This is a genomic window from Pseudarthrobacter sp. AB1, from assembly GCF_014926485.1.
Taxonomy (GTDB): Bacteria; Actinomycetota; Actinomycetes; order Actinomycetales; family Micrococcaceae; genus Arthrobacter.
On the sequence record NZ_PZKO01000005.1, the window covers coordinates 1 to 56,205 of the forward strand.

The window sequence follows — 56,205 nt, forward strand, 5'->3', positions numbered from 1 at the left end:
GCACCGAACTCGCGCAGTACGCCAAAATCCAAACCGCACTCGAAACCACCCTCTACTTCTGTGACCCGCACTCGCCCTGGCAGCGCGGTACCAACGAGAACACCAACCGACTCCTACGGTTCTGGTTCGAGAAAGGCTCAGACCTCTCCGTCCACACCCCGGAGGACCTGCGCCAGGTCGCCGCCAAACTCAACCGCCGACCCCGGCCCACCCTGAACCTACAGACCCCAGCCAACCGGCTGAACCAGCTGCTAACCGCGGCATAACACCCGGCGTTGCTCCGACCAGTTGACTTTGCCAAGGGATTATGGGCGCTAAGTGACCCCGCGTTGTTGGGCCCACGCCTGCAGGGTTCCCTGTCCGAGCTTGCGAGGATAGGGAGCGGATGGGGACTAACGGACTTCGAAGCCCGCTTCGCGGATGGCCTGCTTGACCTGGGACATCATGTTGTCCGGTCCCCAGTGGAAGATCGACGCGGCCAGCACGGCATCCGCTCCTGCGGCAACGGCAGGCGGGAAATGCGCCGGTTCCCCGGCGCCGCCTGAGGCAATGATCGGCACTTTCACCGCTGCCCGGACCATGCGGATCAGTTCCAGGTCGAAGCCGTCCTTCGTGCCGTCGGCATCGATGGAGTTGAGCAGGATTTCGCCGATGCCGCGGTCGGCGGCCTCCCTGGCCCACTCGATGGCGTCGATCCCGGTACCCGTACGCCCACCGTGGGTGGTCACTTCAAACCCCGACGGCGTGGGCCGGGACCCCGGGCGGGTCCGGCGGGCGTCCACGGACAGGACCAGCACCTGCGAACCGAAGTGCCGGCTGATTTCGTTGATGACGTCCGGCCGGGCAACGGCGGCCGTGTTGATGGAGGCCTTGTCCGCGCCGAAACGCAGAAGCTTGTCCACCTCGGCGACGCCGCGGACACCGCCGCCCACGGTCAGGGGGATGAAGACTTCCTCGGCCGTGCGGCGGACCACATCGAAGGTGGTTTCGCGGTTCCCGGAGGATGCCGTGACGTCCAGGAACGTCAGTTCGTCGGCGCCCGCATTGTCGTAGCGGTGGGCCAGCCCCACCGGGTCCCCCGCGTCGCGGAGCCCCTCGAAGTTGATGCCCTTCACAACGCGCCCGGCGTCGACATCGAGGCAGGGGATGACTCGTACAGCTACAGCCATGGGGACTCCTGGACTTCTCGGGTGGATTCTGCGGCGCGGCGTGAACCGGGAGGAACGCTCAGATACGGCAGGCGTGGATGCTGCTGACCAGGATGGCGCGGGCGCCGAGGTCGTAGAGCTCATCCATGATCCGGTTGGTTTCCTTCTTCGGAACCATGGACCGGACAGCCACCCAGTCAGAATCGCGCAGCGGCGAGACGGTGGGCGATTCCAGGCCGGGAGTCAGCGCGGCGGCCTGTTCCACGAGTTCCTTGCGGATATCGTAGTCCATCAGCACGTACTGGCGCGCCACGAGGACGCCCTGCAGGCGGCGGATCAGGACTTCAATCTCCTTGACGGTGCCGTTCGCGGCGCCGCCATCGCCGGTGCGGCGGATCAGGACAGCTTCTGACTTGAGGATGGGCTCGCCGAAGATTTCCATCCCGGCGGCCTTGAGGGTGTTGCCCGTTTCCACGACGTCTGCGATAGCGTCCGCTACACCGAGGCGCACGGAAGACTCCACGGCGCCGTCAAGCCGGACTACCTTGGCGTTGATGCCCCGCTCGGCGAGGTAGCCGCGGAGCAGCCCGTCGTAGCTGGTGGCGAGGCGCTTGCCTTCCAGCTCTTCCGCGGCGGCGAAGTCGCCTACGGGTCCCGCGAAGCGGAAAGTGGACGCAGCGAAGCCCAGGGGCAGCAGCTCCTCGGCCTCCACCTCGGCGTCCAGCAGCAGGTCGCGGCCGGTGATGCCGACGTCGAGGGTTCCGCGTCCGACGTACACGGCGATGTCGCGCGGGCGGAGGAAGAAGAACTCGATATCGTTGTCCGGGTCCATCATGACCAGCTCGCGGGTGTCGCGGCGCTGGCGGTAGCCCGCTTCGGACAGCATGGCGGAGGCGGCTTCGGACAGGGAGCCCTTGTTGGGTACGGCTACTCGCAGCATGGGGGTCTTTCTTGGTTGGGAGGTCTATGGATCAGGCAAACGAGCCACGCAGGGCACGGGCAGGCAGGTGTTGGCCGCCGGGTGCCGCAGTGGCTACAGATGCTTGTAGACGTCTTCCAGGGTCAGTCCTTTAGCGAGCATCAGAACCTGCAGGTGGTAGAGCAGCTGGGAGATTTCCTCGGCCGTGGCCTCGTCGGATTCGTACTCAGCGGCCATCCAGACTTCGGCTGCTTCCTCCACGACTTTCTTGCCAATGCCGTGGACTCCGGACTCCAATTCAGCGACGGTGCGGGAGCCTGCCGGGCGGGTGGCTGCCTTCTCACTCAGTTCAGCGAACAGCGTCTCGAAATTCTTCACGCCCTACAGCCTACTTGCTGCCGGCCCGGGGGCGCCTTTCGGGCCGCAGCATGACGGGCGCAATGTGAGCGAACACACACCGCACCCGTCCGCTTGCTGCCAACAACCGGCTGCTACTTGTACTGCTCGAGGAGCACTGCGGTGGCCAGGGCTGCCGTCACTGCCTCGTGGCCCTTGTCCTCGCTGGAGCCGGGCAGGCCGGCACGGTCCAGTCCCTGCTGCTCCGTATCGCAGGTCAGCACGCCGAAGCCCACCGGCACGCCGGTGGAGACACTGACATCGGTCAGTCCCGACGTCGCCGCCTGGCAGACGTATTCAAAGTGCGGCGTACCGCCACGGATCACGACGCCGAGGGCCACCACTGCGTCAAAGTGCGGTGCCAGCCGCGCGGCAGCGACGGGAAGCTCGAAGGCACCGGGAACGCGCAGTACCGTGGGTTCGCTGATGCCTGCATCTTTGGCGGCGCGCAGGGCACCGCCCAGCAGTCCGTCCATGATCTGGGTGTGCCAGCTGGCTGCCACAATGGCCAACCGCAGCTTCGATGTTTCCGCAGGGTTGAGGGTGGTGAGGTCAATATCTGGTGCGCCGTGTCCGCTCATGCGTAAATCTGGTCCGTTCAGTTTTGGTCGTGGTCGAAATCGTCAGCGGCGCCGCTCGGCACCGTGACAATATGTGTGTCCAACGTCAGCCGGTGCTCCATGCGGTCCTTTTTGGTCTGCAGGTAGCGGATGTTCTGGTCGCGGGACGGCACCTCGGTGGGCACCATTTCCACCACCTTCACGCCGGCTTTGGCGAGCCTGTTCTTTTTGTCCGGGTTGTTGCTCAGAAGCCGGATCTCGTGGAGGCCCATCTCGGCCAGGATCTGGGCGGCGGCCTTGTAGCAGCGGGCGTCCACCGGCAGTCCCAGCTGTTCGTTGGCCTCCACGGTGTCAAAGCCCGCTTCCTGGAGGGCGTAGGCCTTGATTTTGTTGGCCAGGCCGATCCCCCTGCCTTCCTGCCCGCGCAGGTACAGCAGGGTGCCGCCGAACTCGTTGATCAGCTCCAGGGCATAGGCCAGCTGTTCGCCGCAGTCACAACGGTAGGAGCCGAAGACATCGCCGGTCAGGCACTCGGAATGCAACCTGACCAGCGGAGCAATGCCATCCTTGGGCGGGTTGGGCGAGCTCACCGCCAGGTGCTCGGCGCCCGTGACCAGGTCTGTCCACGCTTGGGTAATGAAATCGCCAAAGGCCGTGGGCAGCTGCACAATCGGACCGCCGCTCACGGGGTGGTGGGCCCGGCCATTGCCGGCCGCCCCCTGATGGTGGCCGTTCTGGTGGCTGTCGTCCGAAACTCCGGAAGCCGTCATCATTACTCCTCTACTCCGCCCGGGCGTCCGGCCCGGTGTCACTGTCGGCGGAATACCCGACCCCTGATTCAAGGTAAGCCACCAGATCCTCAATCGAGATCAGGGGGCACCCATGTTCAGCGGCGAATCCGCGCAGCCCGTCGAGCCGCATCATCTCACCGTCGTCGTACACAACCTCGGCGATCACGCCCACGGGCTCCAATCCGGCGAGCCGGCAGAGGTCCACGGCCGCTTCGGTATGGCCGGGGCGTTCCCGCACTCCTCCGTCAACTGCCCGGAGCGGAAAAATATGCCCGGGCCGGGTCACGGCCGACGGTCCGGCGCCGGGGTCTGAGAGGACGCGGGCCGTGAGGGCCCGGTCCGTGGCGGAGATTCCGGTGCTGACACCCACCGCCGCGTCGCAGGAAACGGTGTACGCGGTGCCCTTCGCATCCTGGTTCACGGCCACCATTGGCGGCAGTGCCAGGGCGTCGGCGCGCTCCCCGGTCAGGGGGATGCAGATGACGCCGGAGCTGTAGCGGATGGTCCATCCCATGAGGGCGGGGGTCGCATGCTGTGCGGCGAAGATGATGTCCCCTTCGTTTTCGCGGTCCTCGTTGTCCACCACCAGCACGGGCCGGCCGGCGGCCATGGCGCGGATGGCATCTTCCACGGGATCAAGTCCAAAGGTTGCGCTCGGCACCGGGCCGGCGTCCACGGCCGGTTCCAGCCGGACGGTGGCGTTCATCGTTCGCCCCCGGTGGTTGCGCCGGTGCTGAATGCCAGCAACCGTTCGGTGTATTTGGCCAGCACGTCGACTTCAAGGTTGACCCTGCTGCCGGTGTTCTTGGCCCCCAGGCCGGTCTCCGCCAGCGTGGTGGGGATCAGCCCCACTTCGAACCAGGGCTCCGGCTCCACGGCCGGGCTGACGGCCGTGACGGTGAGCGAGACGCCGTCGATCGCGATGGAGCCCTTTTCCGCGATATAGCGGGCGAGGTTGGCCGGCACACTGAAGCGGAGGCGCTCCCAGTTGCCGAGCGGCTCGCGCTCCAGCAGCTGCCCGACGCCGTCGACGTGGCCCTGGACGACGTGGCCGTCCAGCCGGCCGCCGGCGGGGACACAACGCTCAAGGTTCACCGGGTCACCGGCGGCAAGTTCGCCGATGGTGCTGCGGACGAGGGTTTCGCCCATCACGTCAACACTGAATTCTTTGCCGTCGATTGCGGTGGCCGTCAGGCAGACTCCGTTGACAGCGATGGAGCCGCCCAGTCCGAGACCTTCGGTGGTGCCGGGCGCGCGAAGGCGGAGCGTTGCGCTGGCATCGCCGTCGCGTTCCACGGACAGGACCTGTCCCTGCTCGGCAATAATTCCGGTAAACATCAGTAGCCTCCCATGGCTGGTTCCGCGGCAGTGCGGGATAGTTGTGGTTCAAAAGCTTCGGTTGGTTCTGGTCGGAGGTGCAGTCTCAGGTCCCGGCCCAGGGCCAGGACGGAGCCGCCGTCGGAGGCGTCCCAGTCCCAGTGCCGGGCATCCGCGAGGGTGGTGATTCCGAGTCCGTTGAGGGCGGGAGTTCCGGAGCCCAGCAGGGTGGGGGCAACGTAGACAATGAGTTCGTCCACAAGTCCGGCAGCCAGGAATGAACTGAGGATGCGTGAGCCGCCTTCCACCATGACGTGGCGGACTCCCTCTGCGTAGAGGAGCGAGAGCGCCTCCCGGGGATCCCGCGTGGCGAGGTGGAGCACGTTACCGTCATCACCGCGGACGGCGGCGTCGGCCGGAATGTCGCGCAGGCCCATCACGGCACGCAGCGGCTGCTTGCCCGATGTCGCTCCGGACTCGTCCCGGGCTGACAGCCGGGGGTTGTCCACCAGAACGGTCTGGGTCCCCACGAGGATGGCGTCAATCCGCCGCCTGAGCCCGTGGTTGTCAGCGAGCGACTCCGGCGAGGAGATCCACTGGCTCGTGCCGTCCTCGGCGGCGATCCGGCTGTCCAGTGTCTGGGCGATGTGCAGCGTCACAAACGGCCGTTGTGCGGCCACGCCCAGGAACCACTGACGGTTCAACTCGAACGACTCGCCGGCAGCGAGTCCGCTGCGGACCTGCACCCCGGCGTTCCGGAGGGTAGCCGCGCCGCCCGCCGCAGGGTCATGCGGGTCGTCGACGGCGTAGACCACTTCCGCGATTCCGGCACGGATGATCGCCTGGGTGCAGGGCCCCGTGCGGCCGCTGTGGTCGCAGGGTTCCAGCGTAATCACCATTGTGCAGCCGCTCAGGTCCAGCCCGGCGGCCTCAGCCTGTGTGATGGCGTCCGCTTCCGCGTGAGGTGTGCCGGCGCCGCGGTGGTAGCCCGTCACCAGCTGGCGGCCGGCACCATCGATGACGACGGCGCCCACCAGCGGATTCGCCCCGCGCGGACCCTGCAGGGCTGCTTCGAGCGCTGCGTCCATGGCGGCGGTTTCGGCGGCGCTGAACGCCATGACGTTTTCGATCCGGGTCATGGGGCAGCCACCGGTTCGGCGGCTTCGGTTTCCGGACCATGGGAAATCCTGGCTTCAAAGAGCCATCGCAAGGGGTTCATGTGTGTTGTCGTTCCTTCCCTCTAGAACCGCGATGGCTCCGGGGGTATACGACAGCAGAAGACCGCAGCGCCAAAGGGCGCCGCAGATACAGCTGTACGTGCTTCTCTCATCCAGACTTTAACTGTCGGTACCGGAATTTCACCAGTTCAACCGTCCGCCGGTTCCTTCCCTGAAGGGGAAAGCGCCGGCTCGCGGGTCGCGGACTATCACCGCCGGTTCGGACTTACACCGACCCCGGAGCACGTATTGTGTGTTGCTATTGTGCCACAACCACAAGGTGGCCCAGACTATTCCGCGGACGCAGCACGTAATTTTAAGCTGCCGGCTTCGCGGAGCCGTCCGATGGCTGCGGCCGGGTCCGCCGCGCCGTAAACAGCCGATCCCGCTACAAAGACGTTCGCGCCTGCTTCGGCCGCCCGCAGAATGGTTTCCTCGGTAATGCCGCCGTCCACCTGGATGGCGACATTGATTTCGGAGCCGTCAATGGCTGCCCGGGCCCTGCGGATCTTGGGCAGGGTGAAGTCCAGGAACGCCTGGCCGCCGAACCCCGGCTCCACGGTCATGATCAGGAGCATGTCCAGTTCCTCGAGCATGTCAAGGTAGGGTTCCACGGCCGTGGCAGGGCGCAGTGCCATGCCGGCTTTGGAGCCGCGGGCCCTCAGTTCGCGGGCCAGTTTGACCGGTGCAATGGAGGCCTCAGCGTGGAAGGTCACGGAGGCCAGCCCGGCGTCGGCGAACCCCGGCGCCCAGCGGTCGGCGTCGGAGATCATCAGGTGGGCGTCCAGCGGGACGGGGCTGACCGCCTGGATCCGTTGGACCACGGGCAGGCCCAAGGTGAGGTTGGGGACGAAGTGGTTGTCCATAACATCCACGTGCACGGCGTCAGCGTTGCTGATGCGCTGCAGTTCAGCTTCGAGGTTGACGAAGTCGGCGGACAGGATGCTGGGGTTGATGCAGCATTGCGGCATGGGGGAATTTTTCACGGGTCAGCCTTTCTTCCGGATGAGGGCCAGGAACATGGCATCGGTGCTGTGGATGTGCGGCCAGAGTTGCGCGGTGTGTTCATGCCCGGCGTCCAGGTGGCCGGTCAGGCTGACGCCGTCCAGCACAGCGCCGGCGTCGATCAGTTCGACGTCGTCGCGCTTGCGCAGCACATCGCTGACGACGGCGGTGGTCTCTGCGGGGTGCGGTGAGCACGTCACGTAGGCCACAACGCCGCCGGGCTTGACAGCAGCAAGCGCGGACTTGAGCAGTTCGCGCTGCAGCGGTCCGAGGTCCGTCAGGTCCTTGGGGGTGCGCCGCCAGCGCGACTCTGGGCGGCGGCGCAGGGCGCCGAGCCCGGTGCAGGGCGCGTCGACGAGGACACGGTCAAAGCTCTCCGCCATCTCCGTGCCGACCTCGCGGCCGTCGCCGGTGCGCACATGCCAGATCTCGTGCGGAACCGCGGCCAAAGCCTGCCTGACCAGCTTGGCGCGGTGCGGTGCGGGCTCGTTAGCCAGCAGGGTCGCGCCCTGCTGGCGGGCGAGGGCGCCCAGCAGCGCGGCTTTGCCGCCGGGACCGGCGCAGAGATCGAGCCAGCGTTCGCCTGCCCCGTCGCTGCCGGTACCAAGGTCGACGGCGGCCATTGCGCGGGCCACCAGCTGGGAGCCGACATCCTGGACGCGCGTGCTGCCCTCCCGAATGGAGGCGAGCCGGCCCAGGTCTCCGCCGCTGGAGAGCGCCGAGCCTTCAACAAGTTCACCCAGCGTGGCTCCGCCTTCCAGGGCTTCATCCAGGCTGCCCAGGCCTGGCAGGGCAACGAGGTTGACCACCGGAGCTTCGTTATCGGCTTCCAGCAGGTCGTTGATTTCGGTCGCTGACCGCCCGTGGGCCACCAAGGACTGGCGCATCGCCCGGACAATCCATTCGGGGTGGGCGTAGCGAAGGGACGCGATGGTGGTTTCGTCGCTTTCACCGGCGACGAGGACCTCCAGCCATTCCTCCAGCGTGTGCGCCGTGACCTTCCGCAGCACCGCATTGATCAGGGCGGAGGGTCCGGCGCCGATAACGGCGCGGGCCAGACCAACGGTCTGATCCAGGGCGGCGTGCGCCGGGACGCGCATGGCCAGCAGCTGATGGGTGCCGATCCGCAGGGCGTCGAGAATGGCCGGGTCAAGCTGGTCCAGCGGCCGGTCAACGCAGCGGGCCAGGATGGCATCGTAGGTGCCCTGGCCACGCAAGGCCCCGTAGCTGAGCTCGGTGGCGAAGCCGGCGTCGCGCTTGTCCAGACCGTGATGGCGGATGCGGGATGGGAGCACCAGGTTGGCATAGGCGTCCTCGGCGGCTACCGCGCGAAGGACTTCAAAAGCCACCAGCCTCGCCGGGTCCGCCCGGCGGGTCCGCTGCGCCGGGGCGTTTTCGGTGAAGCTCCGCTGGGAGGGGCGGTTACGTTCGCGGCCCTGGGCGTTGCGCTGGCTGGAGTCCCGTGGCCCGCCCTTGCCCCGCCCGCTGTTGCCTCGTCCGCCGCCTGGCGCGCCGCTTCCGCTGCCGCCCCTGCCGCCTGCATTACCGCCGGATTCGCTCATTCGAAGACCACGCTTTCCAGTGTTGCCATGCCACGCGCCCAATCGGCGGCGGCCATCATCTTTTTGCCCGAAGGCTGGATCCTCGTAAGCTCCACGGCATGGGATCCGGTGGCCACCAGGACGCTCTTCCCGTCGAGGAATACCGCGCCGGGCTGCAGGTCAATGTCACCGGGCCGGAGCCGGACGGGTTCGAGTTTGACGCGCTGTCCGTCCAAGGTGGTCCAGGCACCCGGCTCGGGCGTTACGCCGCGGGCGCGCCTGCCGATCGCCAGGGCGGGCTGCTTCCAGTCGAGCCGGCCGTCATCGATGGTCAGTTTGGGGGCCAGCGAAACGTCGCCGACCTGCGGCTGCGCAGCTGCCCTCCCGGCCTCGACGGCGGACAGCGTCTGGGCGAGGAGCACAGCCCCGCTGTGGGACAGCCGCTCCAGCAGTGCTCCGGCGGTGTCTTGCGGGCCAACGCCCTCGGTCAGCGTTCCTAAGACCGGGCCGGTGTCCAAACCTTCTTCCAACAGGAAGGTGACAGCACCGGTGACGTCGTCTCCGGCCATCACTGCCCGCTGCACGGGGGCAGCGCCACGCCACGCGGGAAGCAAGGAAAAGTGCAGGTTGATCCAACCGTGCGGGGGAACATCCAGGGCGGCGCGCGGAATCAGGCCGCCGTAGGCCACGATGGCAGCAACGTCCGGTTTGGCCGCTTCGATCTTCGCCGTTACGGCCTCGTCCACGCGGGTGGCGTGGATGATGTCGATTCCCAGCTCGACAGCGCGGGCTGCAACGGGCGACGGCGTAAGCACCCGTTTGCGCCCTGTCGGCGCGTCGGGACGGGTCAGGACCGCAACGATGTCAAAGCCGGCCGCAATCAGGGCCTCGAGGGAGGGGACCGCCACGGCGGGGGTGCCGGCAAAGAGTACCCTCATGTGGTGGTGCCGCCGCCGAAGCTGGCGCCCCCGAAACTGGACCCGACCGTCTTGGCGCGCTTCGTCGTCGTGCGTTCCGTGATGGCGTCATAGTTTGCATTGCGGATGGAGCGCAGCGCCGTCTTCCGGTCCACGCCTTCCAGCCTGTCGGTGAACAGGATGCCGTCCAGGTGGTCCGTCTCGTGCTGGAAGCAACGGGCCAGCATGCCCTCCCCCTCCACAGCGACAGGATTCCCGTTAAGGTCGACGCCAGTGGCGCGGGTGGCGCGGAAACGCCGGACCGGGAACGCCAGGCCAGGAATCGACAGGCAACCTTCAACGTGGTCCGTCTGGAAGTCCTCGCTGTTTTCCAGGACAGGATTGATGATGTGGCCCTCCACGCCGTCGATCCGGTAGGTGAAGACCCTCTGGCTGACGCCAATCTGCGGGGCAGCGAGGCCGGCGCCGTCAACGTCCTCCATGGTTTCCGTCATGTCCGCAACCAGCTTGGCGAGCTCAGGACCGAATTCCGTCACGGGATCGGCCACTGTGCGGAGCACAGGATCACCAATGATGCGGATATTCAGAATGGCCATGTGCTGTCTTTCCTCACGGTGGGCGTTATTGGCGAACCTATCCAGTTTAGGTGCAGGGGCACCAGTCGCGGGACTGGGGACAGGCGGACTCCGGACACGCGTGCCCCGCTATGCGCTGCGGGCCTGCGCGGAGACGGGCGGAGCAACCGGAAGAAGCGCGGAACCGGCGGCGAGCGTATCGGCCGACAGCTCCCAGACCCGTCGCAGGGCGCAGAACTTCCACCAGTGGTGCTTGAGGACGTCGGGGTTGGCGCGGACCGGACGGACTTCCGTCTCGCCGATGGCCACAGCCAGCAGCAGCGGGTTCTCGCCGTACTTCCAGGGCTCCCATTCCCCGGCCACGGCATCCACCAGGCTTTCTTCGGCCTTCATGCCCGCCACCAGTTGCATGACCACTTTGTCGTCCAGCGGCTTGACGGTGCCGTCCCTCGTGGTGCCCTTGGTCTTGTAGTCAATGACGCAGATCCGGCCGTTGATTTTGGCCACGAGGTCCAGTGTCCCCGCGTAGCCCACTGACTTGTTCCAGACGGTGATCTCCGGGGCGATGGGCTCCACCCCGTAGAGCTCCCACCATTCATCGAACCGCAGGGCAAAGCCTTCCTCACCGTTGGCTGCCAGGGCCTCGCGCGTTTCCCTCATGGTGTGGGGCCGGCCCAGGGCACGGAGCGCAACCTGCTCGCAGTAGTTATGGACGCGGTCACCGCGCTTGGCTGCTTCGTCGCGGTATTTTTCCGCTGCCTTGGAGGCCCGGTTGACGGCCTGCCGGATTTTCGCCGGACTGCCCAGGCAATCGGCCAGCAGCGGATCCTTCGCCAGGCTGCTGGCCCCCATGTAACCGAACCAGCCGTCCAGGCCGTGCGGCTGCTGGCCGATGACGGTGGTAATGGACGGAACGGAAAACTGCTCGGAGGTGGACCGCGCATACATCCGGCCGTATTCCGTGGCGTGGGCAAGGAGTGGATCAGTCATACAAAGACTCTTTCACAGGGGGCTGACAGAATGGCGGACACACAAAAAAGGTCCGTTTCCGCTCGGCTGAGCGGAAACGGACCGGATTCCTCGGTGGGCGATACTGGGTTCGAACCAGTGACCTCTTCGGTGTGAACGAAGCGCGCTACCACTGCGCCAATCGCCCCGATGCCTTTGAATGCTAGCCGACCCGGCGGGGTTTATGGAAATCGAGCCGGGACCAGCCTCGAATTACACGCCTGTAATTAGAAAAATCCCCTAGATTGCAGGGATCCAGGGGCATTTCCGCCGTTGCGGCACGTTCGATTTGGAGAATCAATGAACCTCCTATAGAGTTCTTACTCGTTGGAACGCGAGGAAATGCCCGAAACGGCGTGGATTCTGCGGCCAAAATGCGGACGTAGCTCAGCTGGTAGAGCACCACCTTGCCAAGGTGGATGTCGCGAGTTCGAATCTCGTCGTCCGCTCGCAGGACACTGTCACGGCAAAGGTTTTTCGAAATCGGAGCTTACACGGTGGGTTGGCCGAGAGGCGAGGCAGCGGCCTGCAAAGCCGTTCACACGGGTTCGAATCCCGTACCCACCTCGGTGAAAACCATGGATTCCGGTTCACGCCGGACGAAATGGGCGATTGGCGCAGCGGTAGCGCGCTTCCCTGACACGGAAGAGGTCACTGGTTCGATCCCAGTATCGCCCACCAAGCAAGGAAACTTGCTTCATGCAGTACGCTAGGCCACCGGCCAGGCTGTACTTCATACGCGGACGTAGCTCAGCTGGTAGAGCACCACCTTGCCAAGGTGGATGTCGCGAGTTCGAATCTCGTCGTCCGCTCTCTACCCCAGTAATAAATCCGAAATGGCCGGACTTCCGGTTCCGGGCGATTGGCGCAGCGGTAGCGCGCTTCCCTGACACGGAAGAGGTCACTGGTTCGATCCCAGTATCGCCCACACACAGCAGCTCCCCGTGAGCTGCTTTTTTGTTGCCCGAATAGGCCGGCCTCGACTTTACAACATTTGTCACAGCCCTTGGCACTCCCGGAAGACAGGGCTAGGATCGGTTGCGGAGGAGCGAACTGGCTCCGCGATTGAAGGGAGGTGCTCGTGGGACTGATTGACGATCTTAAGGGCAAGGCTCAGGGTCTCATCCACGGCAACGAGCAGGCCATCAAGGACGGCATCACGAAAGCCGGCGATTTCGTCGACTCAAAGACTGGCGGCAAGTACACCGGTCACGTGGACAAAGTCCAGGAGGGCGCTTCCAAATTCGTTGACGCAAATGACGGAACACCCGGCGATGCACCTGCCACCGAGCAGGCTCCGCCAGTCACCCCGGTTCCGCCGGTTGACAAGGCTCCGTAACAAGGATTTGGCCAGGGCATTGCCCTAGCACGTCAAGGGGGCGCGGGTCCCGCCGGGAGGCGGCACCCGCGCCTTTGGCGTTTAACTGGCGGCCCGGCTTCCGCGGCCGATGCCTAGGACGGCTCGTGGTTCTGGCCCTCGCGGGCCAGTGCGGTCAGGCGGGACACCGCACGGAAATACTTCTTGGTGTACCCGCCGTGCATCATCTCGTCCGTAAAGAGCTTGTCGAAGGGGACGCCGCTGGCCAGGATGGGCACATCCTTGTCGTACAGCCGGTCCGCCAACACGACGAACCGAAGCGCCACGGCCTGCTCGGTGATGGTCTCCACATTGCGCCACACGACGCCGTCGATGCCGTCGATGAGCTGCCGGTAACGGCTCGGATGGACACCGGCAAGGTGGCCGATCAGTGAACTGAATTCGTCCTCCGCCACGGTCTTGCCGTCGAACTCGGCCCTCATCTGCGCAGCGAGCTGGCTGTTCTTCAGCGGTGCCGGAGCGTCGGGCAGACCACGGTGGCGGAAGTCCTCGCCGTCGATCCTGATGACGTCGAACTGGTCCGCCAGAACCTGGATTTCACGGGCAAAGTCGACGGCGGCAAAGCGGCCGTCACCCAGCGAACCCGGCAGGGTGTTGGACGTCGCAGCCAGCTTGACGCCGGCGTCGGCCAGCTCACGCATCAAACGGGACATCAGCACTGTGTCGCCCGGATCATCCAGCTCGAATTCGTCAATGCACACCAGCTTGTAGTGGCTCAGGGCTTCAACAGTCTTGCGGAAGGACAGTGCCCCCACGAGGTTGGTGTATTCCACAAACGTGCCAAAGGCTTTGGGGCCCGGCGCGGCATGCCACAGCGAAGCCAGGAGGTGGGTTTTGCCGACGCCGAATCCGCCGTCGAGGTAGATCCCCGCCCTGGTTGCGACCTTCTTGGTGAAGAGCTTCTTGAACAGGCCGTCACCGTCACCGGCTCCAACTCCCCCGGCGAACGCTTCCAGGGCCTTGACCGCCGCCGTCTGGGACGGCTGGTTCGGGTCCGGCCGGTAGCTGGCAAAGGAGACCTGGCCAAACCGTGGGGACGGATAAAAGCCCTTGAGGAGCTCATCCACCGAAACCGCCGGAGTGCGGGCGGCAAGCTGTTCGATCTGTACCAAGGTGGTCCGTTCTGCTGGTGGGTTGTCCCCAGAAAGAATACCGGCAACAGCCCCGGCCTCCCCCGCCATGCCGCCGGCACAGGCCCGCGCGTGACGAAGGCCATATTTCCCACTGTTAACAAGGTGACGGACAGGGCGGCCGGCCATGGCTAGGGTGGGAGGCAGGTTTTCCTTCTTCAGCAGATCCGCCGTGTCTCAGTGAAAGGCCAACACCATGTCCTACGCAGTTGAACAAAACGAGAAGTTCGCCGCCTACGCCAACCCGGAGCGTCTGGTATCCACCGAGTGGCTTGCCGCCGCACTTGAGTCCGGCGCCCTTGCGGATGGAAAGCTTGTGGTGGTCGAGTCCGATGAGGACGTCCTCCTTTACGAGACCGGCCACATCCCCGGAGCCGTGAAAATCGATTGGCACACGGACCTTAACGATGAAGTGACGCGCGATTACGTGAACGGCGAAGCCTTCGCCGCCCTGGCCGCTGCCAAGGGCATCTCCCGCGACACCACGGTGGTCATCTACGGGGACAAGTCCAACTGGTGGGCGGCCTATGCCCTCTGGGTCTTCACCCTGTTCGGCCACGAGGACGTCCGGCTGCTCGACGGCGGCCGGGACAAGTGGATCGCCGAAGGCCGCGACCTGACCACGGACCGGACTGCCCCGGCCCCCGGCGACTACCCGCTGGTGGAGCGCAACGACGCCCCCATCCGCGCGTTCAAGGACGATGTGCTGGCACACTTCGGCAAGCCGCTGATCGACGTACGCTCCCCCGAGGAGTACACCGGCCAGCGGACCCACATGCCGGCCTACCCGGAAGAAGGTGCGCTCCGCGGCGGCCACATTCCCACGGCAGCATCCATTCCCTGGGCACGCGCCGCCGCACCGGACGGCACGTACCGCAGCCGGGAAGAGCTCGAAGCCCTTTACCTGGGCGAGGCCGGCCTGACCCCTGGCGATGACGTGGTGGCGTACTGCCGCATCGGCGAGCGTTCCAGCCACACCTGGTTCGCGCTCAAGTACTTGCTGGGTTTTGAAACTGTCCGGAACTACGACGGTTCCTGGACCGAGTGGGGCAACGCCGTCCGGGTTCCGATCGCGAAGGGCACCGAACGCGGCACGGTCCCGGCGTAAACTGGAACAGATGACTACACATGACCTACCCGCCGCATTGGCGGAAATCGTTGACGACTTCCAGGCCCTGACCGAACCTGACCGGCTTCAGTTGCTGCTGGAATTCTCGCGCGAACTGCCGGAGCTGCCGGACCGGCTGAAGGACCACCCCGAACTCCTGGAGCAGGTGGTGGAATGCCAGTCGCCGCTGTTCCTTGCTATTGAGACGGAAAAGAACGACGCCGGCCCGGCCGGCGCCGTCCGGCTCTATTTCAAGGCGCCACCGGAAGCCCCCACCACGCGGGGCTTCGCCGGTGTGCTCCATGAGGGACTTGACGGACTCAGCGCCGCCGAAATCCTGGGTGTGCCGGACGACATGCCGGAGCTGCTGGGCCTGACGCGGGCCATCACGCCACTGCGGATGCGCGGCATGACCGCCATGCTGGGACGGATCAAGCGCAAGGTCGCTGCTGGATCCCGGCCCGCGTCCTGATCCCCTGACAGGGAACTGAACGCTTTGGCACGCAAGAGTTCTTCAAACGGAACGCCGGCCACAGCCGCACTGGCTACAGCCGGCGTTCCCTTCGTGCTGCATCCGTATGCCCACGATCCCACCGCGGTCAGCTACGGCACGGAAGCCGCCGAGGCCCTGGGCATCGCACCGGAAAAGGTCTTCAAAACCCTCATGGTCGACGTGGAGGGCCGGCTGGCTGTCGGGGTTGTGCCGGTCAGCGGAAACCTTGACCTCAAGGCATTCGCCGCCGCCCTGGGCGCCAAGAAGGCTTCGATGGCAGACCCCAAAGTTGCGGAACGCCGCAGCGGCTACGTCCTCGGCGGGATCTCGCCGCTTGGCCAGCGGCAGTCATCGCCCACCGTGGTGGACAGCAGCGCCCTTGATCTGGGAACGATGCTGGTTTCCGGTGGTAAGCGTGGCCTGGACGTCGAGCTTGCGCCGGGGGACCTCATCCGGCTGACGTCCGCGGTGACAGCCGCCATCGGCACCCGCACGCCTTAGCGGTTCTGCCCGGGATTGAGACGCGGAGCCAACTGGGGCCGAAGCCACGCCTTGATCAGGTTCTCCCAGCGCTCGGGATCGACATTCCATTCCTTGGTGTGCCTGGCGTGATTGAACGTTTCGAACGAAACCATGTCCGGATTCCGCTCGGCCAGAAGGGCGGAGGGTTCATAGGGAACGTACTCGTCATCAACGCTGTGGATGATCAGGGTGGGCGTCCGGACTTCCACGGCGCGCGCCACCCAGTCCATGGCCTTGAGGTCCACGGGTGCGGCCAGGCCGGTGAGCCTGCGGCCCACGGGGTGGCCCAGCATCAGTTGCCCGTAGCGGCCAACGAGGGACGGTATGCGGTTGATCTGCGCATGGTGGGCCAGCACATTGACCCAGTTGATGACGGGCGCGTCCAGGACCATGGCCCGGATCAGGTGACGGTGCGGCGAGAGATCGGCCGTCTGCAGGCAGATGGCACCGCCCATGGACCAGCCGAAGAGAACAATTTCCTCGGCGCCGTTGGCCAGGGCGAACTCGATGGCGGCCTCTATGTCACGCCATTCCGTGGATCCCAGGCCGTACCGGCCGTCCTCGGCCGATGGCGCCAACCCGTCGTTCCGGTACGAGACAAGCAGGCTGGTAAGCCCCAGTTCGAGGGCGGGGCCTACCGCGCGCAGGGCCTCCTGGCGGGTTGCCCCGCGGCCGTGAACCATGATTGCCCAGGTCCGGGACGTCCCGCCGGCCCGGACCAGCCATGCCGGTGCTGTGCCGCCGTCGACCTTAATCAGCACGTCCTCGGCCGCAAAGCCGGCGGTGGCGGGATCCGGGTACAGCGCACCGCTCCACCATCCGCGGCGGGCGGTATCGAGATCGCCGGCATAGACGGCTTCCACTTCGCGCAGGACCGTGCCGTCCGCCGGCGAATAGGACACAATCCGTCCGATCCGGGCGTGCCCCTTCCCGCCGTCGAAAAAGAACCCATAGACGCCCTCCACCGTTGTCTCCGGAGTTGCTGTCAGGATGACCTGCCGGCCGCCGCCTTCCCGGAGCACGGCGAGGAGTTCCTGGTCCGCAGTCCGCTGCCGGACGGGGGTGATCACACGCCTGGCAAAGTACAGCGCCAGTGCGGAGGACCCTGTGGCCAGCAGTCCGGCAAGAGCCCCGCCGCCAATGACGCCGCCGAGCGCCCATTTGGCGCGCAGCGACATACGGCCGTCGGCCTGGATCGGAACTGCCGCCGTCAACGTGGAGGTGCGCGTGGAAGGTGCCATGGAACCATTCTTACTGCCGCAGACGGGTTGACCATATTCCGTCCGGCACGTGGCGCCGGAATTCTGCCGGCCCCGGGGAGGCCGCGCTAATCACACCGCAACCGCCGTGGGGCCCAAATGGATGCAGGCGCCGGTGTGCACGACTAGGCTGATGCCATGAGCGATCCAATCGTCATTCTGACCGAAGAGCCCCTGGGCGCGGACGACCGCGTCAACATCGAACGCCTGGTGGACGGGCAGGACACGCCTCTTGTCCTGCTGGTTCCGGGGAACACTGAACGGCATCTGCTGGTGGATTTTCTTGAGAATCTCTCCCTGCTGGACGTTGTTAAGGCGTTCCGCGAACTGACCGCCCACGCTCCGGACCCCTCCGCTGAACGGGCCGAGGCTGCAGAGACGCTGGCCGTCTCGCTGGCTGCCCTGGAGGGGTTGGGCGCAGGAGTCACGGGCGAGGTGGTGGACGGTGGCGCCGTCAATGGCCTCGTGGCCAAGGTTAAGGAGCTGGGCGCAGCCCAGGCGGTGGTGATCACCCGTCCGCACGCAGTGGCGGATACGTTCCACACGGACTGGGCCAACAAAGCCCAGGACCAGCTGGGGCTCCCGGTGCTCCATCTGTACGCCGGTTCGGGATTTATCGGCGACTCCTGAGCGTTGAGCTGACTATGAGCATCTTTGGAAAGAGCATCTTCGACAACAAGGCCACGGATTCCGTCCCGAATCCGGCAGCCGACGCCGTCGCTGCGGAACCTGCATACCGGAAATCCGACGCCGAGTGGCGGCAGGAACTCACGCCGGAGGAGTATCACGTGCTGCGGCAGGCGGGTACGGAGCGCCCCTTCACGGGAGAGTATGTGGACACCCATACGGAGGGTGTCTACCAATGCCGCGCCTGTGGAACCGAGCTCTTCAGGAGCAACGAAAAATTCGACTCGCATTGCGGCTGGCCGTCCTTCTGGGCACCGCTCGCCAAAGGCACCGTCCGCTACATCCATGACCGGGCGCTCGGTATGAAGCGGGTGGAGGTCCGGTGCGGGAACTGTGACTCGCATCTGGGCCACGTGTTTGAAGGCGAGGGCTACGGAACGCCCACGGACCAGCGCTTTTGCATTAATTCGGTGTCCCTGAAGCTGGTGCCACGCGGCGCTGCCGGGGAAGAATCCACGGACTCCTGAGCCCGCCAGCCGTGGCTCCGCCTACGTCTGGCGGAGCCACGAGGCGCCTCGAGCCCGAGAGTCTCTTATGCTTAGGCTCGATTTGAGTTAGGGACTCTGGTTGCTTGCTACGCTCGCCGTAGATGCCCCAAGCAATGAGAAAGGCAGTCGCACCATGACCGTCACCGTGACCGGCGCCCCAACAAGGATCACCGCCGAAAATCCCGTCTGGCTCCGCCTCAGGAGCGCCGCCGAATCCCTGCAGGAGCTGCAGATCCAGGACGGCTCCGTACCTGACGCAGGCCACCATCCAGCTGCAGCGCTTAAGGTTGCCGCGATCACGGAGTCGCTCACCGAACTGGCACCGCAGTTCCCGCACGATGAGGCCTACCTCGACGCCGTCGTCGCAGATTTCCAGGCGTGGGCCAAGGCGGGCTTCGGCGTCCCGGACTTCCTGGCATCCCTGCTGGCGTTCCAGCCCCAGCTGCAGCGTCAGGATGGTTTGCAGCACGTGGTCATCTTCCCCATGTACACCCAGAACGGAAGCAGCGGCCGCCTGGTGGAGGCCGTGCTGATCGAGGTCATCTGGCCCGATTTTGTGGCCGGCCTTGAGGCCGGGGACTATTCCAACAAGCTCTTTGTGCCCATCCGGTTCCTGGACTTCACCCGCGGCTACAACACCAACTCGGCGGTGCTGTTCCCGGAAACCGTGGCCGTTCGGGAAACACCAACCTTCACCTGGGGCGCCATTTTCGCGGACCGCGAAGCCGCCCGGTTCCGCCGCGTACTGCGGGCGGCCGCGGACATCACCTCGCTGGACCTGCCCTCGGGCGCCGCGGAACTCCTGGCGGACCAGGAACTGACCGAGGCCACGTTTGTGATGTGGGACCTGATCCATGACCGGACCCACATGCGCGGCGACCTGCCTTTTGACCCGTTTATGATCAAACAGCGGATGCCCTACTTCCTGTACTCCCTTGAGGAACTGCGCTGCGACCTCACAGCCTTCCGGGAATCCGTCCGGATCGAACAGGACGACGACGCCGGGCCGGAAGCACGCCGGCACGCGAAACTGGTGCAGTACGCCATCATCTTCGACCGGATCTTCCGCTTTGCGATCACCGGCAACCGGGTGCGCAATTACGACGGCCTCGGCGGGCAGCTGCTCTTCGCCTGGCTGCACCAGAACCACGTCCTGCACTGGACCGACAGCCGGCTCCGCATCGACTGGGACCAGGTGCCGGACGCGGTGATCGCCCTCGGCGCCTCGATCGACGAGCTCTACTGGCGCTCCATTGACCGGCCAAAGATGGCCCACTGGCTTGCCGCGTACCAGCTGATCTCCGCCACGGTCACGCCCAACCCCGCATCAGCCTGGGCCAAAGGCCCCGACGCGCTCCCCGTTGCGGGTCCGCCCCGCGGCCTGACGGACCAGGTGCTGGATGACGAGTTTCCGCTGTCCATGTTCTACGAAGCCTTGGAGAAGAAAATGCGTCCCGTCATCGAATCCACCGCCGGCATCACCGGAGCGACCGCGCTGTGACCGAATCCGGCGCCCCGCGCGTTGTTCCTGTTCCGGACCTTGCCCCCAGGCTGAACGTTCTGGTTACCGGCGGCAGCGGACCCTCCGGGATCGCTGTTGCCCGGGCGTTGCACGAGGCGCGGTTCCGGGTGTTCACGGTCGGCTCGGACAGCACGCGCATCGAGGCTGCTGCGAGGAAGGCGGGCGACGGCGTCACCCCCCTGGTCTGCGATCTTGCGGATCCCGCTGACGTCCAGGCCCTCCGGAAGACCCTGGCGGGCACCGCCGGGACCATGGACGGAGTCATCCACCTCGTGGGCGGCTGGCGCGGCGCTACGGGCATCACGGACCAAAGCGACGCCGACTGGGACTTCCTGGAGCGCGGCGCCATCACCACGCTCAGGAACGTCTCCCGGGCCTTCTACGCCGACTTGGCCGCCGCCGGAACCGGACGGTTTGCCATGGTGTCCTCCACCGCGGTGGACAAGCCCACTGCGGCGACGGCCAGCTACGTGGCGGCAAAGGCCGCCGCCGAGACCTGGACACTGGCCATGGCGGAGGGCCTGGCCCGCGGGGCTGCGGATGAAGGCACCGCCTTGCGCGGCGCCGCCGTCATCCTGGTGGTGAAAGCACTGGTGGACGCGGAACTCCGGAAGGCGCACCCGGAACGGACCTTTCCCGGTGCCACCGACGTCGAGGACCTGGCCGCCGCCGTCGTCGCCCTGTTCAGCCGACCGGCAGCCGAACTGAACGGCCGGCGCCTGCTCCTGACCCACTGACCCGTTGACCCGCTGATCGCAAGATCCCCTGACCGCAACATCCCCTGACGGACTCGACCCCTGACCGGCCGGACCCGACCTCCCTAGACTGAGAACGTGAGCAAAGCAATGACAACAACGGCAGACGCCGCCCCCCGGCTCGAAAATCCCGCCGCCCGGCTGCACGACGCGTCCGTCCGCGGTTTCGCGTCGGACAACTACTCCGGTGTGCACCCCGAGGTCCTGGCAGCCCTAGCGGCAGCCAACGAGGGTCACCAGGTGTCCTACGGCGAGGACGACTACACGGCACGGTTGCAGGGGCTGATGCAGGAACACTTCGGCGCCGGCATCGAATGTTTCCCGGTGTTCAACGGCACGGGGGCCAATGTGCTGTCTCTGCAGTCGCTGCTCCCGCGCTGGGGCGCTGTGGTGTGCGCTTCGACGGCGCACATCAACATGGACGAAAACGGCGCTCCGGAACGGATCGGCGGGATCAAACTCCTGCACGTCCCCACCCCCGACGGCAAGCTGACGCCGGAGCTGATTGACCGCGAGGCGTGGGGCTGGGGCGATGAACACCGGGCACAGCCGCTGGCAGTGTCCATCACCCAGACCACCGAGCTTGGCACGTGCTACACCCCGGATGAGGTCCGCGCCATCGCGGATCATGCCCACGCCAAGGGCATGAAACTCCACATGGACGGCGCGCGGCTGGCCAACGCCGCCGCGCACCTGAACGTGCCGCTGCGGGCTTTCACGCGCGACGCCGGGGTGGACATCCTCTCCTTCGGCGGCACCAAGAACGGGCTGCTGTACGGCGAAGTGGTGGTGGCCCTGAACCCCGAAGCGGCCCACGGCCTGATATTCCTGCGCAAGATGAACATGCAGCTTGCCTCGAAAATGCGCTTCCTGTCCGCCCAGTTCATCGCCCTGTTGGAAGGCGACCTGTGGCTCCGTTCGGCGTCGCACGCCAACGCCATGGCCGCCCGCCTCCGCGCCGCGGTGGACACGATCGAGGGCGTGGAGCCCACGCAGGAGACGGAGTCCAACGGCGTGTTTGCCGTCCTGCCGGCCGGCATAGCTGACCGGCTGCGGGAGTCCTTCCGGTTCTACGACTGGGATGAAGCCGCCCGCGAGGTTCGCTGGATGTGCTCCTTCGACACCAGCGAGGACGATGTCGACGCCTTTGTGGCGGCCATCCGCCGGGAGCTTGCGGCCCACCAGGCGGGCAAGGAAGCCGGATAGCATGGACCGGCCGACGGCGAGCCTGCGCTGCCCGCCCCCTGCTGTTGCGTAATCTGCGAAGGTGAACGCACTAGCCCAGGTTCCCCCGGAATTTCTCCACGCCTTGGGAACCCTCAGGAAGGCCCAATGCCGGGGTGAGCTGCGCCTGGCTGAAATTCCCGCCCCGGCGCGCCTGGCACCGTTCGCCGTGGCACTCGGGGCAGAAGTCATGGCGTCCGGACCGGGCAGCGGCACCACTCCCGTCCACGGACCTGCCGCCATGGCTCTGGCGGCGGCGTCCGGAACCGAGGACGACGACGACACCGAGCTGGCCACTGGCCGCTTCATCCTGCTGCACGACCCCGACGGCTCAGCCGTCTGGGACGGAGAATTCCGGATTGTCACCTACATCCGGGCCCAGCTTGAGCCGGAAATGGGCAACGACGAAATGCTGGGGACCGTCGCCTGGACCTGGCTGGTGGAGGCACTGGAGAATCACAAGGCCCCCTACCGGGCGGCCGGCGGGACCGCCACCCGCGTCCTGTCGGAGAGCTTTGGAACGCTTTCCGGCCGGCCCGGGTCGATCGATATCGAGCTGCGCGCCTCCTGGACTCCGGCGTCTTCGGACGTCACTGCCCATCTGGAGGCGTGGTCAGACATGGTCTGCACGTTCGCCGGCCTCCCCCCTCTGCCCGACGGCGTCGCGGCCCTTCCTCGCCGGCGCCGGAACTAGGACTGCCCCTTGTCGGTAAACTGAAGGCATCATGACCCCTCATATTCCGGAAAACACCACGGCCGGCGCTCCGGCTGCTGAAACCACTCCCCACATCACGGTGGAAGGCTTCGATAGCCAGGTCCCCGTAGTCATTGACCTCGATGCACCGCGCGACGGCGTGCCGCTGGTTATCGAAACGCAGTCCGGGCTGGAGCGGTGCGCGGCCGCCATCGCCGCCGGAACAGGGCCCGCAGGGGTTGATGCAGAAAGGGCCTCGGGGTTCCGGTACGGCCAGCGCGCGTTCCTGGTGCAGATCCGGCGCGAAGGCTCCGGTACTTGGCTGATCGATCCCGAACCGTTCGAGAACCTGTCCGTCATCAACGATGCGCTCCAGGGGGTGGAATGGATCCTGCATGCAGCCAGCCAGGACCTGCCCTGCCTGCTGGAGCTGGGCATGTGGCCGGACAAGCTCTTTGACACGGAGCTCGCCGCGCGGCTGGCCGGGCTGCCACGCGTTGGCCTGGCTGCCGTCATCGAACAACTGCTCGGTTTTGGCCTGGCGAAGGAACATTCGGCCGCCGACTGGTCCACCCGGCCCCTGCCCGAGCCTTGGCTGCGCTACGCCGCCCTGGACGTGGAAGTCCTGACCGAACTGCGCGAAGAACTCATCGAACTGCTGCAGGCCGACGGCAAGCTGGACTACGCGGAACAGGAATTTGCCGCAATCCTTGCCGCCGGGGTTGCCCCTCCCCGGGTTGACCCCTGGCGCAAGACGTCGGGCCTGCACCAGATCCGTGACCGGCGCCAGCTGGCCGCGGTCCGCGAAATGTGGCTGGAGCGCGATTCCCTGGCACAGAAGCGCGATGTGGCACCGGGACGGCTGATTCCTGATTCCGCCTTGGTGTCCGCCGCCAAAGCCATGCCGTCCACCGTTCCGCAACTGCTTGGCACCAAGGGCTTCCATGGCCGTGCGGCTCAGCGGGAGGCACCCCGGTGGCTCCGGTGCATCGCCGCTGCCCGCGATCTTGAGGACCTCCCCCCGCTGCACCTGCCGACCAATGCACCGCCCCCGCCGCGGGTGTGGTCCGAGCGCGACCCCGAGGCCGCCGCACGCCTGTCCACCGCCCGCCCGCTCCTGCAAGCGAAGGCGGACGAACTGAACCTTCCCCTGGAGAACCTGCTGACGCCGGACTACCTGCGCCGCGTGGCGTGGCGTCCGCCGTCGGGCATTACCGAACAAGCGGTTGCCACTGAACTGCGCACGCTCGGTGCCCGCGAATGGCAGATCGGCCTTATCGCGCCGCTCATCACTGACGCTTTCCTCAACCCGAAACCGCTGCCGGCCAAGGAAAACAAGGCAACCGCAGCCACCGAATAATCGCCTCCTCACCGAGCCTTGCACACTATGTTACTGACGAGTAACATAGTGTGCACTGCCGTCCTGCCGAGTGCTGCCCTTTGGCCTCCGGACGGCGCCAACGTCTCGATGAGGAGTAAACGTGAGCCACCACGGAAGCAGCGGATCCCCGCGAACTGTCCGCGACGTCGTTTTTGTTGACGGCGTCCGCACACCCTTCGGCCGGGCCGGTGAGAAAGGCATCTACGCCGGAACCCGCGCCGATGACCTGATGGTGAAGTGCATCCGCGAACTTCTGCGCCGCAACCCCACCCTGCCCGCGGCCCGGATCGACGAAGTCGCTGTTGCCGCCACCACCCAGACCGGCGATCAGGGTCTGACCCTCGGCCGCACGGCCGCCCTCCTGGCAGGGCTCCCCCGCACTGTCCCCGGATTCGCCATTGACCGTATGTGCGCCGGCGCCATGACCGCGGTGACCACAACGGCGAGCGGCATCGGCTTCGGCGCCTACGACGTCGTCATCGCCGGCGGTGTGGAGCACATGGGCAATCACCCGATGGGCTCCGGCGCCGATCCGAACCCGCGGTTTATGTCCGAGCGGCTGGTTGACCCTGCCGCCCTGAACATGGGCAACACGGCCGAAAACCTGCACGACCGTTTTCCCGCCATCACGAAGGAACGCACAGACGCCTACGCGGTTGCCTCGCAGGACAAGCTCGCAGCCGCATACGCCCAGGGCCAGATCCAGCCTGACCTCGTGCCGGTCGCTACACTGAAGCCGGGACAGGGCTGGACGGTGAACAGCGTTGATGAACCGCCCCGGCCGGGCACCACGCTCGAGGACCTGGCAGCCCTGCGGACTCCCTTCCGCGCCCACGGCCGCGTGACGGCAGGCAACGCTGCCGGCCTGAACGACGGCGCCACGGCCGCCGTCCTGGCGTCCTCGGAAGCTGCCGCGGAACTGGGCCTGCCTGTCAAGATGCGGCTGGTCAGCTATGCCTACGCCGGCGTCGAACCGGAGGTCATGGGCATCGGCCCTGTGCCAGCCACCGAAAAAGCACTGAAGAACGCCGGCCTCAGCATTGGGGACATCGGACTATTCGAGATCAATGAAGCCTTTGCCGTGCAGGTCCTGAGTTTCCTGGACCACTTCGGAATTTCCGACGACGACCCCCGCGTCAACCGCTACGGCGGCGCCATCGCGGTGGGCCACCCCCTCGCGTCCTCCGGGGTCAGGCTGATGAACCAGCTTGCCCGGCAGTTCGAAGAAGACCCCTCGGTCCGGTACGGGATCACCACCATGTGCATAGGCTTGGGCATGGGCGCCACCGTCATCTGGGAAAACCCGCGTCACCCCGATTACAGCGGTGCCGTCGCAGCAGACGGCCCCGAAGCAATCACAGTAGCAACCACCGAAGGAGCCGCCGCATGAGCGCCGCCGATTTCACCAAGCTTGCCGGGCTCTTCCCGGACGAAACCGTGACCCACTCGTACGTCCAGGACATCAGGCTCCCGGCTGCCCCCGGCCAGCGGAGTCCTGGGGTGTTCGCGCTGATAACCCTGGACAACGGCCTGGACCACTCCAAACCCACCACGCTGGGACCCAATACCCTGGTCGAACTGGGCACGGTCCTGGAGGGACTGAAGGAACGTGCGGCACGCGGCGAGATCGCAGGTGTGGGCGTGACCGGCAAGCCGTACTTCCTCGTGGCCGGCGCCGACCTGTCCGCGGTGAAGTCGCTGGAGAACCGCGACCATGGCCTGTGGATGGCGCAGCTCGGGCATGACGTTTATGCCACCCTGGCCAACCTGGGCGTTCCCAGCTTCGCGTTCATCAACGGTGTTGCCCTGGGCGGCGGCCTGGAGATCGCTTTGCAGTCCACATACCGCACCGTCTCCACCGGTGCCGGTGCGCTGGCGCTGCCGGAAGCCGTCCTCGGCCTGGTCCCCGGCTGGGGCGGCGTCTACATCCTGCCGCGCCTGATCGGACCCGAGAACGCGGTCAAGGTGATGATCGAGAACCCGCTCAGCAATAACCGGATGCTCAACGGGCCCCAGGCCTTCCAGCTGGGCATCGCCGACGCCCTGTTCGAACCGGCAGACTTCCTGGAGCAGTCCCTCGCCTGGGCTGCCACGGTCATCACCGGCGAGACGGTCCCGGAGCGGGCCAACGCCGTGGACCCCGCGGATCCCGCTGTTGCCGTGCGCTGGTCCGCAGCCGTCGCCGCCGGCCGGGCATTCGTGGAGGCCAAGACCTCCAACGCCTCCCCTGCACCGGCCAAGGTCCTGGACATCCTCGAAGCCAACCGGACCATATCCCAGGCCGAATCCGCCGCACTCGAGTGCGAAACCCTCGCCGGCCTGATGCAGACAGACGAGTTCCGCGCCACGGTCTACGCGTTCCTGGATTTGGTCCAGAAGCGTTCCAAGCGCCCGGCCGGTGCCCCGGACCGGAAGCTCGCACGGCCGGTCACCAAGGTCGGCGTTGTGGGGGCGGGCCTTATGGCCAGCCAGCTGGCCCTGTTGTTCGCCCGCCAGCTCAAGGTCCCCGTGGTGATGACGGACATCGACCAGGCCCGCGTGGACAAGGGCGTGGGCTACGTCCACGCCGAGGTGGACAAGCTCCTCGGCAAAAAACGGATCAGCCAGGACGCAGCCAACCGCACGAAGGCACTGGTCACGGGATCGGTCTCCAAGGAGGCCTTCGCGGACGCCGACTTTGTCATCGAGGCTGTTTTCGAAGAGCTGAACGTCAAGAAGCAGGTCTTCGCCGAGGTGGAAGCGATCGTCTCCCCAGAGTGCATCCTCGCCACCAACACGTCCTCGCTGTCCGTCACGGCCATGGCCGAAGACCTCGCGCACCCGGAACGGCTGGTGGGCTTCCACTTCTTCAACCCGGTGGCCGTGATGCCTCTGCTCGAAATCGTGCGCGCGCCCAAGACCGACGACGCCGTGCTGGCCACCGCTTTTGAGCTCGCCAAGGGCCTGAAGAAGAGCGCGGTCCTGGTCAAGGATGCGCCGGCCTTTGTGGTCAACCGGATCCTGCTGCGGCTGATGGGCGAAGTGACGGCTGCCTTCGACGAAGGAACCCCTGCCGACGTTGCCGACACTTCGCTGCGGCCCATGGGCCTGCCGATGACCCCGTTCACGCTGGGTGCCATGGTGGGCCTGCCAGTGGCGCAGCATGTCCAGGAGTCCCTGCACGCCGCCTTCGGGGACCGCTTCGCCGTGTCCACGAACCTGCAGAAGCTGATCGGGAACGGCGTGAAATCGCTCTGGGCCCCGGCGGCCGACGGCTCCCAGGAGATCCCGGAGTCCACCCTGTCGCTGATGTCCTTCGGCACGTCGCCGTCCAGCGGGGACGACGTCCTGCGCCGTGTCCAGGATGCCCTGGCAGAGGAGATCGGGCTGATGCTGGATGACGGTGTGGTGGCCGGTCCTGAAGACATCGACCTCTGCATGATCCTCGGCGCGGGCTGGCCGATGTTCCTGGGCGGCATCACGCCGTACCTGGACCGGGTGGGCGCCTCGGAGCGGGTCAGCGGCAAGCGGTTCCTGGCTCCCGGAGTCGCGTCCGCCGCGTCGGTGTCCCCGAAGCCAGCCTGACCCGCGCCTGAAGAGTTTTTGGTCAGATAACGCCGCCTGAGGGCCCTGAAAGCCGCATTATCTGACCAAAAACTCCAACGTTTGGCACTGGCCCTCAAAGACTCCGCAGGCGGCCGGCCTCGAGGCACACCAGCCGGTGCGCGATAGACCGGGCGTAGTCCAGGTCGTGGGTGACCAGCACGACGGCGGTGCCATCCGCCGTCGTGCTGCGCACCACCCGGTCCAGCCGGTCCAGCCCGGGGCCATCCAGGGAAACGGTTGGCTCGTCCAGTGCAAGCACTGAGGGACCCCGGGCCAGTACCGTCGCCAGGGCCAGCAGGCGCTGCTGGGACGCCGGCAGTTCCGCCGGGTGCCGCCCGGCAAGGTGATCCAGGCCAACGGCGGCAAGGGCGCGCTGCACCGCCAGGTCCGCCGCGAGCCCGTCGCCTGCGAGTCCGAAGCGTACTTCCCGATCCACGGTGCGCTCAAACAGCTGGTCCCGGGGCTGCTGGAAGAGGAGCCCAACGTCGCGGGCCACTTGTCCCGCCGGGCGCCCGCCGATGTTCCGCCCATGGACCAGCACGCTGCCCGCGGTTGGTTGGAGCAAGCCATTGAGGTGCCTCAGCAGCGTGGACTTTCCGGAGCCGTTGGGACCTGCCACTGCCAGGATCTCGCCCGCTTTGAGGGTCAGGCTGAGTCCGTGCAGGACAGGGTCAACCGGCGGGCCCGGCTGTGTCCTGAACCAGCCTCGGCGCCGCGTCCGCCGGTACGTGAACGAGACGTCGCGCAGTTCCAGGGCCGGCGGACTGTCGACAGCGGATTGATACTCGGATCCTTTCAGCGGCCGGGGAGCTGTAATCGGGCGGGGCCGGACCACGCCAGCCACTTCCAGAGGCCCGGCAGCCACAAGTCCTGCCGGCGTGCCAGTGGCAGCTACGGTACCGCCGGCGAGGACCAGCCACGTATCGGCGGTGTGCAGGAAGGCCTCGGCACGCTGGCTCATGATCACGACGGCGGTGCCGTCTCGGACCAGGTTCCGCACCAGGGCAGCGAGGACTTCGGCTCCGTCCGTATCGAGGGAGGCGAAGGGCTCGTCCATCACGAGAACTGCGGGGCGCTGAATGACCGCGCAGCCGATGGCCAGGCGGCGGAGCTGACCGCCGGAAAGCGTGGCGGGATCCCGGTCCAGCAGATGTGCCAGGCCGGTCAGGGCTGCTGTGTCCTGGACGGCGAGGACCATACTCGCACGGTCAACCCCCGCGTTTTCCAGGCCGAAGGCCAGCTCCTCGGCCACCGTGACCCGGACCGTGGACAAAGCGCCGGCCGGATCCTGCGGCACAAGGCCCACCTGGCGGCCCCAGCGGCCGGGATCGATCTGCGGATCGGCAGATGTTCCGGTGAACCTGACGGACGTGCCGGCGAGCTCAAAAAAACCCGTGAGTGTCCCGCAGTCGCCGGGCAGCAACCAGCCGGCGAGGACGCGTCCCAATGTTGATTTGCCGCTGCCGGAACCGCCCAGGACCGCTGTCAGCGATCCTGGGGCCAAGGTCAGGCTTATGCCCGCCAGGACGGGTTCCGTTTCGCCGGGGAAGACGAATTTTTCGATGCCGGCAGCCAAGGCCGGCGGTGGGGTCTGTACCATTGCTAAGCACCCGCCGTCGGCTGCCAGAGGCGGGCGGCGATGGCCGCCAGCGCCGCGAGCAGCAGAACCACGCGCGCCCACCGCTGGACCGGAGAATCCAGCACCTGACGGTAACTGGTGATTGGACCGGAACTACCGAAACCGCGGGCCTGCAGGGCCGCAGCGCGGGTGCCTGCTTCCTCCAGGAGGGACAACAGCAGGGGAACCGCCTGCCACCGGAACGCGGCAGCCCGCCCGGGAATTCCAGGCCTGATCACCAGGCCACGCGCTTCCTGGGCCTGCCTGATCCGCCCCAGCCGTGAACTGATGGCCGGCAGCAGCGTCAAGGTGGAGGCAAGCACAAACGCGAACCGCGCGTTGACACCGCGGGTGGACAGGGCGGCCACCAGGTCCGGAACGCTGACGGTGAAGGAACACAGCAGCAGCACAAGCACGGCCGCGGAAAGCTGCGCCGCCCGCTCGAGCGCAAACTGCAGGCCTTGCGCTGTGACACGCGCCGGTCCCCACTGCGCCAGCACGGTGGTGCCCTCAGGAAAGAACAGTCCGTGCAGGGCCAACAGCGACAGTACCAACGGAACCAGAATGACCGCCGCGGCCGGCAGCATCCGGCGCGCCGCTCCCCTGGCGACCGACAGGCCCACGGCCGCTGCGATCACGGTGAGGGACATCGGCCAGCTGGCAGCCGCCGTCGATATCACTGCCGTGCTGCCGGCAGCCGCCAGCGACGTCAGGGGGTGAAGGGGCATCAGGGGTGCGTCAGGCGTCCTGGCCGGTTGAGTGGCCGGTGGGCTGGTTGCCGGGGTGGTTGGAGTCTGTGCCGGCCAGCACGCGGTACTGCCGGACAAAAGGGAATTGCAGACGCGTGCGGCGAGGGAGGGCGTAGACCAGGACGGCGACGAGGGTAAAGACGATGGCCTTGTCCATGGGGTCCGAGATCAGGGCCTGCTTGGTGATGGCGGCGAGCAGGCTGTCCCCCATGGAGCGGAAGGCGCTGACAATGGCGCCGGTGGCGAGGCCGGAGGTGCCGCCGAAGACGAAAGCGGCAACGGGAGCGGAGACCACACCGCCGACGATACCGGTCAGGAAACCCGCCACCGGGGCCAGGTAAAAGCGCCGGAACAGGCCATAGCGTGCGGCGAGGCCGGCCAGGCAGCCGATCAGGGCCGCACCGGCGGCGAAGGGCAGTACGGTCGGGTTGAAAAAGGACCAGATAATGCTGCTGAGGGCACCAGTGGCGGCCCCGGCGGCGGGACCGGCGAGAACGGCGATCAGGACGGTGCCGATGGCGTCGAGGTAGAACGGCACCAACGTGCTGCCGACGAACTGTCCCAGGACAATGTTCAACACCAGGGCCACCGGGATCAGCACCAGCGTGGAGACGGGCAGCGTGGGCAGAACGCCGATGATCAGCAGCACGGCGCCCACGAGGAAGCCGGACAGGGCGATCAGGGCCGAGGCGCTGCCCGGGCCACCGGTGATGTCCGCGGGCTGGTTCAGGACCAGGTAGATGTACGTGCCGGCTATGGCCACCGCTCCAAGGATTTCCAGCAGTCGGCGGTTGCGGGCGGTGGCCGGCGTTTGCGGCGGCAGCGTGAGCGATGACATGGCGTTCCTTCTGGGGATGCGGGCTGTGGCGCCCGGATGGCCCGGGCGGTGCGGAACGCCGCCTATGTCACCTCGGCGGCAGCCGGGGGCGTCTGCGCCGGCCCGGGTCCGGCATCAGTCTACCGTCCGTCTCCCGTCGCCCCTTCCCGGCGGGTGGTGTCGCGTTCACCTTTGTGGCGTGCTTCCTTGAGGTGGTGTTCCAGCTACTCCTCCGCTGCCCGCCGCCGCAGCCCGACAGTTCGCATCAGCTGGGTGGCTGGCGCTGCCGCATGCGCGTGCTGATGCGGCCCTCCCGTCCCGCAGGTCTTCTTCGTGTTTGTCGCTCAGAGGACATCGTCCCACCGGATTGGACTATGGGGAAGACCAACTGCAAGGAGCCACCCGCGCCCTAACCCGGCCGTACGATGGGGAGTGGGCGCGCAAGCCGCTGCCCGCCCGCCTGAGCTTCCGAAAGGCACAAATGCCCCACTACGACCTTGCCATCATCGGATCCGGATCCGGCAATTCGCTGATCACCCCGTTCTGGGACGACAGGAAGGTGGCCATGATCGACGGCGGCGTGTTCGGCGGCACCTGCCTGAACGTCGGCTGCATCCCCACGAAGATGTTTGTCTACCCGGCCTCCTTGGCCGCCGCGCCCAAGGAAGCCGCCCGTCTGGGTGTGGACCTGAGCCTGGACAAGGTCCACTGGAATGAACTGCAAGACCGGATCTTTAGCCGGATCGACGCGATTTCCGAGTCCGGCCGGCGGTACCGGGCCGATGAACTCGCCCATGTGGACCTGTACCAGGAGCACATCCGGTTCACCGGTCCCCGGACGCTCATCACTGATTCCGGCGTGGAGCTCACCGCGGACCGGGTAGTGGTGGCCGCGGGCTCCCGGGCTGTGCTCCCCGATGTGCCCGGCATTGGCCTTCCACAGGTGCACACCTCGGACACCGTGATGCGCATCGATGGTCCGCCCGAACGGGTGGTGGTGGTTGGCGGCGGGTACATCGCCGCCGAGTTCGCTGCCGTATTCCACGGTTTCGGGGCCGAGGTGACCCAGGTGAACCGTTCGCAGCGGCTGCTGCGCGGGAACGACGCCGAGATCGCCGAACGCTTCGCCGCGGCCGCGGCCGGCCGCTGGAAGCTCAAGCTTGGCTACTCGCTCCAGGCGGTGGAGGACAACGGCGACGGCAGCGTCACCGCATTTTTTGCGGACAACGACGGCAAATGGCTGCGGGTCGCAGCGGACATCGTCCTGATGGCCACCGGGCGGGTGCCGAATACGGACCGGCTGGGTGTGGACGCCGCCGGCTTTGACGTGGACGAGGACCATACACTGTCCGTGGACGCGAGCCTTAGGGTCCTCGCCGGCGGCACGCCCGTTGACGGTGTTTATGCTTTGGGCGACATCGCCAACAGCTACCAGCTCAAGCACGTCGCCAACCGGGAGGCCCGGGTAGTGGCGCACAACCTGGAACACCCGGACCGGCTCCGGACCATCGACTACACCGCGGTGCCGTTTGCCGTGTTCAGCAATCCGCAGGTGGCCTCCGTGGGCCTGACTGAGGATGATGCCCGGGAGCAGGCCGCAGCAGGGTCGGACATTGTCACCGCAGTCCAGGATTACGGCTCCACCGCGTACGGCTGGGCCATGGAGGACGAAGAAGGTGTGGTCAAGCTGGTGGCGGAACGTTCCACCGGCCGGCTGCTCGGCGCGCACATCATGGGCCACGAGGCCTCGCTCCTGATCCAGCCGCTGGTCCAGGCGATGGCCACTGACGTATCTGTCCACCAGCTCGCACGGGGCCCGTACTGGATCCACCCGGCCCTGACGGAAGTGGTGGAGAACGCCCTGCTTGCCTTGGACGTTGAGGTACCCGAAGACGCGCCACTGTAGGGCTGGTCTTCAGCCGACCCTGCGGGCTAGGCGCCCAAGGGAACCCACCAGTTCGTCGAAAGCCTGCGCCGGGTTGTTGTCGGAGACGATCCGGGCATTGTGCGGCCGGTTCCACAGGTTCCGGTAGTCCGCCACGGTGGTCCCCATCAGCATGGCCGACTCAACCTCCACGTCCACCGTGGCAGGCCGGGTGCTGTATTCCAGGGTGCCGGCTGCCACGCCGGCGGCGAAATAGTCGTGGACGTGCGCCAGGTAGCCCTGGTCATAGTTCCGGTGGAATTCGAAGTAGAAGCGCAGCGCATCGGACAGGTGCCGCACCAGGGTGTTCTCGGACCTGCTCCTGAGCCCTTCGGCCTGTTCCGGCAGCACAAGTTCCTCCACGGCGCAGCCAGCCGCCGCGGCCAGCCGCCGCACATGCTCCGGCCGCATCTCCATCCGCTCCGTGGTGTCCAGGGAGCAGACGATGGGCAGCCGGTCTGCCGGCAGGCCCCGGTAGGCGGCATAGACCTCCTTGGCCGCATGCGGATCAACGTGCGTGTTCCACTCTGCCGTGGGTGTGGTGTTCCCCTGGTGGTAGAAGCTTCCTCCCATGATCACCACACGTCCCAGCAGTTCGGGCAGCCGGGGTTCGCGCCGGATGGCGAGGGCGAAATTGGTCAGCGGCGCGGTGATCAAGGCTGTCAGCTCTCCCGGATGGGCGCGGGCGGCCTCTACCCAGACGTCGGCGGCGTGCCGTGGAGACACCGTGCCCGCCGGCGGGGGCAGGACTGCGTGTCCCAGTCCCTGCGGGCCGTGGGTTTCCGGCGTTGTCACCAGCGGGATGCCCAGTGGGTTCAGGGCGCCGACGGCCACCTCCACGTTGGGCCTGCCGCACAGCTCCAGCAGCGCGAGGGTGTTGCTTGCCACCTGGTGGGCATCCACGTTTCCCGGGGACGCCGTCACGGCCACGAACTCCACGTCCGGTAAGGACGCCAGATAGGCCAGCGCCAGGGCGTCGTCGATCCCGGTATCCACGTCCAGCAGCAGCCTGGTCATCTGCGGGGTGTCCTAAAAGAGAGCGACTTGGGGGACCTTCGGGAAGATCGCATCCAGTTCCGCGAGCTCCGCCGGTGACGGCACCCAGGCGACAGCGGCCGCATTTTCGCGGATCTGCTCCGGCCTGGTGGCTCCGGCGATCACGCTGCTGACGGCAGGCTGGGCCGCGAGCCAGGAGAAGGCCACCTGGATCTCGGTCAGGTCGCGAACTGCCGCGAAGGAACTGAAACGCTGGAGCTGGTCCCAGTCGGCGTCGTGCACCATGTTGGTGCGTGTATGGCTCAACCTCGAGCCGGCCGGAGCCGAGCCCGGCGAATATTTGCCCGTCAGCAGGCCGTTGGCCAGCGGGAAGTACGGCAGGACACCCAGGCCGTACGCTTCTGCCGCGGGCGTGACCTCCTGCTCGGCTCGACGGTCCAGGAGGTTGTAGTGGTTCTGGGTGGAGATGAACCGTGTGCCGCCGGCGGCCCTGGCCACAAATTCGGCCTCTGCAATCTGCCAGCCGGCGCGGTTGGAGTGGCCGATGTAACGGACCTTGCCGCCGGTGACCAGGTCATCGAGGGCGCTCAGCGTCTCCTCGATGGGAGTCAGTGGGTCGGGGGTGTGGAACTGGTAAAGGTCGATCCAGTCCGTGCCCAGCCGCCGCAGCGAGGCCTCCACCGCCCGGACGATGTAGCGCCGGGACCCCCGGGCCCCAAAGTCGTTCCCGTTGGCACCCCGGACGTCCATGCCGAACTTGGTGGCCACCAGAACATCATCCCGCTTGCCGGCCAGTGCCTTGCCCAGCATCGTCTCGCTGAGTCCGGGCTCGCGCCCGTAGTTGTCTGCGACGTCGAAAAGCGTCACGCCGGCGTCAAGCGCGGCATGGACGACGGCGTCGGTCCCGGCCTGCGATTCGGTCACCGTATTGGCGCGGCCCAGGTTGTTGCAACCGAGTCCCACCACGGAGACGGTCAGCCCGGAGTTTCCCAGGCGTCGGTAGTCAGGCATGTTTTCCCCTCTACAGGCTGAAGGTGTTGGCAGGCTTCGCGGAGTGCTTGAGTTTGAAGTTGTCCGGTTCGCCGTACGAGGCTGCCCCGATGCTCAGCTTGGTAAAGTCGAGGTCTTCGCCGCGGCTGCAAACCTTGATGGCGCTGACGGCCTTGTTAACATCGGGGCAGAGGCAGAAGATATTCAGCTTGTAATCGCTGAACTCTGAGCGTTCCACGGTTCCCAGGCCGCGCCAGGCCAGGTGGCTGATGAGGGCGTCTTTCGCCTTTTCCTCAAGGTAGCGGTCACGGTCGGTACCCTCCTTGGTTTTCAGGGCGAACTGAGCCACCACCCAGAACTGGTCCTCGTCGGGGATTTCGGCGAAGCCGTCCGCTGCGCACTGCACGGCAAAGGCATCCATGAGGCCTTCCACCGCAGCGGCATCAGCCACATCGGTCTCTTCGGTCTTGCTCTGGTGCCCAACCACGCCGTAGTTCATCACAAACTGGCTGTAGTCCTCGTCGAACCAGCCTTCACGGAAGTGCAGTGTTCCTTCGTCGTCCCGTTTGTAGACCCTGATGATTCCGCTCATGACCGTCCCTTCGTGAACCATTCAACGTCTGTTCCGTCGAATGGTGCGTGCTGTGCCTTGACGGCCTGATATAGCTCATCCGCGGCGGCCTGGATGTCATCCACCAGCCGGTCCGGGTAATTCATGGCGATGCGGTGATCGGCGAACTCGTCCTGGTCATCGATAAAGACGCCCCGGCCGGCCATGCGGATCACGTCCAGGTCCATGTCGATCACGTGGAACTCGGTGACCGCGGGCCGGATGTCCGTCCACTCGTGGGCGACGGCGAGGTCAACATAGACCCTGACCCCGCTGGGATGGGCGTCGTCATAGAACGTGGCAACCCAGTCTCCGGACCGCGGTACCAGGAGCACGGCGTCGGACGCTGTGTAGAAGGCAGCACCCGGGCGCGAACAGAATTCGTTGGTTCCCTGGAAGATCCACCAGCCGTGCCGGTCTTCGCCGAGGTAGCGCCCCGGGACCACCCAGTGGGCTTTTCCGTTCCATTTCCGGTTCCGGGCCACCACCAGCTGGCCGGGCTGCAGTCCCGCGGGGACTCGGGTGGTGCTGGTGTGCCTCGCCGGGTGTGAATCCCCGACGGCGGCCGGATACTTCAGTGCGTCTTCTTCCCTCACAGGATGGGCAGGCTGCCGGTGGTGGGGTGCTCCTGGCCCGGCAGTGGGCGCGCGAAGGGAACCTTTGTGCCCAAAACCTGAGCGACGACGTCGTGCGTGATCTGCTGGGCCGTCAGCCCGACGCGCTCCAGCACCTGGCTCCGCGTGCCGTGGTCCAGGAACTCCGCAGGGAGCCCAACCTCGTTCAGCGCGGTGTCAACGCCGGCTGCGCGCATTTCCTGGCGGATTCGCGATCCGACGCCGCCTGCCCTGACGCCGTCCTCGATGCAGATGACCAGCCGGTGGTGGGAGGCCAGCGCGATGATGGAGCGGCGCACGGGCAGCACCCAGCGCGGGTCCACCACGGTGGTGCTGATGCCTTGGGCACCAAGTCGGTTGGAGACGTCGAGGGCGAGCTCGGACATGGCTCCGACGCTGACGATCAGGACATCGTTTTCGGTGGACCCGGCGGGGCGGCGGGCCAGCACGTCAACACCGTCGCCCAGCCGTTCGATGGCTTCCACTTCGGCGCCCACGGTGCCCTTGGAGAAGCGGACCACGGTGGGGGCGTCACTGATAGCCACGGCTTCGCGGAGTTCTTCCCGCAGCCGGGAGGCGTCGCGGGGCGCGGCCAGGTGGAGTCCGGGCACGATCTGGACCATGGCCATGTCCCACATGCCGTGATGGCTGGCCCCGTCCGGGCCGGTGACACCGGCGCGGTCCAGGACGATGGTGACGCCGGCTTTGTGCAGTGCCACGTCCATCAGGAGCTGGTCAAAGGCGCGGTTCAGGAACGTGGCATATACGGCCACCACAGGGTGGAGCCCGCCGAAAGCCATGCCGGCGGCGGACGTCAGCGCATGCTGCTCGGCGATGCCGACGTCGATCACCCGGTCCGGGTGCTTGGCCGCAAACTTGTGCAGGCCCACGGGAATAAGCATGGCGCCGGTGATGCCCACAATGTCGGGGCGTTCATCGGCGATCTTCGCGATCTCGTCGGCAAAAACAGATGTCCAGGACTGTGCCCCGGAATGTCCCGTCGGTTCGCCAGTTTCCGGATCGATAATACCGACGGCGTGGAACTGGTCCGCTTCATGGGCCCGGGCCGGGGCGTAGCCGTGCCCTTTTTCGGTCATGGCGTGGACAATCACCGGGCCGGCGTAGTTCCTGGCCGTGGATAGGGCGTGCTCCATGGCCTGCAGGTTGTGGCCGTCGACCGGGCCGATGTACTTCATGCCGAGGTCTTCGAACATGCCCTGCGGCGCCCACCAGTCCTTGATGCCCTTTTTCATGGCGTGCAGGCTCTTGTAAGTGAACTGGCCTACGGGGCCGCTGTTCTGGAGCTTCTTCTTCCACCAGTCCAGAGTGCCCTCATAGGCAGGGGCTGCGCGGAACGAGTCGATCGTGGGACGCAACGAGGCGAGGTAGTCCGCGAAGCCGCCCACCGTGGGGGCATAGGAGCGACCGTTGTCGTTGACGACGATCACCACGCGGCGGCGCTTGTCTGCCGCAATGTTGTTGATGGCTTCCCAGGCCATGCCGCCGGTCAGGGCGCCGTCGCCCACAACCGCGACGGTGTAGCGGTCGCCCTCCCCGGTCAGCTGCCGTGCCCGGGAGATGCCGTCCGCCCAGGAGAGGGAGGAGGATGCGTGGGAGCTTTCAACAATGTCATGCTCGGACTCGGCGCGGGACGGGTAGCCGGACATGCCGCCCTGCTGGCGAAGGGTACTGAAGTCCTGGCGGCCGGTGAGGAGCTTGTGCACGTAGGACTGGTGGCCCGTGTCGAACACGATGCTGTCCCGGGGCGAGTCGAAGATGCGGTGCACGGCAAGGGTCAGTTCCACAACGCCGAGGTTGGGCCCCAGGTGTCCACCTGTCTGGGAGACGTTGGTGATCAGGAAACTCCTGACCTCAGCGGCCAACTCTTCGAGCTGCTCGTGAGACAGCTGGTTCAGGTCCTGCGGATTCCGGATGGTGTCCAAGATTCCCAATGACCCCTCCTTCGGGTGGTAGACGTGCCTGTTAACTCTAACGCCTCGCGGAAATGCAAAGCCGAAGCCCCGGCTGGTCGGTGACCGGCCGGGGCTTCGAAGGAGTGCTGCGTGGGTTCAGATTCCGGCTAGTTGGCGGAGATCTGGCGCAGGACGTACTGCAGGATGCCGCCGTTGCGGTAGTAGTCGGCTTCGCCCGGAGTATCGATGCGGAGCACTGCATCGAAGGACTTGGCGGAGCCGTCTTCTGCTGTGGCGGTGACCTTGAGCGTCTTGGGCGTGGTGCCTTCGTTCAGGGCAATGACGCCCTCAACCGCGAAGGTTTCCGTACCAGTCAGGCCCAGGGTGGCTGCGGATTCTCCAGCCGGGAACTGCAGGGGAAGGACGCCCATGCCGATCAGGTTGGAGCGGTGGATACGTTCGTAGCTCTCGGCGACGACGGCCTTGACGCCCAGCAGAGCGGTGCCCTTCGCTGCCCAGTCACGCGAGGATCCGGAACCGTATTCCTTGCCCGCCAGGACCACCAGCGGGGTGCCGGCTGCCTGGTAGTTCTGCGCGGCGTCGTAGACATATGCCTGCGGGCCGTCAGCCTGGGTGAAGTCGCGGGTGAAGCCACCTTCGACGCCGTCCAGGATCTGGTTCTTGATGCGGATGTTCGCGAAGGTGCCGCGGATCATGACTTCGTGGTTGCCACGGCGTGAGCCATAGGAGTTGAAGTCCTTGCGCTCCACGCCGTTGGCCAGCAGGTACTGGCCGGCGGGGGTGTCCGACTTGAAGGAACCGGCCGGGGAGATGTGGTCGGTGGTGACCGAATCGCCCAGCTTCAGCAGCACGCGTGCGCCGGAGATGTCCTGGACGGGTTCCGGCTGCGCCTTGATGCCATCGAAGTACGGGGGCTTCCGGACGTAGGTGGAGTTCGGATCCCAGGCGAAGGTATCGCCGGCCGGTGTGTCGAGCGCCTTCCAGCGCTCGTCGCCGTCAAAGACGCCTTCGTAGCCGCGGGCGAACATGTCCTTGTCGATCGAGGAATCGATGACCTGCTGGACCTCAACCGGGTTGGGCCAGATGTCCTTCAGGAAGACGTCGTTGCCTGCTTCGTCCTTGCCCAGGGAATCGGTGTCGAAGTCGAAGTCCATGGAACCGGCCAGGGCGTACGCGATGACCAGCGGCGGGGACGCCAGGTAGTTCATCTTCACGTCCGGGTTGATCCGGCCTTCGAAGTTGCGGTTACCGGAAAGCACCGCGGTGACGGAAAGGTCGTTGGCCTGGATGGCCTCGGAGATTTCGGCGTCCAGCGGTCCGGAGTTACCGATGCAGGTGGCGCAGCCGTAACCCACGATGTAGAAGCCAAGCTTCTCAAGGTACGGGGTCAGGCCAGACTTGTTGTAGTAGTCGGTGACAACCTTGGACCCGGGGGCCACGGAGGTCTTGACCCACGGCTTCGAGGTAAGGCCCTTGTCGACGGCGTTGCGGGCCAGCAGGGCTGCGGCCAGCATCACCGAGGGGTTGGACGTGTTGGTGCAGGACGTGATCGAGGCGATGGATACCGCTCCGTGGTCCAGCTCGAACTCGCGGCCGTCTTCAGTCTTGATGTGCACCGGGTTGGACGGACGCCCGTGGGCGCCGTTCGCTGCGGACACAACACGGCTGGTCTCGGTGGTGTGCGAGTCGGGGTGCGTGAACGACGGGGCGTCCGATGCGGGGAAGGACTCGTCCAGGGACTCGTCCACGCTGCCGTCTTCGATGGCGACGTAGTTATGGATGTCCTTGCGGAACTGTTCCTTGGCATCCGTCAGCTCAATGCGGTCCTGGGGACGCTTGGGGCCGGAGATGGAGGGAACAACCGTGGACAGGTCCAGCTCGAGGTACTCGGAGAACTTGATCTCGCGGGAAGCATCGTGCCAGAGGCCCTGCTCCTTGGCGTAGGACTCCACGAGCGCCACATTTTCGTCCGAGCGGCCGGTGAGGCGCAGGTAGTCCAATGTGACGTCATCGATGGGGAACATTGCGGCGGTGGAGCCGAATTCCGGGCTCATGTTGCCGATGGTGGCGCGGTTGGCCAGCGGCACGGCCGCGACACCTTCGCCGTAGAATTCGACGAACTTGCCCACAACACCGTGCTTGCGCAGCTGCTCGGTGATGGTCAGCACCACGTCCGTGGCGGTGGCGCCAGCCGGAATGGACCCGGTCAGCTTGAAGCCCACAACACGCGGGATGAGCATCGAGACAGGCTGTCCCAGCATGGCCGCTTCGGCTTCGATGCCGCCAACGCCCCAGCCCAGGACACCCAGTCCGTTGACCATGGTGGTGTGCGAGTCGGTGCCGACGCAGGTGTCCGGGTAGGCCCGGAGAACGCCGTCGATTTCGCGGGTCATGACGGTGCGCGCCAGGTACTCGATGTTGACCTGGTGCACAATGCCGGTTCCCGGGGGAACAACCTTGAAGTCATCGAATGCGGTCTGGCCCCAACGCAGGAACTGGTAACGCTCGCCGTTGCGCTGGTATTCGATCTCCATGTTGCGCTCCAGCGCGCCGGAGTTACCGAAGACGTCGATCTGCACGGAGTGGTCAATGACCATTTCCGCCGGAGCGAGGGGGTTGACCCGCTTGGGGTCGCCGCCGAGTTCCTTGACCGCTTCACGCATTGTCGCCAGGTCCACCACGCAGGGGACGCCGGTGAAGTCCTGCATGATCACGCGGGCAGGCGTGAACTGGATTTCTGTATCGGGCTGGGCATTAGGATCCCAGCCAGCCAAGGCTCGCACGTGATCGGCCGTGATGTTCGCGCCGTCCTCGGTCCTCAACAGGTTTTCAAGCAATACCTTGAGGCTGAACGGAAGGTTTTCTGCACCTTCAACGGAGTTCAACCGGAAAATTTCGTATTCGGTTCCGGCTACATTAAGTTTGCCTTTTGAACCGAAGCTGTCCACAGTGCTCATCGCAGGACTCCTCTCGCAACAGTTTCATCTTTGTCGCGCGGTAGACCGCTTTCTAGTTAGGCAGGCCTAATTAGTGCTGGCCACAAAAACTGCAGGAGGTCAGCGGTGAATACGGGGCGCGACGTGGGATTACTACCGCCATCCTAGTAGCATCACGGACCCGGCGTCAGCAACGCCACCGTCTCCAGGTGGTGGGTGTGCGGATAGAGATCGAAGGCCCGCAGGCCGGCCAGGGACCACCCTGCCTGCTGGAAGTACCCCACGTCCCGGGCAAACGATGCCGGATCACAGGATACGTAGGCGATAGCGCGGGGGCCGGCAGCGACCAGTTGGCTGACCACGGGCTTCCCGGCGCCGGCCCGGGGAGGATCCAGCAAGATAGCGTCGAAATTCCGCGGCTTTTGGCGGAGGACACGTTCCACGCGTCCGTGTTCGATCTCCACCTGCGGCGCACCGTGAAGGTTCTTCCGGGCGTCCCGGCTGGTTCCCGGTGCACCTTCGACCGAGAGAACGGAGCCGGTCTCCCCCACCGCGTCAGCCAGCGGGGCCGTGAACAGCCCGGCGCCGGCGTAGAGGTCAGCCACTACGGAACCCGGTTCCAGGAATCCACCGGTATGGAGGAATTCTGTGACGGCCCCCACAAGCGTCCCGGGCGCGTCGCGGTGGATCTGCCAGAAACCTGCGCCGGTGACCCGGTAGTCGTGGCCGGCTGCGGTCTCCTGGACCCAGGTCCGGCCCCGAAGCTGCGCAACTTCCCCTGTCAGGGGGTCGAAAGTGGCCACCGAAACGTCATCCGGAAGCTGGGCCGCGATGGCGCTGAGCCGTTTGGGCTTGGTGCCGGGAGCAGGAGCCAGCAGCACCAAGGGGCGTGAACCGTTCGACGGCGCCGCCACCTCCACGCGTTCGATGCCTGTCAGGTCGAGGTCCCATAAGCGCAGCCGGTTGATGCCCTCCGATGCGAGCGGCATCTCCCGGACAGCAATGATGTGGTCGGACCTGTGCGCGTGCATGCCAAGTTTGCCGCCCGGGGTCACCGAGAAGCTGGCGCGCGTCCGCCACCCCAGGCCAGTGCCGGCGTCGGACGTTGGCGCCGTCTCCTGGCCGGAATCCGCCCCGCCCGCGTTCACGGCTTCAACTACGTTTCCGAGGTCCAGCCCGTCGGGCAGGCGTTCGACGGCGGCGAGCCGCTGAAGCTGTTCGGCCAGTACCGCCGACTTGAGCGCACGCTGGCGGGTCAGTGAGACGTGGCCGAATTCGGCGCCGCCCACCGGCGGATGCCCGTGGGCCCAGGCGCGGAGGGAGTCCGCCGGTCGCCAGAAGTGCTCCACCCGGTCCGGGGAGGCCTCCAGCACCTCAACAACGTCGGCGCGCCAGAACTTGGCCGACTCCCCCGCGTCTGTGAGGCGGGCGCGTACTTTTTCGCCGGGGATGCCGTGCCGGACGAAGATCACCCTGCCCTCGTGGCGGGCCACGCAATGACCGCCGTGGGCCACCGGACCGACGTCGAGCACCAGCTCGGTGGGGGCTGCCGTGGCAGCTGCGGAGGGGGTCTGGGTCTGGGGGTTCATCGGATATCCTGCATGTTTTTGGCTTCTTCGGACGATTTGAGCTGCCACGGAACGCTGGCCACCATCACGCCAGGTTCGAAGTGCAGCCGGGTTTTGATGCGCAATGCTGTCTGGTTGTGAACCAGCTGTTCCCACCATTTTCCGACAACGTATTCGGGGATGTAGACCACAATCAGGTCGCGGGGGGAATCACGGCGCATGTTCTTTACGTATTCCATGATGGGTGTAATGGTTTCGCGGTAGGGGCTGGCAAGCACGGTCAGCGGCACGGGGATCTCCAGCCTTTCCCAGTCGGCAACCGTGTGCGCGGTCTCCTCAGCGTTGATGTCCACCGTGATGGCGTCCAGGCGCGACGGCCGCGAGGCCCGTGCGTAAGCCAGGGCGCGCAGCACAGGCTTGCGCACATGGGACACCAACAGTACAGCGTGCACCCTGGTTGGCAGGGCCCGCGGCGAGGAGTCCTCATCCACGGCCAGCTCCTTGGCGACGTTGTCATAGTGCGCCCGGATGCTCCACATGATGAGGAACAGCACCAGCATGGCCAGCAGCGCAATCCACGCCCCTTGCTGGAACTTGGTGATCAGGACGATCACCAGCACGAGGGCCGTCATGCCGAACCCAATGGTGTTGATGGTGCGGGACTTAACCATTCGGCGTCGGGCGGTTTTGTCCTTGGCGAGCTTAAGGTGCCTCCCCCAGTGCCGGATCATGCCCAGCTGGCTGAGGGTGAAGGAGATAAAGACGCCCACGATGTAGAGCTGGATCAGTTTGGTGACGTCGGCGTTGAACGCGAGGATCAGCACCAGCGCTCCGGCGGCCAGGGCAAGGACACCGTTGCTGAATGCCAAGCGGTCTCCCCTGGTCCGCAGCTGGCGCGGCAGGTAGCCGTCCTGGGCGAGGATGGAGCCAAGTACCGGGAACCCGTTGAACGCGGTGTTCGAGGCGAACACCAGGATCACTCCGGTGGCGGCGACCACGATGAAGAACAGGATTGATCCCGGGCCGAAGATGGTCTGGGCGATCTGGCTGATGGCCGGACTCTGGATGTAATCCTCCGGCAGCGGCAGGCCGTTCATCAGGAATTCCGTCGCCGGATCCAGCACGATGTGCACCTTCGTGGCGTTGGCCAGAAAGATGATGCCGGCCAGCATGGACGAGGCGATGACGCCGAGCAGCAACAGCGTGGTGGCCGCGTTTTTGCTCTTCGGTTTCTGGAAGTTCGGCACACCGTTGCTGATGGCCTCAATGCCGGTCAGCGCGGCGGCGCCGGAGGAGAAGGCCCGCAGCAGCAGGAAGGCGCCGGCCAGGCCCACCAGCCCTTCGTCGAAACCGGGAGCCGGCACAATCTCGAAGGCCGCCGACGGTGCTTCGCCCAGCTGGCCTGTCGCGGCCTGGAAGACGCCCACCGCTGTCATGCCGAGGATCGCCGCCATAAAAATGTAGGTGGGGACGGCAAAAACACTGCCGGCCTCCTTGATGCCGCGGAGGTTGACCAGGGCAAGGATCACGACGCCGATGGTGGCGAACAGGGCTTGTTGCCCGTGAAGGGACGGCACTGCCGTGGTGAGGTAGGTGGCCGCCGAAGACATTGAGACGGCCACCGTCAGGACGTAGTCCACCAGGAGCGCCGAGGCCACCGTCAGCCCGGAAAACTTGCCCAGGTTCTCGTTGGCGATCTCGTAGTCTCCGCCGCCTGAAGGGTAAGCGTGCACGTTCTGCCGGTACGACGCCACCACCGTGAGGAGGACAACCATGACGGCCAGGCCCACCCACGGCGAAAAGGCCACTGCACTAACGCCGGCCAGGGCCAGGGTGAGCAGGATTTCATCGGGCGCGTAGGCCACGGACGACAGCGCGTCGGAGGCGAAGACCGGAAGTGCTATCCGTTTGGGGAGCAGCGTATGGGCGAGCCTGTCATTCCTGAAGGGCCTGCCCACCAGCACCCGTTTCACGGCATTCAATATTGTCAGCACTCCACAAAGCTAGTCTGATTCCCCGCCCATGTCATGACGGCGTCCGGGCGGCTGGAGCCAGCGCCGTGCCGGTAGAGTTCTAGCAGCAGGAACAGGCTACGGAAGTTGAGGAGACACGGTGGCGCATTTCGTGATCATGGGATGTGGCCGGGTAGGGGCCACTCTGGCGCATACGCTGGAGGACGCCGGTCATTCCGTCGCCATCATCGACCAGGACGACCGCGCGTTCCGCCGGCTTCGGCAGGGCTTTACAGGCCGGAAAGTCACCGGGGTGGGCTTCGACCGGGACACCCTCCAGCAGGCCGGCGTGGCCGAGGCTTACGCCTTCGCCGCCGTTTCCAGCGGCGATAACTCCAATATCCTGGCCACCCGCGTGGCGCGCGAAACGTTCCATGTCCCCCACGTTGTGGCCAGGATTTACGACCCCGGCCGCGCCGAAATCTACCAGCGGCTCGGCATCCCCACCGTTGCGGCCGTCCGCTGGAGCGCAGACCAGGTATTGCGCCGCATCCTGCCCGAGCAGCACCTCGCCGGCGATTTCCGCGAACCGTCCGGCCGGCTGGTCCTCGCCGAAGTGGACCTGGACGCCGGCTGGATCGGCCACCGGATCAGCGAGGTCGAAAGGGCTGCCGAAATCCGGGTGGCGTACCTCACCAGGTTCGGCGAGGGCATGCTTCCCGAAACCGGGACTTCCTACCAGGACGGCGACACCGTCCATGCCATGCTGCCGGTGGACCGCAGTTCCCAGGTCGCCCAGATCCTGGCCAAAGCACCTGCGAAGGAGTTGTAGTGAAAGTTGTTATCGTCGGTGCCGGCAGCGTCGGGTCTTCGATCGCCCGGGAACTGCTGGCCCACAAGCACGAAATCCTGCTGATCGACCTCAAACCTGAGGTCATCGGGCGCAGCGGGCTGCGCGGCGCCCACTGGCTGGTGGGCGACGCCTGCGAGCTCAGCACCCTGCAGGGAGCGAAAGTGGAGGATGCCGACGTCGTTGTTTCAGCCACTGGCGATGACAAGGTGAACCTTGTGGTCTCACTCCTGGCCAAGACCGAATTCGGGGTGGGCCGCACAGTGGGCCGGGTCAACAACCCCAAGAACGACTGGATGTTCAACGACTCCTGGGGCGTCGACGTCGCCGTCAACACCCCCCAACTGATGACGGCCCTTGTGGAGGAAGCGGTGGAGATCGGCGACCTGGTCCGGCTCCTGACGCTGCAGACCGGCGTCGCTTCACTGGTGGAGTTCACGGTCCCGCACGATTCCCACGTCATTGGCTTGACGGTAGGCGACATCCAGTGGCCCGAGGACGCCACACTGGTGGCAATTCTCCGGGACCACGCGCCCATCACTCCCAGCCGTGACGACGTCATTGATGGTGGGGACGAACTGTTTTTTGTCACCACCATCGCGGCAGAGGACCACTTGCGTGCCCTGCTGTCGACCGAATCAGCAGACGAGCCGGCGGCGGCCTCCCATGAGCCCGAAGGCGTGCAGCCTGCCGAAACTCAGGCGCCGGAGGACGACGGCTTCGACGGCTGATCCGACGTCCGCGCATCGGCGTCGGCCGGTACCGGCCGGGTGACCAGCCATGCGATCCAGACGCCCAGGATATAGAGCGGCGCACCCATGATCAGGCGGGTCGTGGCCAAGGCGGCCAGTCCGTCCGCGCCCATCAGGTACAGGGGAACCTGGACCACCAGCCGAAGTACCAGGACCGCCACGATGATCCACGTGCCGAGGCGGTACGCCTTGAGTCGCGCGGGGTCTTTGCGCCAGTCCAGGCCTTCGGTGCGGATGATCCCGAACAGCAGGCCGGCCACCGGCCACTTGATCGCGATGGAAATCACCATGGCGAGGATGTAAGCGGTGTTGGTGAAGAAGCCCGGGAGGTAGAAATCCTCGGCCTTGCCCGTGCTGTTGGCGAGCCAGGCCGAGATGCCCACCCCCACCACACCGGCGAGGGCCTGGGTCAGCGGACGCCGCTGGACGAGGCGGACCACCGTAAAGACCGCGGCAGAGGCCAGCGCCGCCACCAGCGACGGCGTCAGGTCCCTGCTGATAGTAAAGGCGATCAGGAAGACCATGCCTGGCACGATGCTCTCGGCGATGCCCTGGATTCCGCCGGCGCTCTTCAGGACATCGATCCGGCCGTCATGAGTGCGGTGCAGGCCGGCCTTGGCTGCATAGCCCTCCGCAAATCCCTGCACTGCGGACGGCTCGGGCTGTTCGGACGGCTCGGGCTGCTGGGGCGAGGTCATTCGTTCTCCTGGCGGGAAAGTATTTCGTAGCGTGGATTGAACATGGTGGGCAGGCCGTGGCTTTGGGACAGCATGCCCTCGAGGCGTACTTCGGTTCCGGCGGCGATGCCCGGCACCCTGCGCCGCCCCAGCCAGACCACGCGAAGGCGGCCGCCCTTTCCCTGGGCCCGCTTGGCACCGGACTCGCGAATGTCGGGGTCCGAGACGATGGCAGTGAAGGCCGCGTTCTGGTCTGCGGGCATGTAGGTGACCGATTCGATGTGCCCCTGGCACACCACCCTCCCTCGTTCGGGCAGTCGGCTGACCGGTATTCCAGCGTCCGGGGTCGATCCCAGGCGGTCTTGGCGGGAATCAGCCAATCTGTGTGGTTTCGGGACCACGTTCGGGGCCTTTGAACTCGGGGGCATTGAATTCCGGGGCACCAGGTGCCGGGGTGGCGCTGGCGTCCTTGGGCAGGCGCAGCTGCAGCAGGTCCCGGGGCGGCATGGGGCTGTCGCCCCGGATAACCACAATCTGGCGGAACAGTGACTCAAGCGGTGCCGCAGCCTCGCGCTCCATCGCTGCCGGGCCGCCCAGGACGCCACGCAGGAACCACCGTGGACCGTCGATGCCGATGAAACGCGCCACCCGGTAGCCTTGGCTGCCGTCCGGCGTACCGGCGGGCAGTTTGGCGACCAGTTCAGTTCCGAAGCCACCCTCGACTTCTTCAACCTGACCACCCTGGCTTCCCACGGACTGACCGATCTGTTCGCGGATTTCGTCCCACAGTCCCTCGGTCTTGGGCGCAGCGAACGCCTGCAGCTGAAGGCTGGAGCCGTTCAGGTCCATGGTCACCGCGACCACGCGCTGGGTGGCTTCCTCAACTTCGAGCCGGAGCTGGAGCCCCTCACTCGGGGCGATCAGCAGTGCACCAAGATCAACGTAGCCGTCGCGGCTGGAGACCTCGGAAACATCAAAGGGGCCTTCGTCCCGACGCCCGGCGACCGCCGAAGCCACGTCAGCGGAATCCGTCGATTCCCCTGAGGCCCGGGATTCAGCCGGGTCGGCCGATTGGTCCTTCTTGGATTTCCTGCCGAGCCCAAAAACCATGGGGTTTGTCTCCTTAGTTGTGAAAGTGACTCGCCGGCCCGGAGGTCCCGTCGGAAGTCTTAGCTGCCGCGGGCAACCACCGCTGGTTGCCGCCGTCGGCGGGTGTCAGGCGTTTGGCGGGGTGAAGCCGCCGGTGGATCCGAATCCGCCGGCTCCCCGCACCGATTCACTCAATTCGTTGACGGGGACAAACTGGGCATATTCCACCCGCTGGATCACCATCTGTGCAATTCTATCGCCGCGCCGGAGCTCGATGGCGTTCCTGGTATCAGTGTTGAGGAGAGTCACCGAAATCTCCCCGCGATAACCGGCATCCACGGTGCCCGGCGCATTAACGATGGTCAGCCCGTGCTTCATGGCCAGCCCGGAGCGCGGGTGGATCAGGGCAACGAAGCCGTCCGGCAACGCGATGGAAACACCGGTCGCCACCAGCTTCCGCTCTCCCGGCGCCAGGACCAGATCTTCGCGGGCCCGCAGATCCGCCCCCGCATCGCCCGGGTGGGCATACGACGGTGCCTCCAGCCCGGCGTCGAGCATTTTCAGCTGCACCTGCAGCGTCGGGGCCCCGTAGGCTGCGGCTGTATCCGGCGCGGAGCCGGACAGCTCATCGTCAGGAACGGTTTCAACAGTGGCGAGTTCGTCAGTCACAGTCACTCACTCTAACGCCCAGCCGCAGTTCCGTCCTAGCTTCAATGGGACGCCAGGCCAAGGCAGGGTGAGGCCAAGATGAAATAGCCAGCCAAAGGTGGAAAGCTGGTGGCATGCCCGAATCCAGCTCCACCGCACCCGTCCCTGACGCCCCCACTGCCGGCACCCCGGCTGTTTTCCGGGAGAGGCTGTGGCCGAACGTCTGGATCTGGGTTATCGCGGCGGGAATCTCCGGCGCCGGGATCCTCGTTTTCGCCCCGATCAGCATGGCTGCAGGCTACACGGCCGCCGGCGTTCTGTTCACGATCATGGCTGTACTGCTGGTGCTGTCAACCCCAACCATCCTTGTCACCAGTGACGCGTTGACAGTAGGTCGTGCCACGATCGAGCGCCGCTATGTTGGCGAAGTGGCTGCGTTCCGCGGCAAGGACGCCACGGCCCAGCGGGGGACCCGGCTCAATGCCCTCGCCTACCTGTGCATCCGTGGCTGGATCGACCCGGTGGTTCGGATCGAAATTACGGACCCGTCAGACCGGACCCCCTATTGGCTGACGTCGTCCAAGCGGCCCGAGGAACTCACAGCCGCGCTTTCGCGGAAATAGCAGCCCGGAGGAAAGGGGCGCCCGGGTGCCCCTGCGCGGGCGCAACTTTCGCCGGCAGGTTCCAATATCCGGACTTCTCCGCGGGTCCGGACGGCCAGGACTCCTGAAACGCGTGCCGCTTGCCGCGACGGTGTCCGAAAGTGCCGGAATATCGCGGCGCGCCCTCGCTCCTAACCCAAATAGGTGCCGGTGAGTGGCAGAGTTTCGATTGATAGTAATGCCAGGGTGGAGGATTTGTATGCAGGATCTACGGCTTGTAGGCGTACACGACGACGGGGAGCATCTCCTGTTGAGCGGTGCCGGCGGCGAGATGTTCCAGCTGCCGATCGATGAAGCACTGCGGGCGGCCAGCCGGTCTTCGGCGAAGACCGCTTCCGCAACCGCGCCCATTGCCATGTCCCCTCGGGACATCCAGTCACGGATCCGCAGCGGCGCTACCGCTGCGGACGTAGCTGAGCTTTCCGGGCTGCCCCTCGCAAAAGTCGAGCGGTATGAGGGCCCTGTCCTTGCCGAGCGGGAGTATGTAGCGCAGCAGGCGCGAAAGGTGGAAGTCGCCTCGCCTTCCCCCGGCCACGATACCTACCGCTCCGTTTTTGGCGACAACCCGGCGTCCCTCCAGGACATGGTCAACCACCGGCTTTCAGCCCACGGGGTTGAGCCTTCCACCGTGGAATGGGATTCGTGGCGTCGCCAGGACGGCAACTGGACCGTGGTGGCCCGTTTTGAAACCAAAACGGACGGCACCTCCGGCATCGGCGAGGAGCCGCCTGCGCAATGGACGTTCAGTCCGGTGCGCAAGACGCTGCAGAACGCCAACCGTTGGGCTCAGCAACTCAGTGAGCTGGAGCCGCTGGACGGTCCCGTCCCGGCCCGCCGCCTCACTGCGGTCTCGGACCGGCCGTTTGACTTCGAAACCGATGCAGAAGCTGCGGCCGCCCGCAATTCGACCGGTCCGCAAGCCGTCACGCCGGCCAGGGAATCCGACGGTCTCCTCGATATGCTCCGTTCACGCCGCGGCCAGCGCCTCGGAGTCGACGAAGACGCCGACGACGCCCTGGCCCTGCTCCTGACCCACGGCGTGCCGGCCGCCCATCCGCGCCCTTCGGAGGTGGTCCCGGAACCGGAATCCCGGGACCAGAAATACCGCGAGCCGCAAACACGGGGGGCGGCTCCCACCGAGTCCGGCGTGCCAGACGAAGCCGGGCCCGCTGCCGCAGCAGATCCTCTCACCCGCAAGCGGGACGCCCGGCCATCAATGCTGTCCCGGCTCAGCCTCATCCCGCCGCACCGGGACTCTGACGATGATGACGTCCTGAAACTGCACGACGGCGTCAGCACCGATACGAGGGAAATCACCATCGTGGCGTCCCCGCCCCGTCCCGCAGGACACGGGGCCCCCGCAGAACCAGGGTCGGGGCGTCCTGCGCCGAACGTGGGCCTTGACGAACTGCTGGGCGGCGGAAGCCCACGCCGGGCAGCCTCCACGGCCGGCCCCGATGACGCAGGATCCGGCCAGTACCACGATCATGACGCGGACCAGCCTGAACGGCAGCCCGCTAAACCGAAGCGCTCCACGGTTCCCAGCTGGGACGAGATCGTCTTCGGGACCAAACGGGACTAACGCCTCAGCGTCGCCGTGGCCTGCCTTCGGCCGCAAAGCACAGCAAAGGTACTTCGCGTTCCGCTTTGGTCAGCGAGCCGTGCTGGCCCACCACTTCCATGGCGGCGGGACGCCCGCGGCGAGTGTCGTAGAGCGCCAGGGCGTCACGCGCGGCAATCATGATGTCGCCAATCCGGGGCCCGACGGCGGGGCGCAGCGTCCCGAACAGTCCGGCGGCGACGGCATCCTCCCGGGTAAAAGCCCAGATCCTGTCGCCGAAACGGGCACGCCACGCACGCAACAAGCGCTCCCGGCCTGCGGCGTCCGCCGGATCCTCAAGGTAGAGGTGGACCATCCGCGGCTCCCCCGCTGTATGCCGCACGCCATCAACAAGCGACGCGTCCGCGGAGAAGTCGATCCGCCATTGTTCCGGGACGTCGAGCATCCCATGGTCCGCCGTGAGCAGTACTGTGGTCCCGGCCGGAAGCGAGGCGTGCAGCCGTTTGACGGTTGCGTCGAGTTCTTCGAGCTGGTGTTCCCACTGTTCAGACTGGCAGCCGTACCGGTGGCCTGCCTTATCCAGTTCGTTGACGTAGAAGTACATCAGGGACTTTCCGGCGGTGTCCATGGCTTCAGCGGCGGCGGCCGTGCGGGCGTGGGCAGTCACTCCTGGGACGAAATTCCCGCCGCGGAGGGCCGCCTGGGTCATGGGCGAGTCGCCGAACTGCGGCAGGCTGACGGTGGTTACATTAACTGATTCGGCGGCCCGTTCGAGGACGGTAGGGAACGGCTGCCACTCGGCGGGGTCCACCTTGGCATCCCAGTTGCCGAGCATGTTGACCACCTTGTCCTGGCCCGGGTCCAGGACGTCGTAGCCCACCATTCCGTGCTGGCCGGGCGGGAGGCCTGTGCCGAAGCTGGCCAGGGCAGCGGCCGTGGTAGATGGGAACGTGGAGTCCAGCCATACCGGAACTTCCCCCTGACCGGACTGCATAACGGAGCGCAGGAACGGTGTGTGGGCGGACTTCTGTTTCAGCAGGTTCCGGCCCAGGCCGTCGGCCAGGACCACGCAGACGCGAGACGCCGGCGGAAGGCCCAGGGTGTTAGTGAAACCTTCCACTCCGAGGCTTGCGGCTGCACTGGTGAGGACATCCGCGATGGACCGCTGGCCAAAGGCGGGCGCGGGCGGCATGCTCAGTTGCGCGGAAGCCCCTTGGGAAACCGCTGAGGAAGTGGCTGAGGAGACCGTTGCTTTCCCTTGATCCGGCATCAGCGCTGCTGATGCCCGCGGCTGAGCCTGTTTCCGAACACACCGGTCCGGGGCCGGGGCTGGAGCGTCTGGCCGACGTGCGCCACCGGAGCGGTGGAGCCGGTGTTCACGGCCCGCAGGGCACGGGCGAAGAGTTTGGCGTCCTGGACGGCTTGTGCACCGTCGGCTTCAGCACTGATCCGCAGGACGATGTCCTCCTGGGCAATGGTGCCGCTGTAACCGTGGTCTGCCTCGCATTGCGGGTCTCCGCAGCTCGCGGGCCCCATGTCCAGCCGCTGCCCGCCGGACCAGGCGATGGCGAGGGTGACTTCCCGGACCGGATCCGAGGGCTTGTAGTCCTGCGGCTGGGAGTACATGTAGCTCAGGACCACGGAACGGATCTGCGCGACGGGCACGGATTCGGTGGAAATCTGGGCCACGATCTGTTCGCCGGCGTCGTCGAGCTGCTGGTCGTCCACGTGGGTGATCACCAGCATGTCGGCGGTCAGGACCAGCACCGTGATGTGGCGGCGGACCTCGGCCCGGTCAAAGTGGGTTTCCAGGTGGACCAGGTGGGCCACGCATTCGCGGCCGTCCAGGGCGTCGTCAACGACGTCGGCCACCAGGCGCGGGTAGAAACCGGCCTTCTGGAGCGCACCGTCCAGGCTCTGGCCCTGGGGCGTATGGCTGTGTGAGCTGTGCGGGCGGGTTGCCTGGTTGTCACTGCCGGAGGTGGAAGGCGTCGACGGGGAAGGCTGTGAGCTCATTCCCCCATTTTCACAGATCGGCCGGGGACATGCTAACCGCGGTCAGCCAAGCATGGCCCGGCGGGCACTGTCAGTGCGCTGGGCCGCGTTGCCGATCCGGATATCTGCGGCCAGGATGGACACGCCCTGAGTCCCGCAGAGAACCGGGTTGAATTCCACCAGCGCGATCTCCGGATGGTTGTCCTTCATCCAGGCCAGCCGCCCGGCGACCTCCTCCAAAGCGGCAATATCCACGGCGGGAAGACCCTGGTAGCCGAAGAGTTTGCGGGCGGCCCGGGGTCCGCGGATGAAGTCCTTCACGTCCCCGGCGGACAGCGGAGGCACGCGGTGCGCCCAGTCATCCAGCAGATTGACGGCGTCCCCGGCCAGCCCGAAGGAGACCACCGGCCCCAACAGTGGATCCTCAATGGCCCGGAACGTGCACGCCTGCCCCACGGGAGCCATGGACTGCACCTCCAGTGCCCGGGAACCGTAAGGTGCCAGCGAGCGCCGCATCTGCAGGATGTTTCGGCGCAGGGAATCCGGATCCTCGATATCGAGGCGGACTCCCCCCAGGTCGAGGCGGTGGCGAAGTGCCGGGTCCGTGGTTTTCAGCGCGACCGGCCAGCCCAGCCTTCCGGCGGCAGCTACGGCTTCATCTTCTGAGTCGAACCCGGCGGATGGCAGCACCGCAATGCCGTAGTGCGCCAGCAGCTCTGCCGCTGACGCCGGTTCGAGGGTCTTGAGTTGCTCCTCGTGGACATCGTGCAGAAGCTGATCCAGCAGGATCCGTGCGCCTTCCGGATCGCAGCCTTCGGGCTGAACAAAGTGGCCAGGGTCCCGTGCCACCCATTCCGCGTAGCGCACCACGGCCGCGAGCGCAGCCACAGCCGCACCGGCGTTCGAGAAGCACGGCACTGTCTGCTGTTCGGCCCCCACCATGCCCTCCACATAGATGGAGGGGTCAAGGATTCCGGTGAAGGCAGCGACGACCGGTTTCCCTGCGGCGGCCGAGCATTCGGCCAGGACCTCGGCAATGCGGTCCACCGTCAGGCCGCGCACCGGCAGCAGCGCGGCCACCACGGCATGGACGGCGTCGGACGCGAGGGTGTCCTGGAGGCTGCGGCGGAGGGCCGGCAGTGCCAGGGACATGCCGGCGTCGAGATCCACGTCGGTGACGATGCCGTCCACGGTCAGGCCGTGCGCTTCGGCGCTGTCCGCCACCACTTTGCCCAGCGCCAGGGAATTGCTGAAGATGGCCAGCCCGGGCCCCGCCGGGAGCGGCTGCCCGGACACTATCTGGGTGATGTCCATCAGCTGTTCGATGGTCTCTACCCGGATGACGCCGGCCTGGCGCATCATGGCGTCCAGTGCACCGGCGGGCGCCTGGGTGGTACGGACGGCGTGGCCAGGCGGCAGCCGCAGGCCCATGGTTTCCGACTTGGCCACCACCACGGGCTTGCTGCGGGCAAGCCGCCGGGCGATCCGGGAGAATTTGCGGGGGTTCCCGATCGACTCCAGGTAGAGGCCCACCGCGGTGGTGTCGGCGTCGTCCTCCCAGAACTGCATCATGTCGTTACCTGAGACGTCCGCGCGGTTGCCGGCCGACAGGACCGTGGAAACGCCCAGCCGGCGGCGGTGTGACGCCGCGTAGAGCGAAACACCCATCGCCGCTGACTGGCTGAACAGGCCCAGGCCACCGCGGCTCGGCAGTGAGGGCGCCATGGAGGCGTTCAGCCTCACGTCGGGATGGGTGTTAACGATCCCCAGAGATGCGGGCCCGATCACCCGCATGCCGTTGGCCCTGGCCTTGCGCACGAGGTTGCGCTGGCTGGCGAGGCCGCGTTCGCCGTCGTCCTCGAAGCCCGCTGAGGCGATCACCAGACCCTTGACCCCCGCCGCGGCGCACTGATCAACGACCGTGGCCACTTCCTCATACGGAACGGCGATCACTGCGAGCCCCACCGGCTCAGGAACCTCGGAAATCCTGCCGAAGGACAACATTCCGGCGAGCTCCAGCGCCTCCGGGTTGATGGCGTAGACCTGCCCGAAGTAGCCGCCTTCGATGATGTGTTCCAGCAGCTGGTACCCCACGGTCCCCCATTTGCGGCTCGCCCCGATGACGGCAATCGACGACGGCGCCAGCAGGTCCCGGACGCTTCTCGCCTCGGCGCGGTGCTCGCGTGATTCCATCACTGCACGGGACTTTTCGGTGGGGTCGATGTTGAACTCCAGGCTGACCACGCCGTCGTCGAAATGGCGTTTGACGTCGTAGCCGGCATCGGCGAACACCATCAGCATTTTGCGGTTTTCCGGCAGCACCTCGGCGCTGAAGCGACGGATCCCGTTTTCGTGGGCCGCCGTGGCAAGGTGTTCGAGCAGGATTGAGCCGATACCCCGGCCCTGGTGGGCGTCGGCGATGTTGAACGCGACTTCGGCTTCGAGGGGGTCACCCAGCCTGTCGTAGCGGCCGATTCCCAGGATTTCGCCGCCAAACGTAATCACCAGGGCAACCCGATCCTTGTAGTCCACTTCGGTGAAGCGCTTGAGCTCCTTGCCGGACAGCCGGGCCTTGAACGCGAAGAACCGCATGTAGATTGAGTTCTGCGACTGCCCGGTATGGAAAGCCTGGACCGCGTCCGCATCGCTGGGGTGGATGGGCCTCAGATGGGCGGTGCCACCGTCACGGAGTACGACATCAGCTTCCCAATGTTCCGGATATTCGCCGTCCCCGGGCTGATCCACCATAGGCTTAGCCTAACCACAAACTGACGGCGCAGGCCGTGTGCCCGGAGATCATCCTCCACACCTGCACCCAGACCACAGCATGACCAGTCACGCAGAAGGATCCACCAGCCCCATGGCCCGCCGCCAAAGCCCAGCCCCTGCCGGGGACGCTCCCCAGGATTTCGTCGAGAACATCGTGGACATTGATGTAACGTCCGAGATGGAAGGCTCCTTCCTGGAGTACGCGTATTCGGTGATCTACTCCAGGGCCCTGCCTGATGCCCGGGACGGGCTCAAGCCGGTCCAGCGCCGGATCCTGTACATGATGAGCGAGATGGGCCTGCGTCCGGACCGCGGCCACGTCAAGAGCGCGCGCGTGGTGGGCGAGGTCATGGGCAAGCTCCACCCCCACGGCGATACCGCCATCTATGACGCCATGGTCCGGATGGCCCAGGACTTCTCGCTGCGCCTGCCGCTGATTGACGGCCACGGAAACTTCGGCTCCCTCGACGACGGTCCCGCGGCACCCCGGTACACGGAGGCCAGGCTCGCGGCGGCGGCCCTGACGCTCACCGACCACCTCGACGAAGACGTAGTGGACTTTGTCCCCAACTACGACAACCAGCTGACCCAGCCGGACGTCCTGCCGGCCGCGTTCCCCAACCTGCTGGTCAACGGCGCCACGGGCATCGCGGTCGGGATGGCCACCAACATGGCCCCACACAACCTCGTTGAGGTCATCTCCGCGGCGCGGCACCTGATCGCCCACCCGGACGCGACCCTCGATGACCTGATGCGCTTTGTGCCCGGACCGGACCTGCCAACGGGCGGCCGGATCGTGGGCCTGGACGGAATCCGGGACGCCTACGCCACCGGACGCGGTTCCTTCAAGACCCGGGCAAAGGTGGAGATCGAG

Annotated in this window: 53 protein-coding genes, 6 tRNA genes and 1 riboswitch (1 of these 60 only partly in view); of the genes, 25 read left to right on the plus strand and 34 right to left on the minus strand. The window is 66.1% G+C overall.

What is annotated here, in order from left to right; genetic code table 11:
• The coding region (locus DAD99_RS00365; RefSeq protein ID WP_193339880.1) for an IS30 family transposase at nt 1–266 on the plus strand (266 nt) is incomplete at its 5' end.
• Between the two features lie 126 nt (nt 267–392).
• On the opposite strand, the gene hisF is transcribed toward DAD99_RS00365, so the two are convergent.
• From hisF to DAD99_RS00435, 14 genes are all read right to left on the minus strand, one after another.
• Nucleotides 393–1,169: an imidazole glycerol phosphate synthase subunit HisF gene (gene hisF, locus DAD99_RS00370; RefSeq protein WP_185263318.1), complete on the minus strand. Its 777-nt coding sequence runs from the start codon at nt 1,167–1,169 to the stop codon at nt 393–395.
• A gap of 58 nt (nt 1,170–1,227) precedes the next feature.
• Nucleotides 1,228–2,088: an ATP phosphoribosyltransferase gene (gene hisG / locus DAD99_RS00375; protein WP_104061999.1), complete on the minus strand. Its 861-nt coding sequence runs from the start codon at nt 2,086–2,088 to the stop codon at nt 1,228–1,230.
• A gap of 93 nt (nt 2,089–2,181) precedes the next feature.
• Nucleotides 2,182–2,445 carry a phosphoribosyl-ATP diphosphatase gene (locus DAD99_RS00380; protein ID WP_056345618.1) on the minus strand — a complete coding sequence of 88 codons (264 nt, stop codon included), beginning with the start codon at nt 2,443–2,445 and terminating at the stop codon, nt 2,182–2,184.
• A 113-nt stretch (nt 2,446–2,558) separates the two neighbouring features.
• A complete protein-coding gene (gene ribH, locus DAD99_RS00385) occupies nt 2,559–3,044 on the minus strand; it encodes a 6,7-dimethyl-8-ribityllumazine synthase (protein WP_193339881.1) in 486 nt (161 codons plus the stop codon).
• A gap of 17 nt (nt 3,045–3,061) precedes the next feature.
• Entirely contained in the window at nt 3,062–3,793 is a 732-nt protein-coding gene (gene ribA, locus DAD99_RS00390) for a GTP cyclohydrolase II (RefSeq protein ID WP_193339957.1), read from the minus strand.
• A 10-nt stretch (nt 3,794–3,803) separates the two neighbouring features.
• Nucleotides 3,804–4,520, minus strand: a complete 717-nt coding sequence (ribB, locus tag DAD99_RS00395) for a 3,4-dihydroxy-2-butanone-4-phosphate synthase (RefSeq protein ID WP_193339882.1) — start codon at nt 4,518–4,520, stop codon at nt 3,804–3,806.
• A complete protein-coding gene (locus tag DAD99_RS00400) occupies nt 4,517–5,152 on the minus strand; it encodes a riboflavin synthase (protein ID WP_193339883.1) in 636 nt (211 codons plus the stop codon). Before DAD99_RS00400 ends, ribB begins: the two co-directional genes overlap by 4 nt.
• Entirely contained in the window at nt 5,152–6,270 is a 1,119-nt protein-coding gene (ribD, locus tag DAD99_RS00405) for a bifunctional diaminohydroxyphosphoribosylaminopyrimidine deaminase/5-amino-6-(5-phosphoribosylamino)uracil reductase RibD (protein ID WP_193339884.1), read from the minus strand. Before ribD ends, DAD99_RS00400 begins: the two co-directional genes overlap by 1 nt.
• Before the next feature lie 174 nt (nt 6,271–6,444).
• Nucleotides 6,445–6,598, minus strand: a riboswitch (FMN riboswitch).
• A gap of 40 nt (nt 6,599–6,638) precedes the next feature.
• Entirely contained in the window at nt 6,639–7,319 is a 681-nt protein-coding gene (gene rpe / locus DAD99_RS00410) for a ribulose-phosphate 3-epimerase (RefSeq protein WP_193339958.1), read from the minus strand.
• A gap of 18 nt (nt 7,320–7,337) precedes the next feature.
• A complete protein-coding gene (locus DAD99_RS00415; RefSeq protein ID WP_193339885.1) occupies nt 7,338–8,915 on the minus strand; it encodes an RsmB/NOP family class I SAM-dependent RNA methyltransferase in 1,578 nt (525 codons plus the stop codon).
• Entirely contained in the window at nt 8,912–9,832 is a 921-nt protein-coding gene (gene fmt / locus DAD99_RS00420; protein ID WP_193339886.1) for a methionyl-tRNA formyltransferase, read from the minus strand. The genes DAD99_RS00415 and fmt overlap by 4 nt, the downstream gene beginning before the upstream one ends.
• Nucleotides 9,829–10,407 carry a peptide deformylase gene (gene def / locus DAD99_RS00425; protein WP_185263310.1) on the minus strand — a complete coding sequence of 193 codons (579 nt, stop codon included), beginning with the start codon at nt 10,405–10,407 and terminating at the stop codon, nt 9,829–9,831. The genes fmt and def overlap by 4 nt, the downstream gene beginning before the upstream one ends.
• Nucleotides 10,408–10,515: 108 nt before the next feature.
• Nucleotides 10,516–11,376, minus strand: coding sequence for a cytochrome (locus DAD99_RS00430; protein ID WP_185263309.1), 861 nt, complete (start codon nt 11,374–11,376; stop codon nt 10,516–10,518).
• A gap of 94 nt (nt 11,377–11,470) precedes the next feature.
• A tRNA-Val gene (locus DAD99_RS00435) sits at nt 11,471–11,542 on the minus strand.
• A gap of 228 nt (nt 11,543–11,770) precedes the next feature.
• On the opposite strand from DAD99_RS00435, the gene DAD99_RS00440 reads away from it, so the two are divergent.
• The 6 genes from DAD99_RS00440 to DAD99_RS00465 all read left to right on the plus strand — a co-directional run bounded on the left by DAD99_RS00440 (nt 11,771) and on the right by DAD99_RS00465 (nt 12,733).
• Nucleotides 11,771–11,843, plus strand: a tRNA-Gly gene (locus tag DAD99_RS00440).
• 47 nt (nt 11,844–11,890) lie between these two features.
• Nucleotides 11,891–11,961: transfer RNA gene (locus tag DAD99_RS00445), tRNA-Cys, on the plus strand.
• A 39-nt stretch (nt 11,962–12,000) separates the two neighbouring features.
• Nucleotides 12,001–12,075: transfer RNA gene (locus tag DAD99_RS00450), tRNA-Val, on the plus strand.
• A gap of 58 nt (nt 12,076–12,133) precedes the next feature.
• Nucleotides 12,134–12,206 (plus strand) — tRNA-Gly (locus DAD99_RS00455).
• Nucleotides 12,207–12,250: 44 nt separating this feature from the next.
• Nucleotides 12,251–12,322: transfer RNA gene (locus DAD99_RS00460), tRNA-Val, on the plus strand.
• 153 nt (nt 12,323–12,475) lie between these two features.
• The gene (locus DAD99_RS00465; protein WP_193339887.1) at nt 12,476–12,733 is read left to right on the plus strand and encodes an antitoxin; all 258 of its coding nucleotides are present in this window, start codon (nt 12,476–12,478) and stop codon (nt 12,731–12,733) included.
• A gap of 113 nt (nt 12,734–12,846) precedes the next feature.
• Here the strand turns inward: DAD99_RS00465 and zapE are convergent, their stop codons facing one another.
• Nucleotides 12,847–13,884, minus strand: a complete 1,038-nt coding sequence (zapE, locus tag DAD99_RS00470; protein WP_185263717.1) for a cell division protein ZapE — start codon at nt 13,882–13,884, stop codon at nt 12,847–12,849.
• Nucleotides 13,885–14,098: 214 nt separating this feature from the next.
• On the opposite strand from zapE, the gene DAD99_RS00475 reads away from it, so the two are divergent.
• The 3 genes from DAD99_RS00475 to ybaK are packed head-to-tail and all read left to right on the plus strand — an operon-like array spanning nt 14,099 to nt 16,004.
• Nucleotides 14,099–15,010 (plus strand): sulfurtransferase, encoded by a 912-nt coding sequence (locus DAD99_RS00475; RefSeq protein WP_193339888.1) that lies wholly within the window; start codon nt 14,099–14,101, stop codon nt 15,008–15,010.
• Nucleotides 15,011–15,020: 10 nt separating this feature from the next.
• Complete coding sequence (locus tag DAD99_RS00480; protein ID WP_193339889.1) at nt 15,021–15,482, plus strand: SufE family protein; 462 nt, start codon at nt 15,021–15,023, stop codon at nt 15,480–15,482.
• 24 nt (nt 15,483–15,506) lie between these two features.
• Nucleotides 15,507–16,004 (plus strand): Cys-tRNA(Pro) deacylase, encoded by a 498-nt coding sequence (ybaK, locus tag DAD99_RS00485; protein WP_193339890.1) that lies wholly within the window; start codon nt 15,507–15,509, stop codon nt 16,002–16,004.
• On the opposite strand, the gene DAD99_RS00490 is transcribed toward ybaK, so the two are convergent.
• Nucleotides 16,001–17,203, minus strand: coding sequence for a S9 family peptidase (locus DAD99_RS00490; RefSeq protein ID WP_193339959.1), 1,203 nt, complete (start codon nt 17,201–17,203; stop codon nt 16,001–16,003). The genes ybaK and DAD99_RS00490 overlap by 4 nt on opposite strands.
• 219 nt (nt 17,204–17,422) lie before the next feature.
• Here DAD99_RS00490 and DAD99_RS00495 point away from each other — a divergent pair, with 219 nt between their 5' ends.
• From DAD99_RS00495 to DAD99_RS00535, 9 genes are all read left to right on the plus strand, one after another.
• Nucleotides 17,423–17,914, plus strand: a complete 492-nt coding sequence (locus DAD99_RS00495; protein ID WP_193339891.1) for a hypothetical protein — start codon at nt 17,423–17,425, stop codon at nt 17,912–17,914.
• A 14-nt stretch (nt 17,915–17,928) separates the two neighbouring features.
• A complete protein-coding gene (gene msrB / locus DAD99_RS00500) occupies nt 17,929–18,438 on the plus strand; it encodes a peptide-methionine (R)-S-oxide reductase MsrB (protein WP_193339892.1) in 510 nt (169 codons plus the stop codon).
• A gap of 154 nt (nt 18,439–18,592) precedes the next feature.
• Nucleotides 18,593–19,960: a DUF6421 family protein gene (locus tag DAD99_RS00505; RefSeq protein ID WP_193339893.1), complete on the plus strand. Its 1,368-nt coding sequence runs from the start codon at nt 18,593–18,595 to the stop codon at nt 19,958–19,960.
• Nucleotides 19,957–20,718: an SDR family oxidoreductase gene (locus DAD99_RS00510; protein ID WP_309233163.1), complete on the plus strand. Its 762-nt coding sequence runs from the start codon at nt 19,957–19,959 to the stop codon at nt 20,716–20,718. Before DAD99_RS00505 ends, DAD99_RS00510 begins: the two co-directional genes overlap by 4 nt.
• Nucleotides 20,719–20,826: 108 nt before the next feature.
• On the plus strand, nt 20,827–21,942 hold the full coding sequence (locus DAD99_RS00515) for a low specificity L-threonine aldolase (RefSeq protein WP_193339961.1): 1,116 nt from the start codon (nt 20,827–20,829) through the stop codon (nt 21,940–21,942).
• A gap of 61 nt (nt 21,943–22,003) precedes the next feature.
• Nucleotides 22,004–22,654, plus strand: coding sequence for a DUF3000 domain-containing protein (locus tag DAD99_RS00520; RefSeq protein ID WP_193339894.1), 651 nt, complete (start codon nt 22,004–22,006; stop codon nt 22,652–22,654).
• 31 nt (nt 22,655–22,685) lie between these two features.
• Complete coding sequence (locus tag DAD99_RS00525; protein WP_193339895.1) at nt 22,686–24,014, plus strand: HRDC domain-containing protein; 1,329 nt, start codon at nt 22,686–22,688, stop codon at nt 24,012–24,014.
• Nucleotides 24,015–24,135: 121 nt separating this feature from the next.
• Nucleotides 24,136–25,425 carry a thiolase family protein gene (locus DAD99_RS00530; protein WP_193339896.1) on the plus strand — a complete coding sequence of 430 codons (1,290 nt, stop codon included), beginning with the start codon at nt 24,136–24,138 and terminating at the stop codon, nt 25,423–25,425.
• Nucleotides 25,422–27,599, plus strand: a complete 2,178-nt coding sequence (locus DAD99_RS00535; protein ID WP_193339897.1) for a 3-hydroxyacyl-CoA dehydrogenase NAD-binding domain-containing protein — start codon at nt 25,422–25,424, stop codon at nt 27,597–27,599. Before DAD99_RS00530 ends, DAD99_RS00535 begins: the two co-directional genes overlap by 4 nt.
• Before the next feature lie 94 nt (nt 27,600–27,693).
• On the opposite strand, the gene DAD99_RS00540 is transcribed toward DAD99_RS00535, so the two are convergent.
• From DAD99_RS00540 to DAD99_RS00550, 3 genes are read right to left on the minus strand one after another with little or no spacing between them, the layout of a single operon-like run.
• A complete protein-coding gene (locus DAD99_RS00540) occupies nt 27,694–29,220 on the minus strand; it encodes an ABC transporter ATP-binding protein (protein WP_193339898.1) in 1,527 nt (508 codons plus the stop codon).
• Between the two features lie 2 nt (nt 29,221–29,222).
• Nucleotides 29,223–29,966: an energy-coupling factor transporter transmembrane component T gene (locus DAD99_RS00545; protein ID WP_193339899.1), complete on the minus strand. Its 744-nt coding sequence runs from the start codon at nt 29,964–29,966 to the stop codon at nt 29,223–29,225.
• A gap of 10 nt (nt 29,967–29,976) precedes the next feature.
• A complete protein-coding gene (locus DAD99_RS00550) occupies nt 29,977–30,825 on the minus strand; it encodes an ECF transporter S component (protein WP_193339900.1) in 849 nt (282 codons plus the stop codon).
• A 460-nt stretch (nt 30,826–31,285) separates the two neighbouring features.
• Between DAD99_RS00550 and DAD99_RS00555 the strand changes: the two genes are divergently transcribed.
• Complete coding sequence (locus DAD99_RS00555; protein ID WP_193339901.1) at nt 31,286–32,710, plus strand: mycothione reductase; 1,425 nt, start codon at nt 31,286–31,288, stop codon at nt 32,708–32,710.
• A gap of 9 nt (nt 32,711–32,719) precedes the next feature.
• On the opposite strand, the gene DAD99_RS00560 is transcribed toward DAD99_RS00555, so the two are convergent.
• The 8 genes from DAD99_RS00560 to DAD99_RS00595 all read right to left on the minus strand — a co-directional run bounded on the left by DAD99_RS00560 (nt 32,720) and on the right by DAD99_RS00595 (nt 44,370).
• The gene (locus DAD99_RS00560) at nt 32,720–33,745 is read right to left on the minus strand and encodes a nucleoside hydrolase (RefSeq protein ID WP_193339902.1); all 1,026 of its coding nucleotides are present in this window, start codon (nt 33,743–33,745) and stop codon (nt 32,720–32,722) included.
• A 12-nt stretch (nt 33,746–33,757) separates the two neighbouring features.
• Nucleotides 33,758–34,735, minus strand: a complete 978-nt coding sequence (locus DAD99_RS00565; protein WP_193339903.1) for an aldo/keto reductase — start codon at nt 34,733–34,735, stop codon at nt 33,758–33,760.
• Nucleotides 34,736–34,745: 10 nt separating this feature from the next.
• Nucleotides 34,746–35,306, minus strand: coding sequence for a hypothetical protein (locus DAD99_RS00570; RefSeq protein WP_193339904.1), 561 nt, complete (start codon nt 35,304–35,306; stop codon nt 34,746–34,748).
• Nucleotides 35,303–35,920, minus strand: coding sequence for a DUF402 domain-containing protein (locus DAD99_RS00575; protein ID WP_193339905.1), 618 nt, complete (start codon nt 35,918–35,920; stop codon nt 35,303–35,305). The genes DAD99_RS00570 and DAD99_RS00575 overlap by 4 nt, the downstream gene beginning before the upstream one ends.
• Nucleotides 35,917–37,890, minus strand: coding sequence for a 1-deoxy-D-xylulose-5-phosphate synthase (gene dxs, locus DAD99_RS00580; protein ID WP_193339906.1), 1,974 nt, complete (start codon nt 37,888–37,890; stop codon nt 35,917–35,919). The genes DAD99_RS00575 and dxs overlap by 4 nt, the downstream gene beginning before the upstream one ends.
• Nucleotides 37,891–38,018: 128 nt before the next feature.
• Nucleotides 38,019–40,829 carry an aconitate hydratase AcnA gene (gene acnA, locus DAD99_RS00585; RefSeq protein WP_193339907.1) on the minus strand — a complete coding sequence of 937 codons (2,811 nt, stop codon included), beginning with the start codon at nt 40,827–40,829 and terminating at the stop codon, nt 38,019–38,021.
• Between the two features lie 152 nt (nt 40,830–40,981).
• Entirely contained in the window at nt 40,982–42,397 is a 1,416-nt protein-coding gene (locus DAD99_RS00590; RefSeq protein ID WP_193339908.1) for a class I SAM-dependent RNA methyltransferase, read from the minus strand.
• Nucleotides 42,394–44,370, minus strand: a complete 1,977-nt coding sequence (locus DAD99_RS00595; RefSeq protein WP_193339909.1) for an APC family permease — start codon at nt 44,368–44,370, stop codon at nt 42,394–42,396. The genes DAD99_RS00590 and DAD99_RS00595 overlap by 4 nt, the downstream gene beginning before the upstream one ends.
• Nucleotides 44,371–44,488: 118 nt before the next feature.
• On the opposite strand from DAD99_RS00595, the gene DAD99_RS00600 reads away from it, so the two are divergent.
• Entirely contained in the window at nt 44,489–45,160 is a 672-nt protein-coding gene (locus DAD99_RS00600; protein WP_185263283.1) for a TrkA family potassium uptake protein, read from the plus strand.
• Nucleotides 45,160–45,909: an NAD-binding protein gene (locus tag DAD99_RS00605; protein WP_193339910.1), complete on the plus strand. Its 750-nt coding sequence runs from the start codon at nt 45,160–45,162 to the stop codon at nt 45,907–45,909. The genes DAD99_RS00600 and DAD99_RS00605 overlap by 1 nt, the downstream gene beginning before the upstream one ends.
• Here DAD99_RS00605 and DAD99_RS00610 read toward each other — a convergent pair.
• The 4 genes from DAD99_RS00610 to dut form a co-directional block, all read right to left on the minus strand.
• Nucleotides 45,876–46,628 (minus strand): DUF3159 domain-containing protein, encoded by a 753-nt coding sequence (locus DAD99_RS00610; protein ID WP_193339911.1) that lies wholly within the window; start codon nt 46,626–46,628, stop codon nt 45,876–45,878. The genes DAD99_RS00605 and DAD99_RS00610 overlap by 34 nt on opposite strands.
• Nucleotides 46,625–46,903 carry a hypothetical protein gene (locus DAD99_RS00615; RefSeq protein ID WP_309233164.1) on the minus strand — a complete coding sequence of 93 codons (279 nt, stop codon included), beginning with the start codon at nt 46,901–46,903 and terminating at the stop codon, nt 46,625–46,627. The genes DAD99_RS00610 and DAD99_RS00615 overlap by 4 nt, the downstream gene beginning before the upstream one ends.
• Before the next feature lie 76 nt (nt 46,904–46,979).
• The gene (locus DAD99_RS00620) at nt 46,980–47,717 is read right to left on the minus strand and encodes a DUF3710 domain-containing protein (protein ID WP_193339912.1); all 738 of its coding nucleotides are present in this window, start codon (nt 47,715–47,717) and stop codon (nt 46,980–46,982) included.
• Between the two features lie 105 nt (nt 47,718–47,822).
• The gene (gene dut, locus DAD99_RS00625) at nt 47,823–48,365 is read right to left on the minus strand and encodes a dUTP diphosphatase (RefSeq protein WP_193339913.1); all 543 of its coding nucleotides are present in this window, start codon (nt 48,363–48,365) and stop codon (nt 47,823–47,825) included.
• A gap of 113 nt (nt 48,366–48,478) precedes the next feature.
• Between dut and DAD99_RS00630 the strand changes: the two genes are divergently transcribed.
• Nucleotides 48,479–48,967, plus strand: a complete 489-nt coding sequence (locus DAD99_RS00630; RefSeq protein WP_193339914.1) for a DUF3093 domain-containing protein — start codon at nt 48,479–48,481, stop codon at nt 48,965–48,967.
• A 238-nt stretch (nt 48,968–49,205) separates the two neighbouring features.
• The gene (gene sepH / locus DAD99_RS00635) at nt 49,206–50,588 is read left to right on the plus strand and encodes a septation protein SepH (protein WP_193339915.1); all 1,383 of its coding nucleotides are present in this window, start codon (nt 49,206–49,208) and stop codon (nt 50,586–50,588) included.
• 4 nt (nt 50,589–50,592) lie between these two features.
• Here sepH and DAD99_RS00640 read toward each other — a convergent pair whose 3' ends face one another.
• The 3 genes from DAD99_RS00640 to DAD99_RS00650 form a co-directional block, all read right to left on the minus strand.
• Nucleotides 50,593–51,759 carry an alkaline phosphatase family protein gene (locus DAD99_RS00640; protein ID WP_227007455.1) on the minus strand — a complete coding sequence of 389 codons (1,167 nt, stop codon included), beginning with the start codon at nt 51,757–51,759 and terminating at the stop codon, nt 50,593–50,595.
• Between the two features lie 77 nt (nt 51,760–51,836).
• A complete protein-coding gene (locus tag DAD99_RS00645; protein WP_193339917.1) occupies nt 51,837–52,583 on the minus strand; it encodes a DUF5998 family protein in 747 nt (248 codons plus the stop codon).
• Nucleotides 52,584–52,625: 42 nt separating this feature from the next.
• Entirely contained in the window at nt 52,626–55,310 is a 2,685-nt protein-coding gene (locus DAD99_RS00650; RefSeq protein WP_193339918.1) for a bifunctional GNAT family N-acetyltransferase/acetate--CoA ligase family protein, read from the minus strand.
• 112 nt (nt 55,311–55,422) lie between these two features.
• Between DAD99_RS00650 and DAD99_RS00655 the strand changes: the two genes are divergently transcribed.
• A protein-coding gene (locus tag DAD99_RS00655) for a DNA topoisomerase (ATP-hydrolyzing) subunit A (RefSeq protein ID WP_193339963.1) crosses the window boundary here: on the plus strand, nt 55,423–56,205 show its beginning. The gene runs 1,728 nt beyond the window's last position; 783 of the gene's 2,511 nt are visible here — the first part of the coding sequence; its start codon is at nt 55,423–55,425; its stop codon lies off the right edge, out of view.

Excerpts from the sequence above, each read along its gene's own strand:
- DAD99_RS00590 (WP_193339908.1), bottom strand. The coding sequence starts at position 42,397 with ATGAACCCCCAGACCCAGACCCCCTCCGCAGCTGCCACGGCAGCCCCC.
- ribH (WP_193339881.1), bottom strand. The coding sequence starts at position 3,044 with ATGAGCGGACACGGCGCACCAGATATTGACCTCACCACCCTCAACCCT.
- msrB (WP_193339892.1), top strand. The coding sequence starts at position 17,929 with ATGAGCATCTTTGGAAAGAGCATCTTCGACAACAAGGCCACGGATTCC.
- DAD99_RS00610 (WP_193339911.1), bottom strand. The coding sequence starts at position 46,628 with ATGACCTCGCCCCAGCAGCCCGAGCCGTCCGAACAGCCCGAGCCGTCC.
- ribD (WP_193339884.1), bottom strand. The coding sequence starts at position 6,270 with ATGACCCGGATCGAAAACGTCATGGCGTTCAGCGCCGCCGAAACCGCC.
- DAD99_RS00545 (WP_193339899.1), bottom strand. The coding sequence starts at position 29,966 with ATGCCCCTTCACCCCCTGACGTCGCTGGCGGCTGCCGGCAGCACGGCA.
- DAD99_RS00550 (WP_193339900.1), bottom strand. The coding sequence starts at position 30,825 with ATGTCATCGCTCACGCTGCCGCCGCAAACGCCGGCCACCGCCCGCAAC.
- DAD99_RS00645 (WP_193339917.1), bottom strand. The coding sequence starts at position 52,583 with ATGAGCTCACAGCCTTCCCCGTCGACGCCTTCCACCTCCGGCAGTGAC.
- sepH (WP_193339915.1), top strand. The coding sequence starts at position 49,206 with ATGCAGGATCTACGGCTTGTAGGCGTACACGACGACGGGGAGCATCTC.
- DAD99_RS00630 (WP_193339914.1), top strand. The coding sequence starts at position 48,479 with ATGCCCGAATCCAGCTCCACCGCACCCGTCCCTGACGCCCCCACTGCC.
- DAD99_RS00415 (WP_193339885.1), bottom strand. The coding sequence starts at position 8,915 with ATGAGCGAATCCGGCGGTAATGCAGGCGGCAGGGGCGGCAGCGGAAGC.
- DAD99_RS00430 (WP_185263309.1), bottom strand. The coding sequence starts at position 11,376 with ATGACTGATCCACTCCTTGCCCACGCCACGGAATACGGCCGGATGTAT.
- DAD99_RS00535 (WP_193339897.1), top strand. The coding sequence starts at position 25,422 with ATGAGCGCCGCCGATTTCACCAAGCTTGCCGGGCTCTTCCCGGACGAA.
- DAD99_RS00490 (WP_193339959.1), bottom strand. The coding sequence starts at position 17,203 with ATGTCGCTGCGCGCCAAATGGGCGCTCGGCGGCGTCATTGGCGGCGGG.
- DAD99_RS00400 (WP_193339883.1), bottom strand. The coding sequence starts at position 5,152 with ATGTTTACCGGAATTATTGCCGAGCAGGGACAGGTCCTGTCCGTGGAA.
- DAD99_RS00555 (WP_193339901.1), top strand. The coding sequence starts at position 31,286 with ATGCCCCACTACGACCTTGCCATCATCGGATCCGGATCCGGCAATTCG.
- DAD99_RS00650 (WP_193339918.1), bottom strand. The coding sequence starts at position 55,310 with ATGGTGGATCAGCCCGGGGACGGCGAATATCCGGAACATTGGGAAGCT.
- ribA (WP_193339957.1), bottom strand. The coding sequence starts at position 3,793 with ATGACGGCTTCCGGAGTTTCGGACGACAGCCACCAGAACGGCCACCAT.
- DAD99_RS00620 (WP_193339912.1), bottom strand. The coding sequence starts at position 47,717 with ATGGTTTTTGGGCTCGGCAGGAAATCCAAGAAGGACCAATCGGCCGAC.
- rpe (WP_193339958.1), bottom strand. The coding sequence starts at position 7,319 with ATGCCGCAATGCTGCATCAACCCCAGCATCCTGTCCGCCGACTTCGTC.
- DAD99_RS00565 (WP_193339903.1), bottom strand. The coding sequence starts at position 34,735 with ATGCCTGACTACCGACGCCTGGGAAACTCCGGGCTGACCGTCTCCGTG.
- DAD99_RS00495 (WP_193339891.1), top strand. The coding sequence starts at position 17,423 with ATGAGCGATCCAATCGTCATTCTGACCGAAGAGCCCCTGGGCGCGGAC.
- def (WP_185263310.1), bottom strand. The coding sequence starts at position 10,407 with ATGGCCATTCTGAATATCCGCATCATTGGTGATCCTGTGCTCCGCACA.
- ribB (WP_193339882.1), bottom strand. The coding sequence starts at position 4,520 with ATGAACGCCACCGTCCGGCTGGAACCGGCCGTGGACGCCGGCCCGGTG.
- acnA (WP_193339907.1), bottom strand. The coding sequence starts at position 40,829 with ATGAGCACTGTGGACAGCTTCGGTTCAAAAGGCAAACTTAATGTAGCC.
- fmt (WP_193339886.1), bottom strand. The coding sequence starts at position 9,832 with ATGAGGGTACTCTTTGCCGGCACCCCCGCCGTGGCGGTCCCCTCCCTC.
- DAD99_RS00540 (WP_193339898.1), bottom strand. The coding sequence starts at position 29,220 with ATGGTACAGACCCCACCGCCGGCCTTGGCTGCCGGCATCGAAAAATTC.
- DAD99_RS00525 (WP_193339895.1), top strand. The coding sequence starts at position 22,686 with ATGACCCCTCATATTCCGGAAAACACCACGGCCGGCGCTCCGGCTGCT.
- DAD99_RS00560 (WP_193339902.1), bottom strand. The coding sequence starts at position 33,745 with ATGACCAGGCTGCTGCTGGACGTGGATACCGGGATCGACGACGCCCTG.
- hisF (WP_185263318.1), bottom strand. The coding sequence starts at position 1,169 with ATGGCTGTAGCTGTACGAGTCATCCCCTGCCTCGATGTCGACGCCGGG.
- DAD99_RS00475 (WP_193339888.1), top strand. The coding sequence starts at position 14,099 with ATGTCCTACGCAGTTGAACAAAACGAGAAGTTCGCCGCCTACGCCAAC.
- hisG (WP_104061999.1), bottom strand. The coding sequence starts at position 2,088 with ATGCTGCGAGTAGCCGTACCCAACAAGGGCTCCCTGTCCGAAGCCGCC.
- DAD99_RS00480 (WP_193339889.1), top strand. The coding sequence starts at position 15,021 with ATGACTACACATGACCTACCCGCCGCATTGGCGGAAATCGTTGACGAC.
- DAD99_RS00515 (WP_193339961.1), top strand. The coding sequence starts at position 20,827 with ATGACAACAACGGCAGACGCCGCCCCCCGGCTCGAAAATCCCGCCGCC.
- DAD99_RS00505 (WP_193339893.1), top strand. The coding sequence starts at position 18,593 with ATGACCGTCACCGTGACCGGCGCCCCAACAAGGATCACCGCCGAAAAT.
- DAD99_RS00570 (WP_193339904.1), bottom strand. The coding sequence starts at position 35,306 with ATGAGCGGAATCATCAGGGTCTACAAACGGGACGACGAAGGAACACTG.
- DAD99_RS00640 (WP_227007455.1), bottom strand. The coding sequence starts at position 51,759 with ATGCCGCCCGCGCCCGCCTTTGGCCAGCGGTCCATCGCGGATGTCCTC.